The organism is Modestobacter sp. SYSU DS0657 (assembly GCF_054050925.1).
The window spans coordinates 56,409-108,942 of sequence record NZ_JBJHAG010000013.1 but is presented as its reverse complement, the minus strand read 5'-3'; the positions used below and the strand labels follow the sequence as shown (position 1 = coordinate 108,942).

General features: G+C 74.8%; 53 protein-coding genes and 1 pseudogene (1 of these 54 running past the window's edge). 28 read left to right on the top strand and 26 right to left on the bottom strand.

Features of this window, described 5'->3' with window-relative positions:
* Positions 1-458: 458 nt before the first annotated feature.
* Positions 459-770: a hypothetical protein gene (locus tag ACI79A_RS10505; RefSeq protein WP_457082765.1), complete on the top strand. Its 312-nt coding sequence runs from the start codon at positions 459-461 to the stop codon at positions 768-770.
* 51 nt (positions 771-821) lie between these two features.
* On the opposite strand, the gene ACI79A_RS10500 is transcribed toward ACI79A_RS10505, so the two are convergent.
* Entirely contained in the window at positions 822-2,462 is a 1,641-nt protein-coding gene (locus ACI79A_RS10500) for a RecQ family ATP-dependent DNA helicase (RefSeq protein WP_457082763.1), read from the bottom strand.
* A gap of 89 nt (positions 2,463-2,551) precedes the next feature.
* On the opposite strand from ACI79A_RS10500, the gene ACI79A_RS10495 reads away from it, so the two are divergent.
* Positions 2,552-3,004: a heavy metal-responsive transcriptional regulator gene (locus ACI79A_RS10495; RefSeq protein WP_457082761.1), complete on the top strand. Its 453-nt coding sequence runs from the start codon at positions 2,552-2,554 to the stop codon at positions 3,002-3,004.
* 214 nt (positions 3,005-3,218) lie between these two features.
* Here the strand turns inward: ACI79A_RS10495 and ACI79A_RS10490 are convergent, their stop codons facing one another.
* The 3 genes from ACI79A_RS10490 to ACI79A_RS10480 form a co-directional block, all read right to left on the bottom strand.
* Entirely contained in the window at positions 3,219-3,677 is a 459-nt protein-coding gene (locus ACI79A_RS10490; protein ID WP_457082759.1) for a nuclear transport factor 2 family protein, read from the bottom strand.
* Positions 3,678-3,742: 65 nt separating this feature from the next.
* Positions 3,743-4,057: a hypothetical protein gene (locus tag ACI79A_RS10485; RefSeq protein WP_457082757.1), complete on the bottom strand. Its 315-nt coding sequence runs from the start codon at positions 4,055-4,057 to the stop codon at positions 3,743-3,745.
* The gene (locus ACI79A_RS10480) at positions 4,054-5,013 is read right to left on the bottom strand and encodes an alpha/beta fold hydrolase (RefSeq protein WP_457082755.1); all 960 of its coding nucleotides are present in this window, start codon (positions 5,011-5,013) and stop codon (positions 4,054-4,056) included. Before ACI79A_RS10480 ends, ACI79A_RS10485 begins: the two co-directional genes overlap by 4 nt.
* Positions 5,014-5,162: 149 nt before the next feature.
* On the opposite strand from ACI79A_RS10480, the gene fabG reads away from it, so the two are divergent.
* Genes fabG through ACI79A_RS10465 form a run of 3 tightly spaced genes read left to right on the top strand, consistent with a single transcriptional unit; the run spans position 5,163 to position 7,808 of the window.
* Entirely contained in the window at positions 5,163-5,867 is a 705-nt protein-coding gene (gene fabG, locus ACI79A_RS10475; protein ID WP_457082753.1) for a 3-oxoacyl-ACP reductase FabG, read from the top strand.
* Positions 5,867-6,646 carry an enoyl-ACP reductase FabI gene (fabI, locus tag ACI79A_RS10470; protein WP_457082751.1) on the top strand — a complete coding sequence of 260 codons (780 nt, stop codon included), beginning with the start codon at positions 5,867-5,869 and terminating at the stop codon, positions 6,644-6,646. The genes fabG and fabI overlap by 1 nt, the downstream gene beginning before the upstream one ends.
* Positions 6,639-7,808 carry a ferrochelatase gene (locus tag ACI79A_RS10465; RefSeq protein WP_457082749.1) on the top strand — a complete coding sequence of 390 codons (1,170 nt, stop codon included), beginning with the start codon at positions 6,639-6,641 and terminating at the stop codon, positions 7,806-7,808. Before fabI ends, ACI79A_RS10465 begins: the two co-directional genes overlap by 8 nt.
* Positions 7,809-7,907: 99 nt before the next feature.
* Here the strand turns inward: ACI79A_RS10465 and ACI79A_RS10460 are convergent, their stop codons facing one another.
* Positions 7,908-8,648, bottom strand: coding sequence for a hypothetical protein (locus ACI79A_RS10460; RefSeq protein ID WP_457082747.1), 741 nt, complete (start codon positions 8,646-8,648; stop codon positions 7,908-7,910).
* Positions 8,649-8,749: 101 nt separating this feature from the next.
* On the opposite strand from ACI79A_RS10460, the gene ACI79A_RS10455 reads away from it, so the two are divergent.
* Together ACI79A_RS10455 and ACI79A_RS10450 are read left to right on the top strand one after the other, a co-directional pair.
* Complete coding sequence (locus tag ACI79A_RS10455) at positions 8,750-9,181, top strand: NfeD family protein (protein WP_457082745.1); 432 nt, start codon at positions 8,750-8,752, stop codon at positions 9,179-9,181.
* A 128-nt stretch (positions 9,182-9,309) separates the two neighbouring features.
* Positions 9,310-10,557 carry an SPFH domain-containing protein gene (locus ACI79A_RS10450; RefSeq protein WP_457082743.1) on the top strand — a complete coding sequence of 416 codons (1,248 nt, stop codon included), beginning with the start codon at positions 9,310-9,312 and terminating at the stop codon, positions 10,555-10,557.
* Between the two features lie 114 nt (positions 10,558-10,671).
* On the opposite strand, the gene ACI79A_RS10445 is transcribed toward ACI79A_RS10450, so the two are convergent.
* Together ACI79A_RS10445 and ACI79A_RS10440 are read right to left on the bottom strand one after the other, a co-directional pair.
* A complete protein-coding gene (locus ACI79A_RS10445; RefSeq protein WP_457082741.1) occupies positions 10,672-11,649 on the bottom strand; it encodes a SigB/SigF/SigG family RNA polymerase sigma factor in 978 nt (325 codons plus the stop codon).
* The gene (locus ACI79A_RS10440; RefSeq protein WP_457082739.1) at positions 11,646-12,179 is read right to left on the bottom strand and encodes an ATP-binding protein; all 534 of its coding nucleotides are present in this window, start codon (positions 12,177-12,179) and stop codon (positions 11,646-11,648) included. The genes ACI79A_RS10445 and ACI79A_RS10440 overlap by 4 nt, the downstream gene beginning before the upstream one ends.
* Positions 12,180-12,463: 284 nt before the next feature.
* Between ACI79A_RS10440 and ACI79A_RS10435 the strand changes: the two genes are divergently transcribed.
* The gene (locus tag ACI79A_RS10435) at positions 12,464-13,474 is read left to right on the top strand and encodes a DNA topoisomerase IB (RefSeq protein ID WP_457082737.1); all 1,011 of its coding nucleotides are present in this window, start codon (positions 12,464-12,466) and stop codon (positions 13,472-13,474) included.
* Positions 13,475-13,600: 126 nt separating this feature from the next.
* Here the strand turns inward: ACI79A_RS10435 and ACI79A_RS10430 are convergent, their stop codons facing one another.
* Both ACI79A_RS10430 and ACI79A_RS10425 read right to left on the bottom strand, forming a co-directional pair.
* Positions 13,601-13,990: an STAS domain-containing protein gene (locus ACI79A_RS10430; RefSeq protein WP_457076290.1), complete on the bottom strand. Its 390-nt coding sequence runs from the start codon at positions 13,988-13,990 to the stop codon at positions 13,601-13,603.
* Positions 13,991-14,254: 264 nt separating this feature from the next.
* On the bottom strand, positions 14,255-14,773 hold the full coding sequence (locus ACI79A_RS10425) for a hypothetical protein (protein WP_457082735.1): 519 nt from the start codon (positions 14,771-14,773) through the stop codon (positions 14,255-14,257).
* 182 nt (positions 14,774-14,955) lie between these two features.
* Between ACI79A_RS10425 and ACI79A_RS10420 the strand changes: the two genes are divergently transcribed.
* The 7 genes from ACI79A_RS10420 to ACI79A_RS10390 all read left to right on the top strand — a co-directional run bounded on the left by ACI79A_RS10420 (position 14,956) and on the right by ACI79A_RS10390 (position 22,272).
* Entirely contained in the window at positions 14,956-15,546 is a 591-nt protein-coding gene (locus ACI79A_RS10420; RefSeq protein ID WP_457082733.1) for a DUF1360 domain-containing protein, read from the top strand.
* Between the two features lie 178 nt (positions 15,547-15,724).
* Positions 15,725-16,738, top strand: a complete 1,014-nt coding sequence (ku, locus tag ACI79A_RS10415) for a non-homologous end joining protein Ku (protein ID WP_457082731.1) — start codon at positions 15,725-15,727, stop codon at positions 16,736-16,738.
* 13 nt (positions 16,739-16,751) lie between these two features.
* Positions 16,752-18,230 carry a non-homologous end-joining DNA ligase gene (gene ligD, locus ACI79A_RS10410; RefSeq protein ID WP_457082729.1) on the top strand — a complete coding sequence of 493 codons (1,479 nt, stop codon included), beginning with the start codon at positions 16,752-16,754 and terminating at the stop codon, positions 18,228-18,230.
* 73 nt (positions 18,231-18,303) lie between these two features.
* On the top strand, positions 18,304-19,221 hold the full coding sequence (gene ligD, locus ACI79A_RS10405) for a non-homologous end-joining DNA ligase (protein ID WP_457082727.1): 918 nt from the start codon (positions 18,304-18,306) through the stop codon (positions 19,219-19,221).
* A gap of 96 nt (positions 19,222-19,317) precedes the next feature.
* Entirely contained in the window at positions 19,318-19,971 is a 654-nt protein-coding gene (locus ACI79A_RS10400; RefSeq protein ID WP_457082725.1) for a DUF6518 family protein, read from the top strand.
* A gap of 172 nt (positions 19,972-20,143) precedes the next feature.
* Positions 20,144-20,614, top strand: coding sequence for a Fur family transcriptional regulator (locus ACI79A_RS10395; RefSeq protein ID WP_457082723.1), 471 nt, complete (start codon positions 20,144-20,146; stop codon positions 20,612-20,614).
* Entirely contained in the window at positions 20,611-22,272 is a 1,662-nt protein-coding gene (locus ACI79A_RS10390) for a catalase (protein WP_457082721.1), read from the top strand. The genes ACI79A_RS10395 and ACI79A_RS10390 overlap by 4 nt, the downstream gene beginning before the upstream one ends.
* Positions 22,273-22,482: 210 nt before the next feature.
* Here the strand turns inward: ACI79A_RS10390 and ACI79A_RS10385 are convergent, their stop codons facing one another.
* Together ACI79A_RS10385 and ACI79A_RS10380 are read right to left on the bottom strand one after the other, a co-directional pair.
* Positions 22,483-23,736 (bottom strand): FAD-binding oxidoreductase, encoded by a 1,254-nt coding sequence (locus ACI79A_RS10385; protein ID WP_457082719.1) that lies wholly within the window; start codon positions 23,734-23,736, stop codon positions 22,483-22,485.
* Between the two features lie 108 nt (positions 23,737-23,844).
* On the bottom strand, positions 23,845-24,003 hold the full coding sequence (locus ACI79A_RS10380; protein WP_457082717.1) for a hypothetical protein: 159 nt from the start codon (positions 24,001-24,003) through the stop codon (positions 23,845-23,847).
* A gap of 306 nt (positions 24,004-24,309) precedes the next feature.
* Here ACI79A_RS10380 and ACI79A_RS10375 point away from each other — a divergent pair, with 306 nt between their 5' ends.
* Entirely contained in the window at positions 24,310-24,579 is a 270-nt protein-coding gene (locus ACI79A_RS10375) for a hypothetical protein (RefSeq protein ID WP_457082715.1), read from the top strand.
* Positions 24,580-24,638: 59 nt separating this feature from the next.
* Here ACI79A_RS10375 and ACI79A_RS10370 read toward each other — a convergent pair whose 3' ends face one another.
* Together ACI79A_RS10370 and ACI79A_RS10365 are read right to left on the bottom strand one after the other, a co-directional pair.
* Complete coding sequence (locus ACI79A_RS10370) at positions 24,639-25,592, bottom strand: proteasome assembly chaperone family protein (RefSeq protein WP_457082713.1); 954 nt, start codon at positions 25,590-25,592, stop codon at positions 24,639-24,641.
* 85 nt (positions 25,593-25,677) lie between these two features.
* Complete coding sequence (locus ACI79A_RS10365) at positions 25,678-26,994, bottom strand: AI-2E family transporter (RefSeq protein WP_457082711.1); 1,317 nt, start codon at positions 26,992-26,994, stop codon at positions 25,678-25,680.
* Between the two features lie 111 nt (positions 26,995-27,105).
* Between ACI79A_RS10365 and ACI79A_RS10360 the strand changes: the two genes are divergently transcribed.
* Genes ACI79A_RS10360 through ACI79A_RS10350 form a run of 3 tightly spaced genes read left to right on the top strand, consistent with a single transcriptional unit; the run spans position 27,106 to position 28,783 of the window.
* A complete protein-coding gene (locus ACI79A_RS10360; protein ID WP_457082709.1) occupies positions 27,106-27,585 on the top strand; it encodes a PPOX class F420-dependent oxidoreductase in 480 nt (159 codons plus the stop codon).
* A 38-nt stretch (positions 27,586-27,623) separates the two neighbouring features.
* Positions 27,624-28,208: a hypothetical protein gene (locus ACI79A_RS10355; protein WP_457082707.1), complete on the top strand. Its 585-nt coding sequence runs from the start codon at positions 27,624-27,626 to the stop codon at positions 28,206-28,208.
* On the top strand, positions 28,205-28,783 hold the full coding sequence (locus ACI79A_RS10350; protein ID WP_457082705.1) for a hypothetical protein: 579 nt from the start codon (positions 28,205-28,207) through the stop codon (positions 28,781-28,783). The genes ACI79A_RS10355 and ACI79A_RS10350 overlap by 4 nt, the downstream gene beginning before the upstream one ends.
* 257 nt (positions 28,784-29,040) lie before the next feature.
* On the opposite strand, the gene ACI79A_RS10345 is transcribed toward ACI79A_RS10350, so the two are convergent.
* Positions 29,041-30,585, bottom strand: coding sequence for a UDP-N-acetylglucosamine 1-carboxyvinyltransferase (locus ACI79A_RS10345; RefSeq protein WP_457082703.1), 1,545 nt, complete (start codon positions 30,583-30,585; stop codon positions 29,041-29,043).
* Between the two features lie 181 nt (positions 30,586-30,766).
* On the opposite strand from ACI79A_RS10345, the gene ACI79A_RS10340 reads away from it, so the two are divergent.
* The 3 genes from ACI79A_RS10340 to ACI79A_RS10330 are packed head-to-tail and all read left to right on the top strand — an operon-like array spanning position 30,767 to position 32,630.
* Positions 30,767-31,387, top strand: coding sequence for a hypothetical protein (locus tag ACI79A_RS10340; RefSeq protein WP_457082701.1), 621 nt, complete (start codon positions 30,767-30,769; stop codon positions 31,385-31,387).
* Positions 31,388-31,430: 43 nt separating this feature from the next.
* A complete protein-coding gene (locus ACI79A_RS10335; RefSeq protein ID WP_457082699.1) occupies positions 31,431-32,183 on the top strand; it encodes a dienelactone hydrolase family protein in 753 nt (250 codons plus the stop codon).
* Positions 32,184-32,225: 42 nt separating this feature from the next.
* A complete protein-coding gene (locus tag ACI79A_RS10330; protein ID WP_457082697.1) occupies positions 32,226-32,630 on the top strand; it encodes an ankyrin repeat domain-containing protein in 405 nt (134 codons plus the stop codon).
* 78 nt (positions 32,631-32,708) lie between these two features.
* Here the strand turns inward: ACI79A_RS10330 and ACI79A_RS10325 are convergent, their stop codons facing one another.
* Positions 32,709-33,236: a MarR family winged helix-turn-helix transcriptional regulator gene (locus ACI79A_RS10325; RefSeq protein WP_457082695.1), complete on the bottom strand. Its 528-nt coding sequence runs from the start codon at positions 33,234-33,236 to the stop codon at positions 32,709-32,711.
* Between the two features lie 79 nt (positions 33,237-33,315).
* Between ACI79A_RS10325 and ACI79A_RS10320 the strand changes: the two are divergent.
* Positions 33,316-36,351: pseudogene (locus ACI79A_RS10320) on the top strand (efflux RND transporter permease subunit); the annotation flags it as partial.
* Between the two features lie 17 nt (positions 36,352-36,368).
* Here the strand turns inward: ACI79A_RS10320 and ACI79A_RS10315 are convergent.
* Positions 36,369-37,814 (bottom strand): MFS transporter, encoded by a 1,446-nt coding sequence (locus tag ACI79A_RS10315; protein WP_457082693.1) that lies wholly within the window; start codon positions 37,812-37,814, stop codon positions 36,369-36,371.
* A gap of 100 nt (positions 37,815-37,914) precedes the next feature.
* Between ACI79A_RS10315 and ACI79A_RS10310 the strand changes: the two genes are divergently transcribed.
* Positions 37,915-39,222 (top strand): alpha-amylase family protein, encoded by a 1,308-nt coding sequence (locus tag ACI79A_RS10310; protein ID WP_457082691.1) that lies wholly within the window; start codon positions 37,915-37,917, stop codon positions 39,220-39,222.
* Positions 39,223-39,432: 210 nt separating this feature from the next.
* A complete protein-coding gene (locus tag ACI79A_RS10305) occupies positions 39,433-40,785 on the top strand; it encodes an MFS transporter (RefSeq protein WP_457082689.1) in 1,353 nt (450 codons plus the stop codon).
* Between the two features lie 48 nt (positions 40,786-40,833).
* Here ACI79A_RS10305 and ACI79A_RS10300 read toward each other — a convergent pair whose 3' ends face one another.
* The 8 genes from ACI79A_RS10300 to ACI79A_RS10265 all read right to left on the bottom strand — a co-directional run bounded on the left by ACI79A_RS10300 (position 40,834) and on the right by ACI79A_RS10265 (position 48,154).
* Entirely contained in the window at positions 40,834-42,159 is a 1,326-nt protein-coding gene (locus ACI79A_RS10300; protein WP_457082687.1) for a DUF2254 domain-containing protein, read from the bottom strand.
* On the bottom strand, positions 42,156-42,848 hold the full coding sequence (locus ACI79A_RS10295; RefSeq protein WP_457082685.1) for a spermidine synthase: 693 nt from the start codon (positions 42,846-42,848) through the stop codon (positions 42,156-42,158). The genes ACI79A_RS10300 and ACI79A_RS10295 overlap by 4 nt, the downstream gene beginning before the upstream one ends.
* A complete protein-coding gene (locus tag ACI79A_RS10290) occupies positions 42,845-43,702 on the bottom strand; it encodes a 5-oxoprolinase subunit C family protein (RefSeq protein ID WP_457082683.1) in 858 nt (285 codons plus the stop codon). Before ACI79A_RS10290 ends, ACI79A_RS10295 begins: the two co-directional genes overlap by 4 nt.
* Positions 43,699-44,313, bottom strand: coding sequence for a 5-oxoprolinase subunit B family protein (locus ACI79A_RS10285; RefSeq protein WP_457082769.1), 615 nt, complete (start codon positions 44,311-44,313; stop codon positions 43,699-43,701). The genes ACI79A_RS10290 and ACI79A_RS10285 overlap by 4 nt, the downstream gene beginning before the upstream one ends.
* The gene (locus ACI79A_RS10280) at positions 44,313-45,074 is read right to left on the bottom strand and encodes a LamB/YcsF family protein (RefSeq protein WP_457082681.1); all 762 of its coding nucleotides are present in this window, start codon (positions 45,072-45,074) and stop codon (positions 44,313-44,315) included. Before ACI79A_RS10280 ends, ACI79A_RS10285 begins: the two co-directional genes overlap by 1 nt.
* 14 nt (positions 45,075-45,088) lie before the next feature.
* Complete coding sequence (locus ACI79A_RS10275) at positions 45,089-46,330, bottom strand: NRAMP family divalent metal transporter (RefSeq protein WP_457082679.1); 1,242 nt, start codon at positions 46,328-46,330, stop codon at positions 45,089-45,091.
* Between the two features lie 64 nt (positions 46,331-46,394).
* Positions 46,395-47,420 (bottom strand): hypothetical protein, encoded by a 1,026-nt coding sequence (locus ACI79A_RS10270; RefSeq protein ID WP_457082677.1) that lies wholly within the window; start codon positions 47,418-47,420, stop codon positions 46,395-46,397.
* Complete coding sequence (locus tag ACI79A_RS10265) at positions 47,417-48,154, bottom strand: hypothetical protein (RefSeq protein WP_457082675.1); 738 nt, start codon at positions 48,152-48,154, stop codon at positions 47,417-47,419. The genes ACI79A_RS10270 and ACI79A_RS10265 overlap by 4 nt, the downstream gene beginning before the upstream one ends.
* 78 nt (positions 48,155-48,232) lie before the next feature.
* Between ACI79A_RS10265 and ACI79A_RS10260 the strand changes: the two genes are divergently transcribed.
* On the top strand, positions 48,233-49,018 hold the full coding sequence (locus ACI79A_RS10260; protein WP_457082673.1) for a putative protein N(5)-glutamine methyltransferase: 786 nt from the start codon (positions 48,233-48,235) through the stop codon (positions 49,016-49,018).
* Positions 49,019-49,074: 56 nt separating this feature from the next.
* Here ACI79A_RS10260 and ACI79A_RS10255 read toward each other — a convergent pair whose 3' ends face one another.
* Together ACI79A_RS10255 and ACI79A_RS10250 are read right to left on the bottom strand one after the other, a co-directional pair.
* Entirely contained in the window at positions 49,075-49,911 is an 837-nt protein-coding gene (locus tag ACI79A_RS10255) for an HpcH/HpaI aldolase/citrate lyase family protein (RefSeq protein WP_457082671.1), read from the bottom strand.
* Between the two features lie 78 nt (positions 49,912-49,989).
* The gene (locus tag ACI79A_RS10250) at positions 49,990-50,661 is read right to left on the bottom strand and encodes a hypothetical protein (protein WP_457082669.1); all 672 of its coding nucleotides are present in this window, start codon (positions 50,659-50,661) and stop codon (positions 49,990-49,992) included.
* A 47-nt stretch (positions 50,662-50,708) separates the two neighbouring features.
* On the opposite strand from ACI79A_RS10250, the gene ACI79A_RS10245 reads away from it, so the two are divergent.
* On the top strand, positions 50,709-51,479 hold the full coding sequence (locus tag ACI79A_RS10245) for an SDR family oxidoreductase (protein ID WP_457082667.1): 771 nt from the start codon (positions 50,709-50,711) through the stop codon (positions 51,477-51,479).
* A 71-nt stretch (positions 51,480-51,550) separates the two neighbouring features.
* On the top strand, positions 51,551-52,534 hold the 5' portion of the coding sequence (locus ACI79A_RS10240) for a DUF222 domain-containing protein (protein ID WP_457082665.1). 603 nt of this gene lie beyond the right edge of the window; the window shows 984 of its 1,587 coding nt (coding positions 1-984); the start codon lies at positions 51,551-51,553; its stop codon lies off the right edge, out of view.

The window sequence follows — 52,534 nt, the reverse complement described above, 5'->3', positions numbered from 1 at the left end:
GCCCAGGATCGCCGCGGCGTACCACCCGGGCGGGGGGGGGGGGGGGGGGGGGGGGGGGGGGGGGGGGGGGGGGGGGGGGGGCCCGGCGGCGCCCCCCCCCCCCGCCGCCCCCCCCCCCGCCCCCCCCCCCCCCCCCCCCCCCCCCCCCCCCCCCCGCCGGCGTGCTGAACCCCCGTGGCGTGACGGGCCGGAGCGGGCGGGTGAGCACCCGTTCCTGCAGGGCGCGCGGCGCGTGCGCCAGCAGCACCAGCCCGGCCGCCGACGTGGGGAGCGGCAGCCGGCCGGCGATCTGCGAGAAGTTGACGTCCTCGAGAAAGGGCATGGCTGCGTCCCGCAGGGAGACGGTCGGCGATGCGCGCGTCCCGAGCTCCCACAGTCGCACTCCGACCCGCACCTGCCGGCCGGGGCCGCGCTCGAGCAGCCCGTGGGCGACCAGTTCCGCGATCAGGCGGGAGGTCGTGGCCCCGGCCGTGGTGGCCGTCTTCGCCGTCGTCACCGGGCTGGGCAACGGGCTGCTGCTGCCGGCCTTGCTCAGCTGGGCGCTCGGTTCGCTGGGGTTCGAGCAGCGCCGTCAGGCCACCGGGGTGTGGACCGCGGCGCTGTTCCTCGGCCAGTTCGTCCGCCCCCTGGTGGTGCTCGGGCTCAGTGCCGCGATCGGCGGGCTCGGATCGGCGCTGACGGTCATCGGTGCGCTGTCCGTCGTCGCCGCGGTGGGGGTCCGGCTCGCCCGTCCCACGGCGGTCGCGGGACGGGCGGCCGCCGCGCACTGACCGACCGGCGGGGAACTCCGGGCGCGGGTGCGCGTGGGGCCACCTGCCGGCTCAGTCCGCGGTGAGCAGGTGGTGGGACTCGACGGCGGCGGTGGCCAGGGTCTTGTAGCCCTCCTGGTCGAACAGCACCGTCAGCCGGTCCGGCTCCACGGACATCACGACGCCGTGCCCCCACTCCGGGTGCCGGACGCCGCTGTTCACCGGGAACGGGGCGTCGTCGACCACGTGCTCCTGCGCGGTGCCGGCCTCGCAGGTGTCGCAGTTGCCGCACGGGTGCGGGAGCTGCTCGCCGAAGTAGCCGAGCAGGAACTGCCGCCGGCACCCGGTGGTCTCGGCGTAGCCGCGCACCATCTCGATCCGGGAGCGGATCAGCCGCTGGTGGGTCTCGGACACCTCCACGGCCTCCTGCACTGCCTCGCGCGGGCCGACGCCGGGGTCCAGGTACTCCAGCCGGCCGTCGTCGGTGGTGGCGACCGCGCCGGCCTGCTCCAGCAGGTTGACCGCGCGGGTGCGCTTGGCCGCCGGGGCGTCGACGTCGTCGGCGAGTTCGGCGGTGCGCACCGGCCCGTCGTGCTGGTCGAGGGACTCCGCCACCTCCGCCAGCACCTCCTCGGGGGCGCGGCTGGCGGTGAGGAAGGTCTGCAGGTGGAGATCCTCGGGGCGGTGGAAGAGGTACACCTCCGCCGGCTCGCCGTCCCGGCCGGCCCGGCCGATCTGCTGGTAGTAGGAGTCCAGCGACTCCGGCGCGGAGGCGTGCACGACGAAGCGGACGTCGGGCTTGTCGATGCCCATGCCGAACGCCGAGGTGGCCACCACGACGTCCACCTCGCCGCCGAGGAACTGCTCGTGCACCCGCGTGCGGTCGGCCGCCTTCATCCCCGCGTGGTAGGCCGCGACCCGGTGGCCCAACTGGGCGAGCTCGGCGGCGTAGTACTCGGCGTCCTTGCGGCTGGCGACGTAGACCAGCCCGCCGCGGGTGGCCGGGTCGGACATCAGCCCGCCCACCCGCACCACCACCGCGGACCGCTTGCGCTGGTCGTCGCTCTCCCGTTCCACGGCCAGGCGCAGGTTGGGCCGGTCGAAGCTGGCCACGACCTCCACGGCGTCACGCAGGCCCAGTCTCGCCAGGACGTCCTGCCGCACCGGCAGCGCCGCGGTCGCGGTGAGGGCCAGGACCGGCGGGTGCCCGAGCCGTTCGATGGCCGTCCCGAGGCGGAGGTAGTCGGGGCGGAAGTCGTGGCCCCAGGCGGAGACGCAGTGGGCCTCGTCGACGACGAAGAAGCTGATGCCGAGCCCGGCGAGCTCGTCGAGCACGTCGTCCTTGGCCAGCTGCTCGGGGGAGAGGAAGAGGTACTCGGCCTCGCCCTCCCGGACGGCGTCCCAGGCGTGCCGGGTCTCCCCGGCCCGCTGCGCGGAGTTGACCGCCACCGCCTCGGGGGCGCGGGACCCCTCGATGCCCTCCATCTGGTCGCGTTGCAGGGCGAGCAGCGGCGAGACGACCAGCGTCGGGCCGTCCAGCAGCAGCGCGGGCACCTGGTAGATGGCGGACTTCCCCGCGCCGGTGGGCAGCACGGCGAGGACGTCGCGGCCGGCCATCACCTGCTCCATGGCCTCGAGCTGTTCGGGGTGCAGCTCCGGCCAGCCGAAGCTGTCGGCGGCGGTCTGCTGGAGGGCTTCGCGGGTGTCCGGCACCGATGGCCGGTACCCACCGCACGGACCGTCGCAATCGCCCGGTCGGCCGACTTGACCTTGGAGCCGACTCCGAGGTCTACGGTCCGGCCATGACGACGACCGAGACCGGCAGCGGAGCCCGCGGGCTGCGCGTCGCCGAGCTCGCCGAGGCCGCGGGGGTCTCCGGCGACACCGTCCGCTACTACGAGCGGGTGGGGCTGCTGCGCCCGCCCGCCCGGACCGCGGCGGGCTACCGGAGCTACCCGCACGACGAGCTGGACCGGCTCCGGTTCGTCCAGGGCGCACAGCGCCTGGGTCTGCGGCTGGCCGACATCCGCGAGCTGCTGGCCGTCCGGGACACCGGCTCGTGCGCCTGCGAACCGGCGGAGCAGTTGCTGCGCCGCCGGCTCGCCGAGCTCGACGCCGAACTCGACCGGTTGACCCGGTTGCGTGCGGAGATGGTCGCCATGGCCGAGGCGCTGCCGGCCGACGACTGCCCGCCGCCGAGCCCCGGCACGTGGTGCCCGAGCCAGGAGGGAGGTGACCCGACGTGCTGCGACTGAGCTGCGACTGCGACTGCGCCGACCAGAACTGCTCCTGCGACTGTTGAGTCGCACGTCCCCTGGCTGCCGCCGGACCCGGGCCGGTGGCAGCGCGGGTGGCCGGCACCCCGGAGACGCCCGGAGGGACGACGACGAGCAGGTCGACGGCGGCCCTGTCGCAGCTCTCCGCGACGGCGCCCCTCCCCGGCTCCTCGGTGCTCAGGCCGGGGATCGGTCAGCGCAGCGGGATCTCCACCCCGCGCTCGGCGTCGGTGCGCGGGCCGGTCCAGCGGCGGTCGTCGGCGCTGATCGGGACGTCGTTGATGCTCGCCTCCCGGCGGCGCATCAGCCCGTGCGCGTCGAACTCCCAGTTCTCGTTGCCGTGGCTGCGCCACCACTGCCCGGTCGCGTCGTGCCACTCGTACTGGAAGCGGACCGCGATCCGGTCGTCGGTGAACGCCCACAGCGACTTGCGCAGCACGTAGTCGAGCTCGCGCTGCCACTTGGCGGTGAGGAAGTCGACGATCTCCGCGCGACCGGTGAGGAAGGTGTCCCGGTTCCGCCACTCCGAGTCCTCGGTGTAGGCCAGTGACACCCGCTCCGGGTCCCGGGAGTTCCACGCGTCCTCGGCGGCCTGCACCTTCTGCAGCGCGGTCTCCCGGGTGAACGGCGGCAGCGGTGGGCGATCGGTCACGGGGGGGGGGCTCCAGCTGGTCGGGGGTCGGGCGGTCGCCCCATCGTGGCCTACGGCCGAGGGGCTCACCAGCGGTCGGCCACCGCCGCTGCGGTCAGTGCCCGGTCGACCGGTGGGGAACGGCGCACCGGCACCTGGCGCCCGGCCAGCGCGGCGACCGCCAGGTGGTCCAGCAGCAGCTCGAGCCCGGACGGCGACAGCGCCGTCACCGAGCCCGCATCGATCACGTCCACCCGCGCCGGCTCCCGCCCGTAGCGGTCGACGAAGGCGGTCACGGCGGCGACGTCGACCTGCCCGGCCAGGCACAGCAGCCGCCCGCCGGAGGTGTTCAGCAGGCGCACCACGCCCCGGACACCGGTGGGGCCTCCCGGTGCGCTCACGCGCTGGCCTGGTGCCGCTCGCCGTCCCCGGTGCGCCGCACCTCGCCGTCCCCGGTGCGCTGCACCTCGCCGTCCCCGGTGCGCCGCACCATGGCCAGCACCGCGTCGACGACGACGTCCGGGTGGGTGAGCGGGAGCATGTGCGCCCCGTCGGGGACCTCGACCAGCTCCGCCCGGGCGATCCGCTCGACCAGCCGCTCGGCGTCGGCGCCGGAGACCTCGCTGTCATGGGTCCCGTGCACCACCGTCACCGGCACCGAGACCGCGGGGGCCAGGGCCTGCCCGTCGTGGGCCAGGCTGGCCAGCGCGGTCCTCGCCAGCGCACGCGCGCGGGTGCGCAGGAAGTCCTCCCGGACCCGGGCCACGAGGTGGTCCGGCGCCCCCGGGGCGAAGGCGTACCAGCGGGTCAGCCGGGCCGTCGCCCAGCGCCACGGTCGCAGCGCGTGGGCCAGGCCGATGGCCGCCACCACGACGGCGAGCCAGCAGCCACGGACCAGCTGGGCGAGCGGGCCGCGTGCGCCGGCGGCCGGGAGGCTCGGGAGCTTGACCGCGGAGCCGCCCGAGCCGGCGAAGACGATGCCGGACAGCGCGCCGTCCCCGGCGGCGGCGACGTGCTCCAGCACGATCGCGCCGCCGAGGCTGTGCGCGAGGGCGGTGGCCCGTTCGCCCTCGGACCGGACCCGGTCGAGCACCGCGCCCAGGTCGGCGGCGTGGGTGGCCAGCCCGTAGGACCCGTCCCGGGCCGCCCCGCTGCGGCCGTGCCCGCGCAGGTCGTAGGCGACCACCCGGCAGGCGCGGGCCAGCCGCTCGGGCACCTCACCCCAGGAGCTGGTCGACATCCCCATCCCGTGCACCAGCACGACCAGGGGAGCGCTCGCGGGGCCCCAGGTGGTCACGGACAGGCGGGTGCCGTCGCGGGACACGACGTCGCTCGGGCGGGTCTCCTCGGGGGGCATCCACCGGCGGTGCCCGTCGCCGCGGGAGGTCAATCCTCCGCGCGGAACGCCCGGCCCCCGGCGGACGCCCCGGCGGACCGGCCCTCGCCCACCGACTAGGTTGAGCCCGACGAAACGCAGTGCAGGCGGCGATCGGCGAGGTGGGGCACGTGGGCAGGTCGGTGCTGGTGACCGGCGGCAACCGGGGGATCGGGCTGGCCATCGCCCGCTCCTTCGCCGAGCAGGGCGACTCGGTGGCCATCACCCACCGCGGCAGCGGCGCGCCCGAGGGGCTGTTCGGCGTGGAGTGCGACGTCACCGACGCGGCAGCGGTCGACCGCGCGTTCACCGAGGTCGAGGAGCACCAGGGCCCGGTCGAGGTGCTGGTCAGCAACGCCGGCATCACCCGCGACGGGCTGCTGCTGCGCATGGGCGAGGAGCAGTTCACCGACGTCCTCGACGCGAACCTCACCGCGGCCTACCGGGTGGCCAAGCGCGCCGCGTCCAAGATGGTCCGCGCCCGCACCGGCCGGATGGTCTTCATCAGCTCCGTGGTGGGCCTCTCCGGCTCGGCCGGGCAGGTGAACTACGCGGCGAGCAAGTCCGGGCTGGTCGGGCTCGCCCGCTCGATCGCCCGGGAGCTGGGCAGCCGCAACGTCACCGCGAACGTGGTGGCGCCGGGCTTCGTCGCCACCGACATGACCGCGGAGCTGCCCGAGCAGCGGCAGCAGGAGATCCTCGGGCAGGTGCCGCTGGGCCGCTACGCGCAGGCAGACGAGATCGCCGGCGTCGTGCGGTTCCTGGCGAGCGAGCAGGCTGGGTACATCACCGGGGCGGTCGTCCCGGTCGACGGCGGACTGGGGATGGGGCACTGATGGGCATTCTGGACGGCAAGAAGATCCTGATCGCCGGCGTGCTGACGGAGGCGTCGATCGCCTTCTCCGCGGCGCGGATCGCGCAGGAGCAGGGCGCCACCGTCGTCCTGTCCAACTTCGGCCGGGCGTTCTCGCTGTGCCAGCGGATCGCCAAGCGACTGCCGCAGGAGGCGCCGGTCGTCGAGCTGGACGTGACCGACACCGAGCACCTGTCGACGCTGGCCGACCGGCTGCGCGAGCACCTGGGTGGCGACGACGCGCGCCTGGACGGCGTCGTCCACTCGATCGGCTTCGCGCCGCAGGAGGCGATGGGGGAGGGCTTCCCCGAGGTCGGCTGGGAGCACGCCGCCACCGCCTTCCAGGTCTCCGCCTGGTCGCTGGCGTCGCTGACCCAGGCCTGCCGGCCGCTGTTCGGCGAGACCGCGTCGGTCGTCGGCCTGACCTTCGACGCGACCGTCGCCTGGCCGGTCTACGGCTGGATGGGTGCGGCCAAGGCCGCCCTGGAGTCGACCTCCCGGTACCTGGCCCGCGAGCTCGGGCCCGAGGGCGTGCGGGTGAACCTGGTGGCCGCCGGCCCGCTGCGCACCATGGCGATGAAGTCGATCCCGGGCAGCAACCAGTTCGAGGAGGCGTGGGAGCAGCGCGCACCGCTGGGCTGGTCGGTCACCGACACCGACCCCGCGGGCAAGGCCGTCGCCGCCCTGCTCTCGGACTGGTTCCCGGCCACCACCGGGGAGATCGTGCACGTGGACGGCGGGTTCCATGCCGTCGGTGTCTGACCTCTCCCGCCCGGCGCACCCGATGCCGGACGGGGCGTCGATCACCCCGGCCGGCCAGCAGCCGAACGAGGAGCCCTCGCTCGCCGTGCGCAACAACGGCGGGGTCGCCCCGTCGGCGGAGCCCGCGCCGGCCGGCCGCCGGGAGGCGCTGCTGGTGCTGGGCTTCGGTGGCCCGGAGGGGCCCGCGGACGTCATGCCGTTCCTGGAGAACGTGACCCGGGGGCGCGGCATCCCGCGGGAGCGGCTGGAGGCCGTCGCCGAGCACTACCACCACTTCGGCGGTGTCAGCCCGATCAACGACCAGAACGAGGCGCTGATCGCGGCCCTGGAGGCCGAGTTCGAGACGGCCGGCGTCGACCTGCCGGTGTACTGGGGCAACCGCAACTGGGCGCCCTACGTCGAGGACGCCTGGCGGCAGATGGCCGAGGACGGCATCGAGCACGCCTACGTCCTGGCGACGTCGGCCTACGCGTCGTTCTCCGGCTGCCGGCAGTACCACGAGGACGTCGCCCGGGCCCGGGTCGCGCTGGAGGCGGACCCGGCGGCGCCGGCCGGCCCCACCGCGGAGAAGCTGCCGCACTACTTCGACGCCCCGGGCTTCGTGCAGGCCAACGCCGATGCGCTGACCGCCGCGCTGGCGCAGCTGCCGGCCGACCTGCGCGACGGTGCCCGGCTCGTGGCCACCGCGCACAGCATCCCGAACGCGATGGCCGACGTCGCCGGGCCGCGGGGGCACGCCTACGAGGCCGAGCTGCAGCGCGCCGCCCAGCTGGTCGTCGACGCCGCCGCGCCGGGCCGCCCGTTCGACCTGGTCTGGCAGAGCCGCAGCGGCCCGCCGTCGGTGCCGTGGCTGGAGCCCGACGTCAACGACCACCTGCGGGCGCTGGCGGAGAACGGGGAGCGGGCCGTCGTCGTCTTCCCGGTGGGCTTCATCAGCGACCACCTCGAGGTCATCTGGGACCTGGACAACGAGGCGAAGGAGACGGCCGAGGAGCTCGGTCTCGCCTTCGCCCGCGCGGCGACGGCGGGCACGCACCCGGCGTTCGTCCGCTCGCTGCGCGAGCTGCTCGAGGAGCGCCGCGCGGGGGGCGAGCCGCGGCTGGGCACCAATTGCCCGGCGTTCTGCTGCTTCGTGCAGCGCCCCACCCGCCCGGCGGCCTGACCCGCGGACTCCCCGGCAGTTGATCATCGGCGAGTGGCCCGACCGGCCGGCGTGTCGATCGACCACTCGCCGATGATCAACGCCTGACGGCGCCGGTGCTCAGCTCCGCGGCACCCAGTTGTAGGCGGCGACGGTCGCCTCGCGGACGGCGGTGGCCAGCGGACGCAGCGCCTCGTCCCGGGCGGCCGCCTGGGCGTGGGTGACCGCGGCCCCGGGTGCGTCGGCCATCGCCAGGTCGAGCACCTGCCGCAGCCGCTGGGCCCGGCCGAGCACCGAGACCGCCAGCGGGTCGTGGTCGTCGGGCAGCCCGGGCGCGCGCACGCCCTTGGCCAGCCCGGCCAGCAGCGACGGGACCTCCGGGTGCCAGCGGGCCAGGTCGAGGGAGGCCAGCGTGCGCGCCGCGTCCCCGACGGCGAGGTCCAGCGCCCCGGAGGCCGCCCGCAGCGTCCCCTCGGCGGCGGGCGCGGCCGGGGGAGCGCCGTCCAGCGGCACCACCGTCCAGGCGACCATCTCCGTGCCGAGCTCCTCGGGCACGAGCGCTACCTGCCCGCCGACCGCTACCTGTCCCGACTCCAGCGCGAGCGCCGTCAACGCGGGGACGGCGGGCACCCCACGGGTGTCCCCGGGGGCCGGGAGCACCAGCCGCAGCCGCGCCTCCCCGAGACCCCGCAGCGCGCTCAGCGCCCAGCCGAGCGGCACGGCCTCGTCGGTGCCGGGCATCCCGACGACCCGGTGGGCGGTGTCCCCGGTGACGGCGTCGAGCGCCTCGTCGTAGGAGGAGCGGCCGGTGAGCCAGGCGGTGGCCCAGACGGCGAGACGGCCGGCGGCGAGATCGTGCACGGTGACCGAGGCTACGACGGCGCCGGACGGTGCTGCCCGGGCGGGCGGCACGCGGGGCGCCGCGATCGGCCGGGCGCAGCAGCGCGTGCCAGACTCGGGGTGTGCCCGCCTGGCTGCTCTGGTTGATCGCCTCAGGCTTGTTCGCGGCCGGTGAGGTCGCCAGCCTGGACCTGGTGCTGCTCATGTTCGCCGGCGGCGCCCTCGGTGGGATGACCGTCGCCCTGCTGGGCGGGGCGGTCTGGTTGCAGCTGCTCGCGTTCGTCGTCGTGGCCGCGGGCCTGCTCGTGGTGGTCCGCCCGATCGCCAAGCGGCACCTGGTCGACCGCACCCCCGAGCAGATCGACGGGGTCGCGACCTACGTCGGCCGCGAGGCCGTGGTCAGCCGGCGCGTCGACAACACCGAGGGCCGCATCCGGCTCGGCGACGACGAGTGGACGGCCCGCACCCAGCTCGACGGCGAGGCCTACGAGGTCGGCGCTGCGGTGCGCATCGTGCAGATCGAGGGGCCGATCGCCTACGTCAGCCACCTGTGACCGGGTACCGGCACTGGCCGGTCCGGGCTGCGATCGGGTGACACCGCGCGCGGGGACGTGACGCGGTGCTGCCGCGGAGGGCAGGATCAGCGGGACGCACCGCCTCCTAGGAACGGAGCACCACCCGCGTGGATGCCGCCCTGATCGCCCTGATCGTGATCGCCGTGCTCGTGGTCTTCGTGCTGGCGAGGAGCGTGACGATCGTCCCCCAGGCCCAGGCCAAGGTGGTCGAGCGTCTCGGTCGCTACAGCCGCACCCTGTCGCCGGGCCTGGCCCTGCTCGTCCCGTTCGTCGACCGGGTGCGCGCCACGATCGACCTGCGTGAGCAGGTCATCTCCTTCCCGCCGCAGCCTGTGATCACCGCCGACAACCTGCAGGTCGGCATCGACACCGTCGTCTACTTCCAGGTCACCGACCCGCGGCTGGCGGTGTACGGGATCGCGAACTACATCACCGGCATGGAGCAGCTGACCACCACGACCCTGCGCAACGTCGTCGGCGGGCTGAACCTCGAGGGCGCGCTCACCGGCCGGGACGGCATCAACTCCCAGCTGCGCAGCGTGCTCGACGGCACCACCGGCCCCTGGGGCCTGCGGGTGGCCCGGGTCGAGATCAAGGCGATCGACCCGCCGCCGTCGATCCAGGACTCCATGGAGAAGCAGATGCGCGCCGACCGCGACAAGCGCGCGGTCATCCTCACCGCCGAGGGGCAGCGGCAGTCGGCGATCACCACCGCCGAGGGCCAGAAGGCCGCCTCGATCCTGTCGGCGGAGGGCAAGAAGCAGGCGGCCATCCTGGACGCCGAGGCCGAGCGGCAGAGCCGCATCCTGCGCGCCGAGGGTGAGCGCGCCGCGCTGTTCCTGCAGGCGCAGGGGCAGGCCAAGTCGATCGAGACGGTCTTCCAGGCCATCCACGACGGCAAGCCCGACCAGGGGCTGCTGGCCTACCAGTACCTGCAGACGCTGCCGAAGATCGCCCAGGGCGACGCGAACAAGATGTGGATCGTCCCCAGCGAGTTCAGCAAGGCGCTGGAGGGCCTCTCCAAGCTGGGCGGTGGCGACGACGGCGAGGGGTCGCGCAGCTGGCTGGACGTCGACGCACCCACCGGCGGGCAGCGTCCCGCCGAGGGGCAGCCGCCGGCGTCCTCACTGGACACCAGCAACTGGTTCGACTCGAACCTGCCGCCGGCGGCCGAGCAGCCCGAGGCCAAGATCTCGCTGTCCAGCATCGCCGACCAGCCGGCGGAGACGACGCCGCAGATCCCCACCCCGCCGCCGCTGGCGCAGGTGAAGCAGGACGTGCAGGAGAGCGGCCCGGCCGCCGACCCGCGCAACCGACCTGCGGACGACGACCCGCCGCAGCTCCCGCCGTCCTGACGCGCTGAACGCCGGTGGCCCAGAACTCGACGAGTTCTGGGCCACCGGCGCATCGGCCCCGTCCAGAGGCTCGCCCCCGAGCTCGAGAGGGGCTGAGGAGGACGGGGTCCTTCGTCAGTCCTTGAGCAGGCCCTCGCGGAGCTTGGCCAGCGTCTGGGACAGCAGCCGGGAGACGTGCATCTGCGAGATGCCGATGTCCGCGGCGATCTGCGACTGGGTCATGTTGCCGAAGAACCGCAGGATCAGGATCCGGCGTTCGCGGGCCGGGATGGTGGCCAGCAGCGGCTGCAGCGACTCGCGGTACTCCACACCCTCCAGCGCGGCGTCCTCCTCGCCCAGCGTCGCGGCCAGGGTGGGGGAGTCCTCCTCACCGGAGAGCCGCTCGTCCAGCGAGCTGCTGCGGTAGGCGTTGGCCACCGCCAGGCCCTCGAGCACCTCGGCCCGCGGGATGCCCAGGTGCTCGGCCAGCTCCGACGGGGTCGGTGCGTGCCCGTTCTTCTGGGACAGCTCGCTGACCGCCGCGTTGAGCGACAGGTGCAGTTCCTGCAGGCGCCGCGGCACCCGCACCGACCAGCCCTGGTCGCGGAAGTGCCGCTTGATCTCACCGGTGATGGTCGGCACCGCGAAGGAGAGGAACTCCACGCCCCGGCTGGGGTCGAAGCGGTCGATCGCCGCGATCAACCCGAGGGTGCCCACCTGCAGCAGGTCGTCGAACGGCTCGCCCCGGTTGCTGAACCGGCGGGCGAAGTGCCGGACCAGGGGGAGGTGCTCCTCGACCAGGATCTCCCGCAGCCGCTCGCGTCGAGGGTCGTCCTTCTCCAGCCCGGCCAGCTCGGCGAACAGCGGAGCGGTCCGCTCGGCCCGCTTGCGGTTGTCCGAGATCGGCACCGGGTCCGCGGCGGGCTCCGCCTCGTCACCCTCCGGCGCGCTCGCCGCGGGCTCGGCGCCGGTGCCGGGGACGTCGATGGCGTCGGTGGTCACCTCGCTGCCGCTCGCCGCAGCGTCGTCGGCCGGGGGGCGGGGACGGGCCGGGGCACCGGCGTCGAGGACGTCATCGGTGGCCGGCTGGTCCGTGGCAGCCGACCGGGTCACCGTGCGACCGAGACGTCGTGGTCGGTGGGACCCGCGTCGGCCAGGACCTCGTCGGTGAACGGGTCCGCGGCCCCGGCCGCCATGCTGTACCGACGCAGCCGCTTGACCATCGCGATGCAGGCGACCGGGTCGGGCGACCCGTCGCCGGCGGGGACCGTGGCCTGGTCGCGGGGGCCTGCCTCGACGGTGTCGACCAGCGTGGCCAGGACCGCCCAGCCGAAGCCGTCGCGCGGCACGTCGACCCCGGCCGCCGTCGGCACCCAGGCGTCGATGCGCAGGTGCTCGCGGGTGGCCTCGAAGACCACCGTCAGCGGGGAGTCGCCGAGCGCGATGGCGGCTAGCGTGGCGCACGCCTCGTCGACGGCCAGCCGCAGGTCCTCCACGGCGTCCAGGTCGAAGTCCATCCGCATCGCCAGGTCCCCGGCCATCGCGCGCACCGCAGGAAGCTGCGTCGGGGAGGTCGGCACCCGCAGTTCCAACCGTTCGGCCCGCCGCTCACCCGTGGGGGCGGCCCCCGTCGTGTCGACCATGCGTTCGTCTGCTCCTTCGTCGTCCCCGCGCTCCCGGGCGGGAGCGCGACGGTCCATCCGGTGCACCCGGGTGCGGCACCGTTGCCGACGCGCGAGCGACGAGCGGTCGCCCCGCGGGTGCGTGCGCGGGCCGGGCCCGCTGACCCGACGGTAGTCGGACCGCCTGGCGGTGGTGCCCAACGGGGCCCTCCGTCAAACACGGCCCCGAGCACGGTCGTCACCGGGGCGAGTGGGCCGACGACGGGCCGTGTTTGGAACGGTTCGCCGCCGACCATCTCCCAGCCGTGAGACTCCGCCGCAGCGACGTGCACGCCCCGGGCTGGACCCGGCGCCGCGCCGGGCGGGGGTTCTCCTACCGGGACGAGACCGGTGCCCTGATCAAGGACGACGAGCGGCTGGACCGGGTGCGGGGCCTGGCCATCCCCCCGGCCTGGAAGGACGTCTGGATCTGCCCCTGGCCCAACGGTCACATCCAGGCGGTGGGCACCGACGCGGCCGGACGCCGGCAGTACCGCTACCACGACGAGTGGCGGGCCCGCCGCGACGCCGCCAAGCACGAGCGGGTGCTGGAGATCTCCTCCCAGCTGCCCGACGTGCGCGACGAGGTGGTGGCGGCCCTGCGCAAGCGCGGGCTGACCCGGGACCGGGTGCTCGCCACCGCGGTGCGGCTGCTCGACCTCGGCGCGTTCCGCGTGGGCAGCGAGCAGTACGCGGAGGACAACGGCACCTACGGCCTGGCCACGCTGCGCCGCGAGCACGTGCGCGTGCGCGGCGAGCGCACCTTCTTCTCCTACACCGCCAAGGGCGGCATCGAGCGGGAGATCGAGCTGACCGATCAGCCCACCGCGACGGTGGTCCGGCAGCTGCTGGAGCGCCCGGCCGAGACCGGCGAGGAGCTGCTCGGCTACTGGCTCGCCGACGGGAGCTGGCACGACGTCACCAGCGACGAGGTGAACGCCTACCTCAAGGAGATCAGCGGCGCGGAGATCACCGCGAAGGACTTCCGCACCTGGACGGCGACGGTCATGATGGCCGCCGCACTGGCCGAGCAGCCGGCGCCGACGAGTCGGACGGCGCGGAAGAAGGCGGTGCGGGAGGCCTACGTGCGCGTCTCCGAGCAGCTGGGCAACACCCCCACGGTGGCGAAGGCCAGCTACGTCGACCCGCGGGTGGTCGACCGCTACGAGCACGGGGAGACGATCGCCGAGGCGCTGGCGGCGGCGGCGGAGGCCCCGGACGACCGGACGGCGCAGCGCACGCTGGAGGCCGCGGTCTGCAGCCTGCTCAGCAGCTGAACCACGGGTCCGGACGCAGCGACGGCGCCCCACCCGGAGGTGTGGCGCCGTCGACGTCGTGTCTGCGGCCCCTCTCCAGGGGCCCGTCGCGAGCTCGCGAGGGGCGGGGGAGGAGAGGGGCCTTCGTCAGGCCTTCTCGGCGATGGTGAACAGGTCGATCAGACCGGTGACCTCCAGCGGGCGGGTGACCGCGCGGGTGTTGGCCACCAGGCGCAGGCCGACGTCGCGCGAGCGGGCCGACTTCTGCGTCTCCACGAGCACGGCCAGGCCGGCCGAGCCGAGGAACTGGACGCCGCAGAGGTCGATGACCAGCGCGGTGGGCTGCTGCTCCAGCTGGGTGTCGAGCGAGGCCCGCAGCACCGGAGCGGTGAAGGTGTCCACCTCGCCGATGACCGTCACGGTGACGGTGCCGTCGTCGTCGGTGGACGTCGACAGCGTGATCACGTCGTCGAAGGGGGCTTCGTTCGTGTCAGCCGCGGCCGACGTGCCTTCGGCGGGTGAGTCGGATGAGGTCACGGACTGCAGCTCCTCTCAGGGGCGGTGCGCGCTGGGCGCGCGGACGCCTGGACAGCGTACTGGCGTACGCCCTCCGGCCTCCCACACCCCGTGGCACCGGGTCTTCCGGACACCTGGTCCGGACGGCCCGGGCAGGCGACGGCTGGCTGCTCAACCGCGGCGCCCAACCTAGTCGCGCCATGATCGGCGCACCAATCCAACTGGTTGCGCGCACCCGAAAGTGGTCACGGCGTCACCCGCGCCGCGGCCCCGGACGGACCTCGATCAGGTGTTCTCGACGACGTGGACGGCGCTCTCCTCCGGACCCTCGCCGCCGACCGGGGCGTCGGCGAACGCCTCGACGTCGTCGCCGGTGCGGTTGGTGCCGGAGTCGCTGAGCCGGTCGGTGTCCTCGTCCTGGTCCAGCTGGGCGAAGGCGCGGTCGGGGTCCTCGGCGGGGCGGACGTCGGCGGCGTCCTCGGGGATCTCGCGGTCCAGCCGGCCGGACAGCGACTCGCCCTCGGACTGCTCGCGCGCCGTCGTCCCGAAGTCCACGTCCTGGTGCTGGCGGTCGCCGGGCTCGGGGGCGAACTCCGGGTCCTCGGCGCGCGCCATCGTCGGGCTGTCGTCCTGGGAGATCTCGGGGACCCCGTTGTCCGCGGGGAAGACGTCGCGGGCGGTCTGGCCCTCGGGGCCGACGTCACCGCGCGGGCCGTCCTCGGTGCCGGTGAGGCCGCGCTCGTCGTCGGGGAACTCGGCGTCGTTGAGGGCGGAGTCGCGGGCGGCGCGGTCCGGGTCGGTCATGGTGGTGCCTCCGTTCTGCGCGCCTCGGGGGCGGGCGCGCTCGTCCGTCCGGCTGGACGGGGGGACCGGTCGGGTGACCGGCGTCGTGCGCAGCCCCTACCCGCGCTCCCCGGCGGCATGCGTGACCCGGCTCCCGCCCGGGCGGGGCATGGCGGTCGTGGCCGGCGGGTAGCAGGGCCGGCATGGCGATCACCGACGATGTCCAGCGCATGGGCGCACCGCTCCGGCGCTGGGTGCGCACCCAGAAGCAGGAGTACACGCAGGGAGAGGCGCGGCCGCTCGGTGCGGACCTGGGTGCCATGGGCGTCTACGCCGGGCTGGTCGGCGCGGCGGCCGCCGCGATCCGCGCCTCCGGCCGGGAACTGCCCTCCCGGATCCCGCTCGGTGACGCCGCCCTGCTGACCATCGGCACGTTCCGGCTGGCCCGGCGGATCGCCAAGGACCCGGTGACCGCACCCGTCCGCGCCCCCTTCGTCAGCTACCAGGGCACCTCGGGTGAGGCGGAGGTCGCCGAGGAGGTGCGCGAGCACGGCGGGGTCAAGCACGCCGTCGGCGAGCTGCTCACCTGCCCGTTCTGCATGGCCCAGTGGGTCGGCACCGGCTTCGTGCTCGGGTACGTGGCCGCGCCCCGGGCCACCCGGCTGGCCGCGCTGACGATGACGATGGTCGCCGGCTCCGACGTGCTCCAGTTCGTCTACGACTCGATCCAGAACGGTGCGCTGCGCCCCGGCGGGGACCCGCCCCCCGAGGACGTGACGGGCCAGGCCGTCTGACCCGGCCGGTCACCCAGCGTGCTCGGGCCTGGCACGCGGTGCCAGGCCCGGCGGGTCACCCTCCCGGGTGGTCGACTGCGCTGGGTGACCGTCTCGTGCTGCCGCGGGGGCGCCGACCTGCCTATCCTTCGATCTTGTCGAGACGCCGGCGTCGCCGGCCCGGGGCGGGAGGTCAGTCGTGCGGTCGATCTGGCGGGGCGCCATCTCCTTCGGGCTGGTCAGCATCGGGGTCAAGCTCTACTCGGCCACCGAGGACCACGACATCCGGTTCCACCAGGTGCACAAGACCGACGGCGGGCGGGTGAAGTACCGCCGGGTGTGCGCGGTCGACGGCGAGGAGGTCGAGTACGGCGACATCGGCAAGGGCTACGAGCTGCCCGACGGCCAGCTGGTCGTGCTGACCGATGCCGACTTCGACGAGCTGCCCCTGGTGACCACCCGGGAGATCGAGGTGCTCCAGTTCGTCGACCAGGAGCAGATCGACCCGATCCACTTCGAGAAGACGTACTACCTGGAGCCCGACGGCGTCGCGACCCGGCCGTACGTGCTGCTCCGCACCGCGCTCGAGAACGCCGGCCAGGTGGCGATCACCAAGATCGCGATCCGCCAGCGGGAGTCGCTGGCCGCGCTGCGGGTGCGCGAGGGCGTGCTGGTGCTGCACACCATGCGCTGGCCCGACGAGATCCGCCGGCCCGACTTCGGCTTCCTCGACGAGGACGTCGCCGTCCGCCCGCAGGAGCTGGCGATGGCCGAGTCGCTGATCTCCACGATGGCCGGCGACTTCGACCCGACGCAGTTCACCGACGACTACCGCGAGGCGATGCAGGCCCTGCTGGAGGCCAAGCAGTCCGGTGGTCAGGTGCAGCCCGCCCCGGACGTCGCCGACGACGGCGGTGGGGCCGTGGTCGACCTGATGAGTGCGCTGCGGCGCAGCGTCGAGCGGGCGGGGGGCGCGGCGCCCGCGGCGCAGGACGACGACGCCGACGACACCCCGGCCACCGACGAGGCGCCCCCGGCGCGGAAGACCACCGCGCGCAAGGCCCCGGCCAAGAAGACCGCCCCCGCGGAGAAGGCGCCGGCGAAGAAGACCGCCGCCAAGAAGGCCACCCCGGCGAAGAAGACGGCCGCGCAGTCCGCCGATGCCGACGAGAAGCCGGCCAAGCGCAGCTCGCGGGCGCGCAAGACGGCCTGATCCCGGCCGCTCCGTGTCCGACCCCCTGGCGGCGTACCGCGCCAAGCGCGACCCCGCCCGCACCGCGGAGCCGGTGCCGCCGGCCGGGCAGCCGCTGCCGCAGGGCGACGACGACGTCTTCGTCGTCCACGAGCACCACACGGCCCGCGGCCGTACCGGTGAGCGGGTGCACTGGGACCTGCGGCTGGAGCGCGGCGGGGTGCTGAAGAGCTGGGCGGTGCCCAAGGGCCCGCCGACCGAACCGGGGGTCAACCGGCTCGCCGTCCCCACCGAGGACCACCCGCTGGCGTACGCCTCGTTCTCCGGCACCATCCCGGCCGGCGAGTACGGCGGCGGGGTGTCGACCATCTGGGACGCCGGCCGGTACGCGACCGAGAAGTGGACCGACGACCACGTCACCGTCGCCTTCGACGGCGGACGGCTGACCGGCCGCTACGTGCTGTTCCGGCTGCCCGACGGCAGCTGGAACCTGCGCAGGCTCGACCCCGACCCGGTGCCGGCGGCGCCGGTCGCCGCCGGCGTGCCCGAGGACCTCCCGCCGATGCTCGCCGCGCTCGGGGACCTGCCCCCGGCGTCGGACGACCGGTGGGGCTACGAGTTCAAGTGGGACGGTGTCCGGGTGCTGGCGCACGTGCGCGGAGGCGTGCTGCGGCTGCGGGCGCGCAGCGGCAACGACGTGACCGCGACCTACCCCGAGCTCGCCCCACTGCCGACGGCGTTGTCCGGGCACGACGCCGTCCTCGACGGCGAGGTCGTCGCCCTGGACCCCCGCGGCCGCCCGGACTTCGGCCGGCTGCAGGGGCGCATGCACCGCACCGGACCCGAGGTGGCCCGGCTGGCCGCCGCGGCACCGGTGAGCTACCTGGTGTTCGACCTGCTGGCCTGGGACGGCGAGAGCCTGCTCGACCGGCCCTGGACCGAGCGCCGGGAACGACTGGACGCCCTGGGCCTGGGCAACGACCGGTGGGTGACCACGCCCTGGTTCCGCGGGAACGGGCCGGCGGTCCAGGCGGCCAGCCGGGACAACGGGCTGGAGGGCGTCGTCGCCAAGCGGCTGGACTCCCCGTACCGGCCCGGCGGGCGCGGCCCGGACTGGCGCAAGGTGAAGAACCTGCGCACCCAGGCGGTCGTCGTCGGCGGCTGGCGGCCGGGGGAGGGCCGGCGGGCCGGCGGCATCGGCTCGCTGCTGCTGGGGGTGCACGACGACGCCGGCCGGCTGGTGTTCGCCGGGCACGTGGGCACCGGGTTCACCGCGAAGGCGCTGGCCGACCTCGCGCCGCTGCTCACCCCGCGCAGCACCTCGCCGTTCGCCACGCCCCCGGGTGCCCCGGCGCTGCCCCGGGAGGTCACCCGGGATGCCCACTGGGTCGAGCCCGAGCTCGTGGGGGAGGTCCGGTTCGGGGAGTGGACCCGGGAGGGCCGGTTGCGGCACCCGTCGTGGCGGGGGCTGCGCGACGACGTCCGGCCGGAGGACGTCGTGGTGGAGCCGTGAGCGAGCTCGCGAGCGAACCGATGAGCAGGGCGGCTCGCCGAAGGCGTTCGACGAGCGCCGGCGAGGAGATCGCGTGAGGCAGCGGGTGCAGATCGAGGGCCGCCAGCTGGAGGTCAGCAACCTGGACAAGGTGCTGTTCCCGGAGGTCGGCTTCACCAAGGCGCAGGTCATCGACTACTACGTGCGGATCGCCCCGGTGCTGCTGCCGCACGTGGCCCGCCGCCCGGTGACCTTCACCCGCTGGCCCTCCGGGGTCGACGGCCAGGCCTTCTTCGAGAAGAACAGCGCGCGGCACGCCCCGGAGTGGGTGGAGTCGGTGGCGGTGCCCTCGCCCGGGTCCTCGCGCGGCCGGGAAACGCTGGACATGGTGCTGCTCTCCGCCGTGCCCGACCTGGCCTGGTCGGCCAACCTGGCGGCGCTCGAGGTGCACGTGCCGCAGTGGCGGGTGGACGACGACGGTGTCGCGCAGCTGCCCGACCTGCTGGTGCTCGACCTGGATCCCGGGCCGGGCACGGGCGTCGCCGAGTGCGCGCACGTGGCACACCGGCTGCGGGAGGTGCTGGTCGCCGACGGGCTCGACCCGGTGGTGAAGACCTCCGGCTCCAAGGGGCTGCAGGTGTACGCGCCGATCACCGCCGAGGACAGGGAGCACCCCAGCCGCTACGCCAAGCGGCTGGCCCAGCAGCTCACCCGGGAGACGCCCGAGCAGGTGGTGTGGCGGATGGAGAAGGCCCTGCGGCCGGGCAAGGTGCTGGTCGACTGGAGCCAGAACAACACCGCCAAGACCACGGTCGCGCCCTACTCGCTGCGCGCGCGGCCCCGGGCGACGGTCTCCACGCCGCTGGCGTGGGAGGAGGTGGACGCCGTCCGGGACGGCGCCGACCCGGCCACCCTGGTGTTCCGCACCGCCGACGTGCTGGCCCGGGTCGAGGAGCTCGGCGACCTGTTCGACGTCGCCGACCGACGGCGCGCCGGACTGCCCCCGGTCTGACCCTCCTCCCGGCGCGGGGCGGTAGTCCCGGAGGGGGACGGCGGGTCAGCCTGCGGACCGATGTGCCGCGGCGCCGGGGCGGCCAGGCTGGACGCCATGACCACCGTGCTCCCGGCCGGCCCGCCACCGGCCACCCCCGCCACGCAGGTGACCGCCGGCCCCGCCCGCTGGTGGCTGCCGCTGCTGGTGCTCGTGCTGGGTGCCGGCGGCGGTGTGGTCACCGAGTGGGCCCAGGGCGCGCTCGGTGACCCGTGGGCGGCGTGGGCGAACTCGGTGGCCGCCTGGTGCCTGCCCGCCTTCGCCGTGGGGGCGCTCGCCCGCCGGTGGCGCGGGGCGGTGACCGCGGCCGTCGCCACCGAGCTGCTGCTGGTCGGCGGCTACTACGCGGCCCAGGCGGTGCAGCTGCTGCCGGTCCGGCCGGTCACCGTCGTCGTCTGGCTGGTCGCCGGCGTGGCGGCCGGGCTGGTCTTCGGAACGGCGGGCTGGTGGTGGCGGTCCTGCGGACCGCGCCGGGCGGTGGCCGGGGTGACGCTGCTGGCCGGGGTGCTGGTGCAGGAGGGGGTGTACCGGCAGGTGCACTTCCCGTGGCAGGGGGCGTCGGGCTGGGTCATGGTCGCCGCGGGGCTGGTGGTCGCGCTGCTGGCCCGCACCGCGCGGCAGCGGCTGGCGGTGCTCGGGCTGCTCGCCGTCGTCGTCCCGGCCGGTTGGGCCGGCACCGAGCTGGTGAACGCGCTCCTCGCCGCGGCCTGACCACCGGCTCCTGCGCGGCCGGGGCGTGCCGACACGCCGTCCCGGGTCGCCGGTCCGCCCCGCCCGGCGCACCATCGAACCGGGTGTTCGGGTCGCCCTCGCGGGGGCGACCCGCAGCGTTCACCCGGTCTTGTCTTGACTGACTCAAGAAAACAGGGTTGAGTCGACGGCGATGGAGACGGCCTGGGAAGACGAGCTGCGGAGAGCAGGGCTGCGGGTCACCCGCCCCCGGCTCTCCGTGCTCGACGTCCTCGCCGACCACCCGCACGCCGACGCCGACACGATCGTCACCGCCGCCCGCGCCGCGCACCCCTCGATCTCGCCGCAGGCGGTCTACGGGGTGCTCAAGGCGCTGGTCGGGGGAGGCCTCGCCCGCCGCATCGAGCCCGCCGGTGCGCCGGCGCTCTACGAGCTGCGGGTCGGGGACAACCACCACCACCTGGTCTGCCGGGAGTGCGGTGCGGTCGCCGACGTCGACTGCGTGGTGGGACAGGCGCCGTGTCTGACCCCGTCGCAGACGGCGGGGTTCGCCGTCGACGAGGCCGAGGTCGTCTTCTGGGGCATCTGCGCCGGCTGTCAGGCCGCGCGCAGGGAGCACGAACCAGCAGCAGGCACAGCAATCCGAAGGGGAGTGGGAGCATGACCGACGTCGCATCGCAGGGCCCGGCGGCCAGCGAGGCCGACCGGCCGATCCTGACCAACCGTCAGGGCCACCCGGTCTACGACAACCAGAACCAGCGGACGGTGGGCGCACGTGGCCCGGCCACCCTGGAGAACTACCAGTTCCTCGAGAAGATCAGCCACTTCGACCGGGAGCGCATCCCGGAGCGCGTCGTGCACGCCCGTGGCTTCGTGGCCTACGGCGAGTTCGAGGCCACCGGCAAGTGGGGCGACGAGCCGATCGAGCGCTACACCCGGGCGAAGCTGTTCAACACCCCGGGCAAGAAGACCGACCTGGCGATCCGCTTCTCCACCGTCATCGGCGGCCGGGACTCCTCCGAGGCGGCGCGTGACCCGCGCGGCTTCGCGGTCAAGATGTACACCGAGGACGGCAACTGGGACCTCGTCGGCAACAACCTCGCGGTGTTCTTCATCCGCGACGCCATCAAGTTCCCCGACGTCATCCACTCCCTCAAGCCGGACCCGATCACCTTCCGGCAGGAGTCCGCCCGGATCTTCGACTTCATGTCGCAGACCCCCGAGGCCATGCACATGCTCGTCAACCTGTTCAGCCCGCGCGGCATCCCGGCCGACTACCGGCACATGCAGGGCTTCGGCGTGAACACCTACAAGTGGGTCAACGCCCAGGGCGAGACCGTGCTGGTCAAGTACCACTGGCTGCCCAAGCAGGGCGTCAAGAGCCTGACCGAGGCCGACGCCGCGGTGATCCAGGGCCAGGACCTGGGCCACGCGTCCAAGGACCTCTACGAGGCCATCGAGCGGGGTGACTACCCGCAGTGGGACCTCTACGTCCAGATCATGAGCGACGACGAGCACCCCGAGCTGGACTTCGACCCGCTGGACGACACCAAGGTGTGGCCGGAGAACGAGTTCGAGCCCAAGCTGGTCGGCACGATGACCCTGAACCGCAACGTCACCGACCACCACAACGAGAACGAGCAGAGCGCGTTCGGCACCGGCGTGCTGGTCGACGGGATGGACTTCTCCGACGACAAGATGCTGATCGGCCGCACGTTCTCCTACTCCGACACCCAGCGCTACCGGGTGGGGCCGAACTACCTGCAGCTGCCGATCAACTCGGCCAAGAACGCCGTGGTGCAGACCAACCAGCGCGGCGGGCAGATGTCGTTCGGCGTGGACCTCGGCCCCGGCCAGAACCCGCACGTCAACTACGAGCCGTCGATCACCGGCGGCCTGCGTGAGGCCGAGTACCCCACGCACGACGAGCAGGGCCCGGTCATCACCGGCCGGCTCACCCGCAAGCGGATCCCGCGCACCAACGACTACACCCAGGCCGGTCAGCGCTACCAGCTGATGGAGCAGTGGGAGAAGGACGACCTGGTGGCCAACCTGGTCGGCAACATCGGGCAGGCGGTCCGCGAGGTCCAGGAGCGCATGGTGTGGCACTTCTTCATGTGCGACGACGAGCTCGGTGCCCGCGTCGGCGAGGGCCTCGGCATCACCGCGGACGACGTCCGGAGCCTGCCGCCGCTGCAGACCCAGACGCTAAACGAGGAGGAGCTGGCCCGCGCGGCCAACCTCGGCAAGAACGGGCCGCGTGACGTCACCGGCCTGAAGATGACGCACACGGTGCCCAACGAGCGGGTCGTGCTCGCCTGACGGTGAGCTGATCCCTCCGCACCACCACGGCGGGCCGCGACCGGATCACCGGTCGCGGCCCCCTGTGTCGCCGGTCGGCCTACGGCCTTTACCGCGGCCAGGTGCCGTCCCGGCCGGCGGCGAGCCGTCGTCCGGGGGGTCGGGACCCTCCGGGTCCGCGCCGGCCGGTCGGCCGGTCGGCCGGTCGGCCGGGACCTGGTGCGCCGGGCGTCAGGCCTGGGCGGCCGGCTCCTGCTCGGCGCCCGGGGCGGCCTCGGTGGCCAGGTCGGCCTGCCACAGGTCCGGGCCGAACACCTCGTACTGGATGTCCTTGGCCGGCACCCCGCGGTCGATGAGCTGACTGCGCACCGCCCGCATGAACGGCAGCGGGCCGCACAGGTAGTACGCCGCCCCCTCGGGCAGCTCGACCTGCGAGACGTCCATGATCCCGGCGTGCACCCCGTCGACCGGCAGGCTGCTCCGCGCACCGCGCTCGTACCAGACGTGCGTGGCGGCGCCGGGCAGCGACCGCACGTCGTCGAGCACCTGCCGGCGCAGCGCGAAGGACTCCTCGTCGGCGTCCGCGTGCAGCACGGTGATCGGCAGGTGCGACCCGGCGGCGGTCAGGTGCGAGATCATGCCGGCCATCGGGGTGATCCCGATCCCGGCGCTGACGAACACCACCGGCCGGCCGGAGTCGTCGAGCACGACGTCGCCGAAGGGCAGCGACAGGGTGAGCACGTCGCCGACCTGCGCCCGGTCGCAGAGCAGGTTGGACACCTCGCCGTCGGGCTTGCCGCCGCCGCGCACCCGCTTCACCGAGAACTGGCGGTGCTCGCCGTCGTCGGCGCGGGTGAGGCTGTACTGGCGCGGCTGGTGCACCCCGTCGGGCATCTGCACCTTCACCGAGACGTACTGGCCGGGCAGCGAGGTCTTGACCAGCCGGTCGTCGTTCCGCTTGACCCGGAAGGTGACGACGTCGGGGGTCTCCTCGACCTTCTCCGCGATCTGCCACTCGCGCCACACCGTCTCCGGCCGCACGCCCCGGGCGCTGTACAGGCCGCGCTCCATGTTGATCAGCGCGTAGGCCATCAGCCAGTAGACCTCGTCCCAGGCGGCGGCCACCTCGGGGGTGACCGCGTCGCCCAGCACGTCGACGATGGCCCAGAACAGGTGCTCGTGGACGACGTCGTACTGCGCCGGCGTGATGCCCAGCGAGACGTGCTTGTGCGCGATCCGGGGCAGCAGCTGCTCGGGGACCTGCTCGGGGGTCTTGACCAGGGCGCTGGCGAAGACGGCGACCGAGCCGGCCAGCGCGACCTGCTGGGTGCCCTCGGCCTGGTTGCCGCGGTTGAAGGTGCCGTCCAGCAGCTCCGGGTGCTGGCCGAACAGGTGGCCGTAGAACCGGCGGGCGATCTCCTCGATGTTCTCGGCGACGACCGGGAGGGTCGCCTCGATGACCGGGCGGGAGCGATCGGAGAGCACAGTGCCTCGTTCCTGAGGGGGCGTGCGGCACCAGGGGACGGTGCCGCGGGGGACACCGCCACTCTCGGTGCCGGGTCCCGACCGGTCGAGGGACGTTGGTCCCTCGGGTCAGCTGCGCAGGAGCTGACCGCAGCGGCCGCAGCGGTCAGCGGCCGGGTCGTCGGCCAGCCGGCCGCACTCGGGGCAGACGCGCTCCAGCCAGCACACCGGGTCGCCGCCCTCCGGCTCGGCCGGACGCGGCCGCTCGGGGTTCTCCTGCTCGGTCACCGTTCCGCCTCTCGTCGTCGGGTCGAGACTGGACCCGCGGACGTGCCGCAGCAGCGGAGGGCGGTCGCCGGCCGGCTCGAGGAGCCGGCCGGCCTGAGCTGCGGCGTTCGGCCTGAGCTTCGGCGGGCGGTCACCGTCGCAGACCGTCCGCTCCGGACGGCTGTCCAGCGCACCGCCGGACCGGTCGGCCGGTTCTGGCAGTTCCGCTGCCCTCGCTGTCCCACCGGACACTGGTCTGCGGTCCCCGGTGCTGCGCATCCTCGGCCCGTCGGGCAGCTCGCCCGACGACGGACGAGGGAGTGGAGCATGTGGGCGGGCGTCGTGTTCGCGGTGTTGGTGGTGCTGTTCTTCCGGGCGATGGGCCGTGCCGGCGCACCGGCCCGAGAACGGCCGGTGCCGGTGTCGTGGTCCGCTGCGGCGCACCAGCTCGCCGCGGACGTCGTGCGCGGCGCCCGGGTGCACGCCGCCCTGGCCGCCGCCCACCGCGATCGCCTGGATCGGGCCTGGTGGGCAGGAGGGGGGACGGCCACCCTCCGTCACGGGCCCGAGCCGGCGATGTGCCAGGACGACTGCTGACGGTGCGCGGCGCCGGTGGCGGGGCTGCTCGCCACCGGGGTACCGCTGGGCGGGGTCGGTCAGTCGCGGGGGCGCTTGCGGTCCTGCTCGGCGAGGAAGCGCTCCAGCTCGGCGCCGAGTTCGTCGCCACTGGGCATCTGGCCCGCGGTGCCCAGCAGGCCGGTGTCCTCCCGCGCCGCGGTGAAGCTGTCGAACTGCTCCTCCAGCGCGGCCACCACCGAGGTGTTCTCCGCCGACCGGCCGATCTGCTCGTCGACCTCGGTGCGGTTGGCCTCGGCCGCCTCGCGCAGCGTCTCGGTGGGCACGTGCAGGCCGGTCAGCTGCTCCAGGTGCTCCAGCAGCGTGAGCGAGGCCGCCGGGTAGGTGGCCTGGGCGAGGTAGTGCGGCACGTGCGCGGCGACGCCCAGGGCGTCGACGCCGGCCTCACCGAGCCGCAGCTCCAGCAGCGCGCCGACGCTGCCGGGGATGCGCATCTCGCCCCAGTAGACCGGGTAGGACTCGATCAGCTGGCGCCGGGTCGCGTGCGCGGTGACGGTGACCGGCCGGGTGTGCGGCACCGGCATCGGGATGGCGTGCAGCGCGACGACGGTGGTCACCCCCAGCCGTTCGACCAGTCCGGCGACCGCGGCGACGAAGCGCTCCCACGCGTAGTCCGGCTCGGTGCCGTGCAGCAGCAGGAACGGGCGCCCGCCGTCGTCCTCGAGCGCGTACAGGTTGATCTCCGGGGAGGTGATCGACTCGTACCGGTCACCGGAGAACGTCATCCGCGGCCGGTGACCGCGGTAGTCGACCAGGCTGTCGACGTCGAACCGCGCGATCAGCTCGTGCGGCAGGGTGGCCAGCAGGTGCGAGCCGGCGAGGGCGGCGGCGTGCGCGGCGTCGAACTCCCCGGCCAGGTCGTGCACCAGCACCAGGCCGGGCCGCTCGTCCGGTGAGCCGATCCGCTCTTCGCGGGTGAGGAACGGTTCTGCCTCGGGGAGCACCTCGACGAGGTCCTCCGGTCGCTGCGGCACGGTGCGGCCTCCTGGGAACGGTCCGACGGGTCGACAGGTCCAGCCCCGGGAGGGACGGCAGCATTCCCGCCGTCCCTCCTCCGGGTCACCTGACCGGGTTCGGGTCCTTTGCGGACTCGCTCACCAGCTCGGCCCCCCCGGTGTTCCCGGCGAGCACCCGGCGGGTGCCGTCGGGCTCCACCTCCGGGGACAGCCCGTCGAGGACGTCGCGTCCGTACCGGTAGGCCACCGCGATCAGGGCGGCGACCGGCACGGCGAGGAAGGCGCCGATGATGCCGGCCAGGCTGGCGCCGGCGGTCACCGCGAGGATGACCACCGCGGCGTGCAGGTTCAGCCCGCGGCCCTGCAGGATCGGCTGCAGCACGTTGCCCTCGATCTGCTGCACCACGACGATCAGGCCGAGGACGATCAGCGCGGTGGTGAACCCGTTGCTCACCAGGGCGATGAGCACGGCGAACGCACCGGCCGTGAAGGCACCGATGATCGGCACGAAGGCGCCGAAGAAGGTGAGCACCGCCAGCGGGACCACCAGCGGGACACCCAGGATGAGCAGCCCGATGCCGATGAAGAACGCGTCGACGAAGCCGACCAGCGCCTGCTGGCGGATGAACTCCGACAGCGTCTTCCAGGTCTTCAGCGACAGCGCGGCCACGTGCGGTGCGGCGCTGGGACCGGTCTGCGCGGCCAGCCACGGCACCCAGCGGGGCCCGTCCTTGAGGAAGAAGAAGGTCAGCACCAGCGCCAGCACCAGGTTGATGACGATGCTGCCGATAGCGGTGGCGGTCGTGTAGGCGTACCCGGCGATGTTCTGCGCGTTGGACTGCACCTGGTCGATCACGCCGTCGATCGCCTCGTCGACCTGGCCGTCGCCCAGGTTGAGCGGCGGGCCGGCCAGCCACTGCTGGATCTCCTGCAGACCGGCGCTGAACTGGTCGGCCAGGTCCTCGACCTGGTTGATCACCTGCGGGGCGATCCACGCGATGATGCCGCCGAAGGCTGCGAGGAACAGCAGCAGCGTCACGAGGGCGGCCAGGGCCGGCGGCCAGGAGTGCTTGCGCAGGAACCGGGCGAGCGGCCACAGCACGGTGGTGAACAGCAGGCCGAGGACGACGGGCAGCAGCACCACCCAGAGCTGGCCCAGGACGTACCCGATGATGATCAGGCCGAGCACGACGAGCACCAGTTCCCCGGAGCCGATCGCGAGGACGCGCGCGGCGGTCTGGAAGCGGCGCGCGCGCTCCGGGCCGGGCACGGGAGACCGGGTGGGCACCATGGTGTCGTCGTGGGTGGGCGCTCCCGGGCTCGAGCCGGCGTCGGGAGTCGTCGCCCCGGAACCTTCCGGGCCGGTCGCCCCCTGGTCGGACGGCGTCTCGGTGCGGGGCTCGGGACTCTGGTCGGGCATGCGCTGATCCCAGCACACCCGGGCGACGGGCACGCGCCGAAGCGACGCGATCCACCTCTCCCACGCCGCCCCGTCGGGCGGGTCGTCGGAGGTGCGTCGTAGGTTCCCGGCATGCCGAAGACCGCCACCGCCGACCGCGTCGACCGCGACGGGTTGCTCGCCTTCGTCCGCCCCCGCCACCACGCACTGCTGATGACCCGCCGGGCCGACGGCGAGCCGCAGCTCTCGCCGGTGACCTGCGGCGTCGACCCGGAGGGGCGGATCGTCGTGTCGACCTACCCGCAGCGGGCCAAGGTCGTCAACGCCCGCCGCGACCCGCGGGTGTCCCTGTGCGTCCTCTCCGACGAGTTCGACGGGCCGTGGGTCCAGGTGGACGGCCGGGCGGAGGTGCTCGACCTGCCCGACGCGCTGGAGCCCCTGGTCGAGTACTTCCGGTCGATCAGCGGCGAGCACCCCGACTGGGACGACTACCGGGCCGCGATGCAGCGCCAGGGCAAGGTCCTGCTCCGGGTGACGATCGAGCGCTGGGGACCGGTGGCCACCGGCGGGTTCCCGCCGGAGCTGAACCAGGACGCGCCCGCAAAGCCCTGAGCCTTGCTTTTGCCGAGGCAAGCTGCTGCACTTGACCGGTGTCGTTCGTGGTGACCGTCGACCAGCGGGCCAGCCGTCGCGCCCCCGACCGGGTGCCGGCCGCCCTGCGGGTGCTCGCCGGCGTACCCGTGGTGCTGCGTTTCGAGCGCACTGCGGGTGATGAGTTCCAGGGGCTGCTCGACGACCCGGCCGCGGTGGTGGACGTGGTCCGGCGGCTGGTGCGGGATGGCGACTGGAGCATCGGGATCGGGACAGGGCCCGTCCAGCGGCCCCTGCCGGCCAGCACCCGGGCCGGTGCCGGTCCGGCCTTCATCGCCGCGCGGGCCGCGGTCGAGGCGGCCAAGCGGCGTCCGGTGCGAATCGCGGTGCGCGGGCCGGTCCAGGACACGGCGGCGGACGCCCAGGCGGTGCTGACGGCGCTCGCCGCCCTGCTGGAGCGACGCAGCGACCAGGCGGAAGAGGCGGTCCGGCTGGTGGAGGGCGGGCGCACCCAGGCCGAGGCGGCCGGCGAGCTGGGCATCAGCCGCCAGGCGGTCGGGCAGCGCCTGGCCGCCGGGCTGTGGGAGGTCGAACGCGACCTGCGGCCGACCGCGGCCCGGCTGCTCGCGCGGGCGGCGGGATGACCGTCGCCGCCCTGCTGGTCCTCGGTGCGCTGGCCGCGGCCGGCGCGGGCCTGACGCTGCGGGGGGAGCGGGTGCGCACCCCGATCGGCGCGCTGACCCTCGTCGTGCTGCTCGCCGTGGCGGCCGTGCTGGCCTGGCGCGTCGGGCGCACCGGGGACGTCGTGGACGCGGTGGCCGTCGTCCTCGCGGTGGCGGCCGCCGCGCTGGGCGGTGGCCCGGTGGCGATGGCGGTGCTGCGCGCTGCCGACCCGGAGCGTGATGCGCCGGCGGCCGGTCCCGCGCCGGCCCCTGCCGGTGCCGAGCCCGTCGTCGGCAAGCCGGCGCCACGCAGCGTGGCCGACCCGGAGGTGCTGCGCGGCGGCGCCTGGATCGGGGTCCTCGAGCGCACGGTCATCGCCGGGACGGTGCTGGCCGGCTGGCAGGAGGGGCTGGCCGTGCTGGTCGCGGTGAAGGGGCTGGGCCGGTTCCACGAGGTGAAGGCGCCGGTCGCCGCGGAGCGATTCATCATCGGCACCCTGGCCAGCGGCCTGTGGGCCCTGGCCTGCGTCGGCGTCGCCGTCCTGCTCCGCGGCTGATCGCCGCAGCGGACTCCTCGGTCGCCACGCGGAAGCCGGCGACCGGGCGCGGGGTGGTCTGGCTGCGGGGTGGGTCTGGCCGCGCGGGGGTCCTGCTGAGCTTGTGCTCTGCTCACCCGGGGTGAGCAGAGCACAAGCTCAGTCGCGGAGGTGGTCGGCGGCCAGTCGCGCCGGGCGGCCCCGGCCCGAGCTCGTCCGCGGCCCCGTCCAGAGGCTCGCCCCGAGCTTGCGAGGGGTGAGGAGGACGGGGTCCTTGTTCAGTCGCTGAAGACCTCGATCTGGGCACCCATCTCCACCAGCCGCTCGTACAGCTGCTCGTACCCCCGGGCGATGATGTCGACGTTGCGCAGCACCGACTGGCCCTTCGCCGCCAGCATCGCGAGCAGGATGCAGACCGCCGGACGGAGCGCCGGCGGGCAGACGATCTCCGCCCCCGACCACCGGGTCGGGCCGGAGACCAGCACCCGGTGCGGGTCGAGCAGCCGGACGTCGGCCCCGAGCCGGGTCAGGTCCGACAGGTGGATGGCGCGGTTGTCGTACACCCAGTCGTGGATGACCGTCTCGCCGGTGGCCGTCGCCGCGATCACCGCGAAGAACGGCAGGTTGTCGATGTTCAGCCCCGGGAAGGGCATCGGGTGAACCTTGTCGATCGGTGCCCGCAGCTGGGAGGGGTGGATGGTGAGGTCGACCAGCCGGGTCCGGCCGTTCTCGGCGGGGTACTCCGGGGACAGCTCGTAGCGCAGCCCCATCTCGGTGAGCGTGGCCAGCTCGATCTCCAGGAACTCGATCGGCGCCCGCCGCACGGTCAGCTCGGAGCCGGTCACGATGCCGGCGGTGAGCAGGCTCATCGCCTCGACCGGGTCCTCGGAGATCGTGTAGTCGACGTCGGCGTCGAGCACCGGCCGTCCGGTGACCACCAGCGTCGTGGTCCCGAAGCCGGCGATCTGCACCCCCAGCTTCTCCAGGTACAGGCACAGGTCCTGGACCATGTAGTTCGGGCTGGCGTTGCGGATCGTCGTCGTCCCGTCGTGCCGGGCGGCGGCGAGCAGGGCGTTCTCGGTCACGGTGTCACCGCGCTCGGTGAGCACGATCGTCCGGTCCCGGCCCTCCGTCGGGCGCACTGTCGCGTGGTACTCCCCGGCGCGCGCCTCCACCTCCAGACCGAAGGGCCGCAGCGCGATCATGTGCGGCTGGACGGTCCGGGTGCCCAGGTTGCATCCGCCGGCGTAGGGGAGCTCGAAGACGTCGGCGCGGTGCAGCAGCGGGCCCAGGAACATGATGATGCTGCGGGTGCGCCGGGCGGCGTCGGCGTCGATGGCGGCCAGGTCAAGCTGCTCGGGGACGACGAGGGTGAGGTCCCGGCCGGCTTCGTCCCAGGTGGCCGAGACGCCGATCGAGGTGAGCACGTCGAGGATGCGGTCGACCTCGACGATCCGGGAGACGTTGCGCAGCGTCGTCCGCCCGCGGTTGAGCAGCGAGGCGCACAGCAGCGCGACGGCGGCGTTCTTCGACGACTTCACCGTGACGCTGCCCGACAGCGGGGTGCCGCCGCGCACCCGCAGGTGGGTGGGGCCGGGGCGGCCGACGGTGATCAGCTCGCTCTCCAGCGCCGCCGACAGCCGGCCGAGCAGCTCGAGGGTGAGGTTCTGGTTGCCCTGCTCGATCCGGGCGATCGCGCTCTGGCTGGTGTTCAGCCGCTCGGCGAGCTGGGCCTGGGTGAGGCCGTGGTGCCGGCGGGCGTCGCGGACCAGCGCGCCGATCTGGCGGAGTGACTGACCGGTGGCTTCCTCGGTGAGCATCATCGCCGGTCACGATATCTCACACATGAGATCGGACGGTCCTGCTCTGCAGCCACCCGGGCGCCGGGGTGGCTGGCGCTCCCCACGACGGGACGCCGGGTGTCGAACCGGCGAGCACTGGACATGATGGTGGGGCCCGGACCCGGCCCTGCCCCCGACCGGCCCCTGCTGACGAGGAGAACCCGTGCCCCAGAACCCGGTGCCGACCGGTTCCGTGTCCCACCCCGAGCTGCTCGCCGTCTACATCAACGACCACATCGCCGCGGCCGCCGGCGGCATCGAGCTGGTCTCGCGGATGATCGGGGTGCACCGGGGGAGGGAGCACGAGCACGCCCTCCGGCAGCTGCTCGACGAGCTCCGCGAGGAGAAGACCGCGATCACCGGGGTCGCGCAGGCGTTGGGCTTCCCGGTGCGGCAGTACAAGCAGTGGGCCACCTGGGTCGCCGAGAAGGCCAGCCGGGCGAAGCTGAACGGTCACCTGCTCAGCCGGTCCCCGTCCAGCGAGCTGGTCGAGTTCGAGTTCCTCGCTTCCGCCGTGCGGGGCAAGCGCAGCGGCTTCGAGACGCTGCGGATCGCGGCCACCGTCGACAGCCGGATCGACGCCGACCTGCTCGACCGGCTGATCCGGCAGGCCAACCGCCAGCACGACTGGGTCACCGAGGTGCGCCGGGACGTGGCGGCGAAGGTCTTCGGCGGTGACCCGAGCGCGCCCGACTTCGCGGCCGACACCGGCAACGGCGACGGCGGGGGTGGCGACAACGGTGGCGGGGGCGCGGGCAGCGGGGGCGCGGGCGAGCGGGGCTGAACTCCCGCTGCGCGGTGCGGAGGTCAGCGGTAGACACGTCGGCATGTGCCACGACCACGACAGCCGCCCGCCCGCACCACCGCGCAGCGGGGACGTCGCCGAGCGCGGCTCGCTGACCCTGACCGCCGCCGACGGCACCGAGTTCACCGCCGCCTTCGCCGCCCCCGCGGAACCGGCGACGGCGGGCGTGGTGATCCTCCCCGACATCCGTGGCCTGCACCCCTACTACGTGGCCCTCGCCGAGCGCTTCGCCGAGGCCGGCCTCCCCGCGGTCGCCGTCGACTACTTCGGCCGCACGGCCGGGGTGGCCGCCACCGGCAGCCGCGAGGAGGACTTCGACTGGCAGAGCCACATCCCGCAGACCACCGCCGAGGGCGTCGACGCCGACACCGCCGCGGCCGCGGCCTACCTGCGCAGCCGCAGCGACCCGGCGCTGCCGGTGGTCACGGTCGGCTTCTGCTTCGGTGGGAGCCACGCCTGGCGGCAGTCCGGCGGTGACCTGGACATCGCCGGCTCGGCCGGTTTCTACGGCCGGCCGTCCATGGTCGGGGACGCCGCGCAGCGCGCCGCGAAGCCGGTGGTGATGATCATCGCCGGGGCGGACTCGGCGACGCCCGTCGAGGAGCAGCGGCAGCTGGCCGCCACCATGCGCGCCGCCGGCGCCGACGTGGACGAGGTCGTCTACGAGGGCGCGCCGCACTCCTTCTTCGACCGGGCGTTCGGGGAGTGGGCCGAGGCCTGCGACGACGCCTGGCGGCACGTGCTCGCGCTGACCGACCGGGTCGCCGCCGGCTGACCACCTGCTCGTTCCTCCCGCCGCGGTGCCTACGCTCGCGGGATGAGCGAGCAGCAGCCGATCGAGCAGGGCGTCCTCGACCTGGCGCAGCGGGTCTTCGGTCTGGCCCGGGCCGGGCACACCGAGGAGCTCGCCGCCTACGTCGACGCCGGCGTGCCGGTGGACCTGACCAACGAGAAGGGCGACACCCTGCTCATCCTGGCGGCCTACCACGGCCACCCGGAGACGGTCGCCGCGCTGCTGGAGCGCGGTGCCGAGCCCGACCGGGCCAACGACCGCGGCCAGACCGCACTGGCGGCCGCGGTGTTCAAGCAGTCGGCCGACGCGGTGCGCGCGCTGCTCGCCGCCGGCGCCGACCCCGACGCCGGCGGTCCCAGCGCCCGCGCCACGGCGCAGTTCTTCGAGCTGCCGGAGATGAGCGCCCTGCTGGAGCGCCCGGCCGGCTGACCGCGGCGGTCGGTCCGCCGGTCGGCGCCTCGGCAGCCGGGCCGGCGGGCAGGCCCCGCTCGGTCGGGTGGGCCTCGGTCAGCCGGTCGGGCCCGGCGGCGCCGCCGGGTCGCCGCCGGATTCCCCGAGCGAGCGGAGCTCGCGCAGCACCCCGGTGAGCCCGCGTCGCAGCCCGGCCAGCTCGTCGGGGGTGAGCCCGCCCAGCACCCGGGCATCGGTCTCGACGTCGGTGGCGAGCAGCTCGCGCACCGCCTGCACGCCGGCCCGGGTGGGGGTGAGCACCCGCCCCCGGCCGTCCCGGCTGTCCTGCGCCCGGTCGGCCATACCGGCCCGGACCAGCCGGTCGACGATGCCCGTGGTGGTGGCGGGGGAGACGGCCAGCAGGGCGGACAGCTGCTGCGGGGTGGCCGCGCCCTCGACCACCAGCACGGTCAGGCAGCGCAGCTGCTGCACGGTCAGCGGCACGGCCAGCAGGGGCGCCAGGCGGCGGCGCACGCTGTGCAGCCCGATCTCGGCGCCCAGCCGGGCGACCGCCCGGGCCTCGGGGGACAGCGCCGCCCAGCCGGGCGGCTCCTCGTCGCAGATCGGGGGGTCGTCGGGCGACATGCTGGCCTCCTCCCCGGACGTCGTCGTCCGGACCGGGTAGTTTGCACCAAGCAAACTACCCGATTTCGGCTGCCCGGCCGTGGAGGAACGCGTGTCCCGTCTCGCCGTCCTGTCCCTGCGCAACCGAGCCCTGGTGGCGCTGGTGACCATCGCCGTGCTCGTGTTCGGGCTGATCTCGGCGGGGTCGCTGAAGCAGGAGCTGATCCCGAGCCTGCAGATCCCGGCTGCCGCTGTCGTCGCCTCCCAGCCCGGTGCCGCGCCCGACGTGGTGGAGCGCCAGGTCGTACAGCCACTGGAACAGGCGGTCGGCTCCGTCGACGGCGTGGTCGCCACGACCTCCACGGCCAGCACCGGGCTGGCGACGGTCACCGTCGAGCTGGAGTACGGCTCCGACCTGGACCGGGCCACCGCCGCGCTGCAGACCGCGGTGAGCCGGGTGCAGGCCCAGCTGCCGGCCGACGTCGAGCCGCAGGTGCTCGCCGGCTCGCTGGCCGACCTGCCGGTCCTGCAGCTGGCGATCGCCGCGCCGGGCGACCCGGCCGCCCTGTCCGACCGGCTCGACTCCGCCGTCGTCCCGCTGTTCGAGCAGATCGAGGGCGTCCGCGACGTGGCGGTCACCGGAGCCAGCGAGCCCCGGGTGCAGATCGCGCTCGACCCGGCCGCGCTCGCGGCGGCCGGGCTCTCCCCGACCGCGATCACCACCGTGCTCGAGGACAACGGCGTGGTGCTGCCCGCCGGCATCGTGACCGAGGGCGAGCAGACCCTCTCCGTGCAGGCCGGGAACCGGCTCACCTCGGTCGAGGAGCTCCGCGCCGTGCCGCTGACCGGGGCGGACGGCGCGGTGATCCCGCTGGGTGCGGTCGCTGCGGTGGAGCTGGGCGAGGCGCCGGCGACGTCCTACTCCCGGGTCGACGGGCAGCCGGCGCTCTCGGTCGGGCTGACCGCGACCCCGGACGGCAACACCGTGGACATCTCGCACGCCGTCGCCGACCTGCTGCCGCAGGTGCGGGAGCTGCTGGGCGAGGGCAGCACGGTGGCCGTGGTGTTCGACCAGGCACCCTTCATCGAGGAATCGATCGAGGGCCTGGCCACCGAGGGTGGGCTGGGGCTGCTGTTCGCCCTGGTGGTGATCCTGGTGTTCCTGGCCTCGGTGCGCTCCACGCTGATCTCGGCGATCTCGATCCCGGTGTCGCTGTGCGTCACCTTCATCGCGCTGCAGGTGGCCGGCTTCTCGCTGAACATCCTCACCCTGGGCGCGCTGACCGTCTCGATCGGCCGCGTGGTCGACGACTCGATCGTGGTCATCGAGAACATCAAGCGGCACCTCTCCTACGGCGAGGCCCGCACCAGGGCGATCCTCAGCGGCGTCCGGGAGGTGGCCGGTGCGATCACCTCCTCGACCATCGCCACAGCGGCGGTGTTCCTGCCGATCGCCCTGGTCGGGGGCCTGGTCGGCGAGCTGTTCCGGCCCTTCGCGCTCACCGTGGCGATCGCCCTCCTCGCCTCCCTGGTCGTCTCGCTGACCATCGTCCCGGCCATCGCCTCGGCGTTCCTGCGCACGTCGGACAGCAAGGCGCCGGAGACCGACCGCGAGGACACCGCCGAGCTGGCCCGGGAGCGGGAGGCGGCCGAGGCGGCGGAACGGCGCACCTGGTTGCAGCGGCTGTACGTACCCGCGCTGCGCGGCGTCCTGGCCCACCGCGGCTGGACCGCTCTCGGTGCTGTCGCTGTCTTCGTCGGCACGCTGGCCCTCACCCCGCTGCTGCAGACCAACTTCATCGGCGACGCCGGTGAGGACACCGTCACCGTCACCGCGGCCTACCCGGCCGGCACCAGCCTGGCCGCGCAGGACGAGCGAGCCCGCGAGCTGGAGGCGGCGCTCGGCGAGGTGGCCGGGGTCGAGACCGTGCAGACGACGGTCGGCTCGGCCGGTGGTCTCGCCGCGTTCAGCGGTGGCGGCGGCACGCCCACGGCGACGTTCTCGCTGACCCTGGCCGAGGGCGGCGACCCGGAGGAGACGCGCGCGGAGATCCGGGAGGTCGCCCTGGAGCTCCCGGACGTCGGTGAGGTGACCGTGGCCGCTGCCGGCTCCGGGTTCGGCAGCTCCACGGTCGACGTGCTGGTCCAGGCGGCCGACGCCGACGTGCTGGCCGAGGCCGCCGACCAGGTGCAGCGGGCGGTCGCCGACGTGCCGGGCGCGACCGACGTCACCAACGACCTGTCGGCCGGGCTGCCGGTGGTCCTGGTCGACGTCGACCCGGTCGCAGCGGCGGAGGCCGGGCTGACCCAGGCGCAGGTGACCCGCACCCTGGCGGGGCTGACCACCGCTGTCCCGCTCGGGGAGATCGACGTCGACGACGCCGGCACCCCGGTCTACCTCGAGCCGGTGCAGGCGCCGGGGACCGTCGAGCAGCTCCGCGCGGTGGTGCTGCCGACGGCCGGGGGTCTGGTGCCGCTGACCTCGCTGGCGACCGTCGAGGAGACGCAGGCGCCCAGCTCGATCACCCGGGTCGACGGCGAGCGCAGCGCGACGGTCTCGGCGACCCCGGCCGACGCCGACCTCGGCGCGCTCACCGCCGAGCTGCAGGCGGCGATCGACGGGCTGGTCCTGCCGGCCGGTGCCGAGGTGTCGATCGGCGGCGTCGCCGCCGACCAGAGCGAGGCCTTCGCCGACCTGGGCCTGGCGCTGGTGATCGCGGTGGTGATCGTCTACCTGGTCATGGTCGCGACCTTCCGCAGCCTCGCCCAGCCGTTCATCCTGCTCGTCTCGGTGCCGTTCGCCGCCACCGGTGCACTGCTCATGCTGCTGGTCACCGGCACCCCGCTGGGCGTCCCGGCGCTGATCGGTGTGCTGATGCTGATCGGCATCGTGGTGACCAACGCGATCGTGCTGATCGACCTGGTCAACCAGTACCGCGAGCGCGGCCGGCCGCTGGCCGAGGCGGTCACCGAGGGCGCCCGCCAGCGGCTGCGGCCGATCGTGATGACCGCGGCCGCCACCGTGCTGGCGCTGACCCCGATGGCGATCGGCGTCACCGGCGGCGGGGTGTTCATCTCCCAGCCCCTGGCGCTGGTGGTGATCGGTGGGCTGATCAGCTCCACGCTGCTCACCCTGCTGCTCGTGCCGGTGCTCTACACCTCCCTGGAGACCCGCCGGGAGCGTCGCGCGAGCGCGGGGGCGCGCCGGCCGAGCGCGACGGTGAGCACCACGAGCAGCAGGCAGGCGCCGCAGCCGATCACCGCCACCCCGGTGTACCCGCCGGTGGTCGGGTACGCGGCGCCGGCGGGGGTGGCGATCTCCAGCACGGTCGCGCTCAGCGCGCTGCCGACGGCGAAGCCGATGTAGCGCATGACCTGGTTGAGCCCCATGGCGCTGCCGGTCTCCCCGGCGGGGACGGCGGTGACGATCAGCCCGGGCAGCGCGGCGAACGTCGTCCCCACGCCCAGGCCGGCGACGGCCATGGCCGCGAAGAGCTGCCACAGGTCGGTGCGGGCGAAACCGACCAGCAGCTCCCCGACGGCTAGCACCAGCGCGCCGATCGGCAGCACCCAGCGGGCGCCGACCAGCCGGTCCAGCGGGCGGGCCACCCACCCGGCGGCGAAGCTCGCCACCGAGAAGGGCAGCAGGATCAGCCCGGCGACGACGATCGAGGAGCCGAACCCGTAGCCGGTGGACTCCGGGGTCTGCGCCAGCCGGGGCACGGAGGACAGCAGCAGGTAGTTGGCCAGCCCGATCAGGAGGGCGCCGACGTGCGCGGTGGCGGCGGTGCGCCCGCGGGCCAGCCGCAGGTCGACCAGCGGGGCGTCGGCGTGCAGCTGCCACCACGCCCAGCCGGCCAGGGCGGCGAGCGACAGCGCGACGAGCCCGAGGACGGCGGGCGAGCTCCAGCCCCAGTCCTCGCCCTCACCGAGCGCGAGGAGCCCGGCGGTCAGGCCCACGCCCAGCAGGACGGCGCCGAGCAGGTCGAGGTGGCGGCCGGCCGTCGCCGGCGGGCGCGGGTAGACCACCGCGGCGGCGACGAGGGCGACCGCGCTGGCGGCGGCGCCGAACCAGAACGCCGCGTGCACCCCGCCCAGCTCCGCGATCAGCCCGGTCAGCGGGTAGCCCAGGCCCAGGCCCGCGGCGACCGTCACCGACAGCGCCGCCGCGGTCGAGCGGGCCCGGTCCGGGGGCAGCGCCGAGCGGGCGGTGGCGATCGCCAGCGGGGTGACGGCCAGTCCGAGCCCCTGCAGGGCGCGGCCGGCGATCAGCCAGCCCAGCCCCAGCGGCAGGGCGGCGAGCACGCTGCCGAGCACCACCACGGAGAGGACGACGAGCACCACGGTGCGGCGGTGCCGTCCGTCGCCCAGCCGCCCGATCACCGGGCTGGCGACCGCGCCGACCACCAGGGTCACCGTCAGCGCCCACTGCGCGCTGGTGACCGAGACGTCGTTGGCCTCGGCGATGGCGGGGATCAGCGGCGCGCCCAGGCTGCTGATCACCGCGACCAGCATCGCCAGGTAGATGAGCACCGGGACCAGCGCCGGGGGAGCGCTGCCCGCGGCGGCCGTGCTGGTGCGGGCGGCTGGTTGTGTCACGGAACTGGACGCTAACCCCGGGCGGCCGTGCCGGGCCGGGGGCTTCCGGCCAGCGGAGGTACCCGTCGGTAACGTGGGGCGCCGACGAGGGGGAGGTGCGATGCCCGGCTGGGTGCAGGACGCGGTGTGGTGGCACGTCTATCCGCTGGGCTTCGTGGGGGCCGAGCAGGAACGGGGCGACGACGTCGTGCGGCACCGGCTGCCCCGGCTGGTCGACTGGCTGGACTACGCCGTCGAGCTCGGCCTGAACGGGCTGGCGCTCGGGCCGGTGTTCGCCAGCGGCACGCACGGCTACGACACCGAGGACCACCGGCGGGTCGACCCGCGGCTGGGCGACGACGCCGACTTCGACGCGCTGGTCGCCGCCTGCCGCGACCGTGGGCTGCGGGTCCTGCTGGACGGCGTGTTCAACCACGTCGGCCGCGGGCACCCGGCGTTCCGGGCGGTCCTGGAGCAGGGGCCGGACGCGCCCACCGCCGGGATGTTCCGGTTGCGCTGGCCGCACGGCCCGGGCGCGGAGCCCGAGTACGACACCTTCGAGGGGCACGGGCAGCTGGTCGCCCTGGACCACTCCGCCCCGGCCGTGGCCGACCTGGTCACCGACGTGATGACGCACTGGCTGGACCGCGGCGTCGACGGCTGGCGGCTGGACGCCGCCTACGCCGTCCCGCCGTCGTTCTGGGCCGGCGTGCTGCCCCGGGTGCGCGAGCGGCACCCGGACGCGTACGTCGTCGGCGAGGTCATCCACGGCGACTACGCCGGGATCGTCCGCGGGTCCGGGATGGACTCGGTGACCCAGTACGAGCTGTGGAAGGCGATCTGGAGCTCGCTCAACGACGGCAACCTGCACGAGCTCGCGCACGCGCTGGGCCGGCACGACGAGTTCCTGGGCACCTTCGTGCCGCTGACCTTCGTCGGCAACCACGACGTCACCCGGATCGCCAGCCGGCTCACCGACCCCCGGCACCTGGCGCACGCGCTGGTGGTGCTGTTCACCGTCGGCGGGACGCCGTCGGTGTACGCCGGTGACGAGCAGGCGTTCACCGGCGTGAAGGAGGACCGCGCCGGCGGGGACGACGCGGTCCGCCCGCCCTTCCCGGCGACGCCCGCGGACCTGGCCCCGTTCGGGGAGCCGACGTTCCGGCTGCACCAGGAGCTGATCGGGCTGCGCCGCCGGCACCGCTGGCTGCACGCGGCGCGCACCGAGGTGCTGCACCGGGACAACACCCAGCTGAGCTACGTCAGCAGCGCCGACGGCGAACGGCTGGTGGTGGTCCTCAACCTCGCCGACACCCCCGCGCTGGTGCCCGCACCGGGCGCCGGCGCGCTGCTGGCCGGCGCCGGGCAGGTCCAGCGGGACGGCGTCCGGCTCGAGCCGCACGGCTGGGCGGTGCTCGCCGGCGGGTGAAGGCGGTCGTCGGCGCGGCTCAACCCGGACGGGCGACGGCTCGACCCGCGTGACCTGAGGTGGAGCCGCGCCGTGCCGCGGCTCCACCTCGGCTGACGCGGCTCGACCCGGACGGGCGACGGCCCGACCCGGCTCGACGGAGACTCCTGGTGGGCCATCTCACCGCGCCCGGTTGGAACGCCGGGCGCCGCTGTGGTGTCGTTCTGGGACGTGACCACCGCCCCCGCCCCGGCCGCCCGCACCCCGAGGCGGGCCTACCTGGTGTGGGGCGTGGGGCTGCTGGCCTACGCGGTGGCGATCTTCCACCGCGGGTCGCTCGGCGTGGCCGGCGTGCAGGCGCAGGAGCGGTTCGACGCCGGAGCCTCGGCGGTCTCGCTGTTCCTGGTGCTTCAGCTGGCCGTCTACGCCGGCCTGCAGGTGCCGGTGGGCGTGGCGCTGGACCGGTTCGGCTCCCGGGCGATGATCGTCGCCGGTGCGCTGACCATGTCCGCCGGGCAGGCCGTCCTCGCGCTGGCCACCGACGTGCCGACCGCGGTCGCCGCCCGGGTGCTGGTCGGCGCCGGCGACGCGATGACCTTCATCAGCGTGCTGCGGGTCGTGCAGCTGTGGTTCACCGGCCGCACCGTCCCGGTGATCACCCAGCTGACCGGCATCCTCGGGCAGATCGGCCAGATCGTCGCCGCGTACCCGCTGGTCGCGCTGCTGCGCGACACCTCCTGGCCGGCCACGTTCCTCGGCGCCTCCGCGGTCGGGGTGCTCGCCGCGGTGCTGGTGCTGGTCGCGCTCTCCGACGCCCCGCCCGGCACCCCGGTGGCCACCCAGGTCGGGCTGGGCCAGGTGCGCGCCAACCTGGTGGCCACCTGGCGGGAGCCGGGCACCCGGATCGGGATGTACACCCACCTGGTCACCCAGTTCTCCGGCACCGTGTTCGCGCTGCTGTGGGGCTTCCCGTTCCTCACCGTCGGCGAGGGGCTCAGCGACGGAACGGCGGCCACCCTGCTCACCCTGCTGGTGCTGATCGGGATGGGCTTCGGCCCGTTCCTGGGCCGGCTGGTGGGCCGCTGGCCGATGCGCCGCTCGGTGCTGGTCTTCGGCATCCTCGGCGCCACCGCGGTCACCTGGACCGTCGTGCTGCTCTGGCCGGGGCGGGCGCCGCTGTGGCTGCTCGTCGTCCTGGTGCTCGTGCTCGGCACCAACGGCCCGGGCTCGATGATCGGCTTCGACTACGCCCGCACCGAGAACCCGGTCGAGCGCGCGGGCAGCGCCAGCGGGGTCGTCAACGTCGGCGGGTTCGTCGCCTCGCTGCTGACCATCCTGGCCATCGGCGCGGTGCTCGACCTGCTCACGCCCGGCGGCACCACCGACTACAGCCGGGACGCCTTCCGGGCCGCGTTCTCCGTGCAGTACGTCTTCTGGGCGGTCGGGCTGGTCGGCGTCCTGCGGCACCGCAAGGCGCTGCGCGCCCGGCTGGCCCGGGACGGCGTCGTCATCGCCCCGCTGCACATCGCGGTCGGGGCCCGGCTGCGCGGCCGCTCGGCCTACCAGCCACCGGCCGACGAATGAGTGCCACCGGCCGACGACGGAGCGCGGCTGGCCGGCGCTGAGCCCGGGTCAGATCGAGCGGGTCTCCCCGGCCCGGTCGGCGAAGGCGCCGACGAGGTCGCCGTCCAGCGCGAGCTGCACCCGCCGGCGCATGTCGCGCACCGCCTCGGCGTCGTCCCCGGCCGCCTGCTCGGGCAGCTGCACCACGGCGTCGTCCGCCGCGCGGGCGATCTCGGCCCGCTGCTCGTCGTCCCGGCAGGAGACGGCCACGTCGCGCAGCATCTGCAGGATCGAGGTCAGCACCGTGGGCTCGTCGCCGCCGTAGCGGCGCAGCTGCCCGCAGGACAGCTCCAGGTAGTAGCGCAGGTCCCGGTCGGGGACGACGGCGCGGCCCACGCCGTCGGCGTCGCGGTGCACGCTCGCGCCCAGGTGGCGGCCGACGACCCGGGACAGCAGGTCGCCCAGGTGCCCCAGCGCGGTGGCCGCGGTGACCGGGTCGTTGATGCTGGGCGACACCGCCTTGACCGCGATGTCCTCGAGCTGCCGGAAGCCGAAGCCGGCATCCTGGTCCAGCGTCCGCTCGTAGCCCAGGTCGATGGTGGTGACCACGGCGTCGGCCAGCTCGTCGGGCACCTCGCCACCCCGCCGCGACCAGACGGTGGCGACCGGGGTCCGCCGGACCACGTGGTCACCGGGGCGGGTCTCGATCCGCACCACCGCGTCGTGCTCCCGCGCCACCTTGACCAGCCGGTCCACGTCGATGCTGCGCACGTAGCCGCTGGCGGTGGCGGCGACCAGCCGGCCGGTGGCCTGGTCGAGGTGCAGCTGCTCGGGGTCGTCGAGCGGCTCGTCGTAGTCCGGGTAGAAGGTGGCGAGTGCCCGCTTCGTCTCGTCGTGCACCTTGAGCATGAGGGTGTCCACCCGCAGCAGCCGGGTCATGTGCGAGATGAACGTCAGGCCCGCGGCGAACGCGGCGATGCCCAGCAGCAGCGCGACCAGCGCGCTCACCACCGGCACCGGCGAGGAGCTGCTGAGCTGCCGGATCGCCACGATGCTGAACACGAACGCCCCGGTGAGGGTCGCCAGCACGCCCTTGGAGATCCGGTCCTGGGTGACCTCGCGCAGCAGCCGCGGGGAGAACTGCTGGCTGGCCAGCTGCAGCGCCACCACGGTGAGGCTGAACGTCAGGGTCGTGATGGTGACCACCGCGGTGGCGACCACCTGGAACAGCGTGGACGCCGCGGCCTGGTCGCCGGGCCACAGCCGCGTGAGCCAGCCGCCGGAGGGCCGGATCATGGTCAGCCCCACGGCCGCGCCCGCCGCCACGACCCCGCTGACCAGGGGGCCGACCCACAGTGGGAGCCGGGAGCTCTCCGCGCTGCCCTTGTTCGTCACGACCGGCCTCCGGCGCGCCGGGCGATCGCGATCGCGTGGTCGAAGGCCCGGCCGTCGCGCTCGACCGGGAGCACGAGGTGTTCGACGGCGGTGGCCCCGGGCAGCCTCCGCAGCCGGTCGGCCAGCTCGGGCACCGGGTCGCTCGCCCAGATGGCCAGCACCCCACCGGGCCGCAGGGCGCCCAGCGCGCGGGTGAGCCCCGGCCCCTCGTAGAGCCCGGCGTTGCCCTGGTGCACCAGGAACGCCGGGCCGTTGTCGACGTCGAGCAGCACCGCGTCGTACCTCCCGGGGTGGTTGGCCAGGTGCGCGGCGACGTCGGCGGTGTGCAGCCGGAGCCGCGGGTCGTCGGGCAGCGCGGGGAGCAGCCCGCCGCCCGCCCAGCCGACCAGCGCCGGCTGCAGCTCGACCACGTCGACGGCGCCGACGCGCGGTTCGGCCAGCACGGTGGCCGCCGTCCAGCCCAGCCCCAGTCCGCCGACCAGCACCCGCAGCTCCCCGCCGGCGCAGCGGGCCAGCGCCTCGGTGGCCAGCGCCCGCTCGGTGGAGGTGTCGACGTCGTCCATCGCGAACACGCCGTCGACGATCAACTCCAGGTGCGCGACGCCGTCGTCGCCGGTGCGCCGGCGCAGCGCCACCTCGCCGTGCGGGCCGCCGGCCCGGCCGAGCAGCTGCACGTCCTCGTCGATCACGGGGACGAGTGTGCGGCAGGGTGCAACCGCAGCGACTGGCCGGGGCGGAGCTGGGCGCAGCGGTCGACGTCGGCGTCGGTGACGTAGCCGATCACCGGGTAGCCGCCGGTCACCGGGTGGTCGGCCAGGAACAGCACCGGCAGCCCGGACGGCGGCACCTGCAGCGCTCCCCGCACCATCCCCTCGCTGGGCAGCTCCCCGGTGCGCAGCCGCTCCAGCGGGGCACCGTCCAGCCGCAGCCCCACCCGGTTGCTCTCGCTGGTCACCGTCCACGACTGCCCGGTGAGCGCGGCCCAGCCGGCGTCGCCGAACCAGTCCTGCCGCGGCCCGGGCAGCACGGTGACCGTGACCTCGCCGTCCGGCGGATCGGGCACCGGGGCCAGGTCGACGCCGGGCGCCGGGTCGACCGGCTCGCCGACCGGGAGCACGTCGCCGGCGGCGACCACCGCGGGGCCGAGCCCGGCCAGCAGGTCGGTGGCCCGGGAGCCGAGCACCGGCGGGACGTCGATGCCGCCGCGGACGCCCAGGTAGGTGCGCAGCCCGCTGGACGGTGTGCCCAGCCGCAGCTCGCTGCCGGCGCGGAGCAGGGTCGGGGCGTCGTGCGGGGCGCCGGGGCAGCGCGCGCCGGTGGTGACCACGAGCAGGTCGGCCTCCGCGCGGACGGCGAGCCCGCCGAGGGTCACCTCCAGCACCGCGGCGTCGGTGCGGTTGCCCACCAGCCGGTTGGCCAGTGCGGCCGACGCCCGGTCGCAGGCGCCGGAGCGGCCGACGCCCAGCGCCGCCTGCCCGACCCGGCCGCCGTCCTGCACCGTGGTCAGCGCCCCGGTGGCCAGCACGGTCAGCGCGCGGCTCACGGTCCCACCTCGACGAAGCGCACCCGGGTGCCCGGCCGGAGCAGCGCCGCCGGGTCGCGGTCCAGGTCGAACACCGCGACGTCGGTGCGCCCGATCAGCTGCCAGCCACCGGGGGACTCGCGCGGGTAGACGCCGCTGAACTCCCCGGCCAGCGCGACAGAGCCCGGCGGCACCCTGGTGCGCGGGGTCGCCCGGCGGGGCACGTCCCACTGGCCGCCGGGCTGGGTGAGGTAGCCGAAGCCGGGGGCGAAGCCGCAGAAGGCCACCGTCCACTCGGCGCCGGTGTGCCGTTCGACCAGGCCGGCCGGGGTGAGCCCGAGCAGGCCGGCGGCCTCGGCGAGGTCGGCGCCGTCGTAGTGCACCGGCAGCTCGACGGTCTCCCCGGCGACCTGGGTGTCCGGCCGCGGGGGAGTCGCCCGCACCGCCGCGGCCACCGCGGCCAAGGAGGTCTGCGCCGGGTCGGTCACCAGCAGGACGGTGCGCGCGGCCGGGACGACGTCGACCACCCCGGAGGGCGGGTCGGCGCTGAGCGCGGCGTACAGCGCGAGGACGTCGTCCAGCCCGTCCAGCTCGACCAGCAGGGCGGCGCTGCCGCTGGGCAGCAGGCGCATCACGCCGCGAACGCCGACGGCTCCACGCCGGCGTCCGCCAGCGCGGCGCGGACCTGCCGGGCGATCTCCACCGCGCCGGGGGTGTCGCCGTGCACGCAGATCGACTCCGGCCGCAGCGTCAGCTCGCCGCCCTCGACGTCCCGGATCGGTTCGCCGGTGGCCATCGCCACGCACCGGGCGGCGATCTCGGCCGGGTCGTGCAGCACCGCGCCGGGCAGCCGGCGGGAGACCAGCGTGCCCTCCGGGGTGTACGCGCGGTCGGCGAACGCCTCGTGCACCACGGTGAGCCCGGCCTCGGCCGCCAGCCGGAGCCACGCCGAGCCGGGCAGCCCGAGCACCGGCAGCTCCCGGTCGTAGGCGACGACGGCGGCGACCACCGCCGCCGCCTGCTCCTCGTGGTGCACGATCGCGTTGTAGAGCGCGCCGTGCGGCTTGACGTAGCGCACCCGGTCGCCCGCGATCCGGGCGAAGCCCTCAAGCGCACCGATCTGGTAGACGACGTCGGGGGTCAGCGCCTCGGCCTCCACGTCGATGAACCGCCGGCCGAAGCCCGGCAGGTCGCGGTAGCCGACCTGGGCGCCGATCGCGACGCCGGACTCGACGGCCCGCGCGCAGACGCGCCGCATGATCGTCGCGTCGCCGGCGTGGAAGCCGCAGGCGACGTTGGCACTGGTGACGACGCCCAGCAGCGCGTCGTCGTCGCCGAGCGCCCACTGGCCGAAGCCCTCACCGAGGTCGGAGTTCAGGTCCACAGCGGTCATGGGTCCACCCTCCCTCACGCGAACAGGTCGATCACCGGGCGGACCGAGTTGACCGCCAGGTACAGGGTGACCAGCCAGGCGACCCAGCCGATGGCCAGCAGCCAGCGCGGGTAGCGGTAGCCGTTGAGCAGGTCGGTGCGGCGGGTGGCCACCCAGAGCAGCACGGCGATGCCGATCGGCAGGAGCAGGCCGTTGAACGCCCCGGCGAAGACCAGCAGCGTGGTCGGCGCGGTGCCGATCAGCACGTAGACCAGCGAGGTGACGGCGATGAAGCCGACGACCAGCAGCGAGCGGGTGCGGTCGGAGGTCCTCGTCCGGGAGGTCACGAAGGACACCGAGGTGTACGAGGCCCCGATGACGCTGGTGATCGCCGCGGCCCACAGCACGATGCCGAACACCCGCAGCCCCACCTCGCCGGCGGCCTGCCCGAACGCCGACGCGGCCTGGTTCGCCGGGTCGAGCGCGGCGCCCCCGGTGACCACGCCGAGGATCGCCAGGAACAGGACGATCCGCATGATCGCGGTGATCAGGATGCCGGTGACCGAGCCGCGGGTGATGTCCCGGACCCGCCCGGGGCCGGACACGCCCGAGTCGAGCAGCCGGTGGGCGCCGGCGTAGACGATGTAGCCGCCGATGGTGCCGCCGACCAGCGTGGTGATCGCCAGGACGTCGATCTCCTCGGGGAGCACCACGTTGCGCAGCGCCTGGCCCACCGGCGGGCCGGAGGTGATGGCGACGTAGGTGGTCAGCACGATCATCACCAGCCCGAGGGCGACGACGATCCGGTCGACCGCGACCCCGGCCCGCCTGCTCAGGAAGATGCCGATGGCGATCAGCGCGGAGAGCGCACCGCCGATCTTCGGGTCGAGCCCCAGCATCGCGTCGGTGCCCAGCCCCGCGCCGCTGACGTTGCCGATGTTGAACACCAGCCCGCCGATCAGCAGGAAGGCGGCCATCACCCAGCCCAGGCCGGGGGCGACCAGGTTGCCCAGCTCCTGGGCCCGCCGCCCGCTGACGCCGATGACCCGCCAGACGTTCAGCTGGAGCGCGATGTCGATCAGGATCGAGATGACGATGGCGAACGCGAACGCGGCGCCCAGCTGCACCGTGAAGGTCGTGGTCTGGGTGATGAAGCCGGGGCCGATGGCCGAGGTGGCCATCAGGAACATCGCGCCCAGCAGGGTGGATCGGGTGCTCGACGCCAGCCGACCGGTGGGCTGCCCGGTCGCCTCGCCGGGGGACTGCTCTGCGGTCATCGCTCTCCCTCACGGTGGTGGGCGGGCGAGCGGTACCCCGGTGCGCGTGGGCGAACCCGCCGGGTCAGCCCTCCCCGGTGGCGGTGCGGAAGCAGGCGGCGATCTGCTCCTCCCGGGCCGCCTGCTCGGCGCTGCTCAGCTCGCCGGGGGGCGAGTCGCCCCAGCCCTCCAGGTGGCCGTCGGGGGACAGCTGGACGTCGACCCCGAGTTGCTCGAGGCACGGCGGGAGGTCGGTGCCGTCGATCGGGCCGGTCGGGAACTCCAGGTACCGCGGCTCCTCGCCGGTGGTGAACGGGTAGACGGGCAGCTCGCCCGCGCTCATCCGCACCTCGCCGGCGCCCCAGGTGATGGGCGTCGTCACCACGCCCAGCGGTACCCCGTCGACCACCGGCAGCGGGTCGAAGTCGCGGACCAGGTCGCCGTCGGGCGCACGGTCCAGGCTGGGGGAGTACTCCGCCACCGCGCCGGGCTCGGCCAGGACGAGCAGCGGCCCGGTGTCCGCGGAGGCGTCCATGAGCGCCAGCCGCTCGCGGCCGGTGATCGGCATCGACGTGACGGTGGGCGTCAGCTCGGCGGGCTCGGCTCCCCGGGGGCCGGTGAACCACGCCCAGGTCCACTGCGCTCCGGCGCGGGCGATCACCACGACCCAGCGGTGCCCCCCGGGCACGTCGCCGGCGTACACCACGCGCTGGGTGCCCGGCTCCGGCGCCGGCGCCTCCCCGCCGTAGGAGATGCCGTCCAGCCCGACGTCGAGGTGCCAGTCGAGCGCGGCCACCGCCGCCAGGAACTCCTCGTCGTCGGCGAGGGAGCCGCGCACCGGCGCGTCGTAGAGGGCGGGAGGCGGGGTGACGACCGAGGCCCGGGGTGCCCCGTCGGTGCCCGGTGCCGTGGCCGTCGTCCCGGCGAACGACGCGCCGGTGGCCAGCAGGACGACGGCCACGGCACCGGCGCACCACGCGACCGCTCGGCGGCGACGCCCCCGGGCCAGCGCGGCCGCCCTGGCCACGGTGCTCGGGCCGTCCGGCGGATCGGCCAGGGCGGTGAGCTCGCGCAGCCGGGCGGCGACGGCCTGCTCGACCGGGGTCGTCACGACGGCCGCCGGTAGATCGCGTCGGGGTCCTCGTCGGCCGGTGGATGGTCGGGTTCGGTCGGCACCGGCACGGGGACAGGGAGCGGCGCCGGTCGTGGCCGGGGTGCGCGTGGTGGCGGTGAGGTGGCGGGCCGGCGATAGACCGCGTCCGGGTCGTCGTCCGGGTCGGGCTCCAGCGCGTCGGCGTCCGCGGGTGCGCGGGTGACCGCGGCTGGTCCCGGCGTGGGCGTCGGTGCGGGTCCGGGCGCCGCGGGGGCGCCGCCCGGTGCGGCCTCCGCGTCCGCGAGCAGCGGCCCGAGGACGGCCAGCGTCTCGGCGAGCGCGTCCGCGACGTCGGTGGTCGAGCAGCTCAGCAGCGCCGCGACCGCCTGCTCGTCGAGCTGCTCGTGCAGCCGCAGCACCGCGACCGCCCGGGTGCGCGGGTCGAGGGCGGCGAGCGCCTGCAGCCACGTCCGGTCGGCGTCGGCGAGGTGGTGGTCGCCGTCGGCGTCGACCACGATCGCGTCGCCGCTCCCGGTTCCCCGCAGCGAGGCCCGGACCAGCGCGTCGCGGGTCTGCTCCCGCGCCTCGCCCGGTGATCCCAGGTGGCGCCACCGGCGGTGGGTGCGGGCCAGCGCAACGACGAGGAGCTCGCGGGCCGCGGACCGGCTCCCGGTCAGCAGCAACGCGGTGCCGAGCAGGTCGGGCTCGGCGTCGGCGACGAGCGCCGGGAAGGCGGTGCCCCGCTGGTCCACGCGCCCCTCCTCCCGCTCGTCGGCGGAACCGTATCGACCCGATGCGGTCGCCGGGGACAGGCGCACACTGACGACCTGATGTCGTCTCCCGAACCGACCACGCACGCGACCGTGGTGACTCGACTGCGCACGGCCGGGTGCGTGTTCGCCGAGGACGAGGCGGAGCTGCTGGCCGAGGCCGCGGACGGCCCCCGGCACCTGGAGCAGCTGGTGACCCGGCGGGTGGCCGGCGAGCCGCTGGAGCAGGTGCTGGGCTGGGCCGGGTTCTGCGGCCTGCGGGTGGCCGTGGCGCCGGGGGTGTTCGTCCCGCGCCGCCGCACCGAGTTCCTGGCGGCCGAGGCGGTGGCCCGGGCCGGGCGGGGCAGCGTCGTCGTCGACCTGTGCTGCGGCACCGGCGCGGTCGGGCTGGCCGTGGCGGTCGCCGTCGGCGCGGTGCGGCTGCACGCGGCCGACATCGACCCCGTGGCGGTCGCCTGCGCCCGCCGGAACCTGGCCCCGCTCGGCGCGTGGGTGCGGCAGGGCGACCTGTTCGACGCCCTCCCGTGGTCGCTGCGCGGGCAGGTGGACGTGCTGGTGGTCAACGCCCCCTACGTGCCGACGGACGCGATCGCGCTGATGCCGCGCGAGGCGCGCGAGCACGAGGCCCGGGTCGCGCTGGACGGCGGACCGGACGGCGTCGCGGTGCACCGCCGGGTCGCGGCCGGCGCGGGCGGGTGGCTCTCGCTCGGCGGATCACTGCTCATCGAGACCAGCGAGGAGCAGGCTGCGGTCACCGAGGCCGCGGTGGCCGCCGGCGGGCTGCGCACCACCGTGCTGCACGACGAGGACCTCGACGCGACCGTCGTCGTCGGTACCCGCCTCTGAACGCACGACGGCCCCCACCCGGTGGGTGGGGGCCGTCGGTCGGTCGCGCCGGCGCGTCAGATCGGCTGGACGCCGAAGGCGGTGGCCAGCTTCTCGATCTTGCGGGCCCGACCGAGCCGGGGGAGGTCGCTGCCGTCGCGGATGACCTGGCCGCGGGCGTCGAAATCGGCCAGGAAGTCCCGCGCCCAGGCGACGTCGGACGGCGTCGGGCTGATGACCTCGTTGATCACCGGCAGCTGGTCCATCTGCAGGCACAGCTTGCCGGTGAGGCCCAGTGAGACGGTGGTCGCGGACTGCTCGCGCAGGATCGGGTGGCTGGTGCTCACCGTCGGCCCGTCGATCGGGCCGGGCAGGCCGCCCACCCGGCTGGCCACGACCAGGCGGGAGCGGGGGTAGGCCATCGCCAGGTCGTCGGCGCTGGTGCCGGTGTCGCGGCGGTAGTCGCCACTGCCGAACGCCAGCCGGAACGCGCCGCGGGCGCGGGCGATGTTGACCGCCTCCTCGATGCCCAGCGCGGACTCGACCAGCGCGAGCACCGGGGTCTTCCCGCCGAGCCGGTCGTAGGTCTCCGTGACGTGCTCGGCGGCCTCGGTCTTGGCCAGCATGACGCCGTTCAGGCCGGGCAGCCCGGCCAGCTCGGCGACGTCGTCGGCCCAGAAGGGGGTCGAGTGGTCGTTGATCCGCACCCACGCGCGCTTCTCGCCGCTGGAGAGCCACTCGACGACGTCGGCGCGGGCCTCTGGCTTGCGGGCCGGGTCGACCGCGTCCTCGATGTCGAGGACGATCTGGTCGGCGCGGGAGTCGTGCGCCTCGTCGAACAGCTCCTTGCGGGCGCCGTTGACGAGCAGCCACGAGCGGGCGATCTCTGGGTCGACGTTCCTGCCTCTGTGCACCCGGCCATTCTGGGGGCTCGGCCGCCGTGCGGCCCGTCCGGGGTCCCGCCGTGTCGCGGCGGCGCGCGGCCGGGCCGGTCAGGCCGCGCGGGCGGCGAGCCGGTCGAGCAGGCCCACGTGCCAGTCGACGTCGACCCGCCGGCCGATCGTGCCCCGGGGCCGGACCAGGTCGAGCCGGATGAGCCCCGGTCCGCCGCCCGGCAACCGGCCGTCGGCCCACAGCAGCGCCAGGTGCGAGCGGGCGGGAGCGGCCTCGGGCGGGTCGTCGAGGGCCAGCTGGGTCTGCAGCACCGGCCGCTGCCGGTAGAAGGCCCGCAGCCCCTGGGTGTCGGCGGCCGGGAGCTCGCCGTCGTCGGAGTGCCAGACGCGCAGCACGTCGGTGGGGGTGTGCAGGATCAGGCCGCTCATCGGCAGGCCGAGGTTGTCGGTGCCCAGGTCGAGCAGGTCCAGCTGGCCGCTGAGCGGACCGTCCTCCAGGTGCGCACCGAAGGGCCGCAGCCGCTCCATCGCCTCCCGGCGGACCAGCTGGTGGTCCAGGTGCCGGTCGGCCGAGGGCTGCCACCCGTGCTCGGCGTGGATCCGCCGGCTGACCGCGATGCCCGCGGACAGCGCCTCCTGCACCGCGAGCAGCAGCGGACGCAGCCGGGCGACCACCGCGTGCGGCCGGCTGTCGTCCTCCGGCGCGCTGTCCGACGCCGCGTTGTCGGGTGCCACGCTGCTCGACACCGGGTTGTCGGGGAAGTGCTCCACACCCCCGAGTCTGCCGTCGGGGGGTGACAGGACCGAGGATCACCGCCGTGAGCATCCCCGCCGAGTCGCCGTCCCGTCCGGTCACCGTCGTCACCGGTGGAGGGCGGGGCATCGGCGCTGCCGTGGTCGCCCGGCTGGCGCGCGACGGCCACGACGTCGCCGTCGGCTACCGGGCCGACGAGAGCAGTGCCGAGCAGGTGGTCGCCGGTGCACGCAGGGCCGGCGCGCGGGCGGTGGCCGTCCGGGCCGACGTCAGCGAGCCGGCCGACGTCGACGCGCTCTTCGCCACGGCCGCCGCCGAGCTCGGCCCGGTGACCGGGCTGGTCGCCAACGCCGGGGTGACCGCGCACCTCGGCGACCTGGCCGACACCCCGGTGGACGTCGTCCGGCAGGTGCTCGACGTCAACCTGCTCGGCGTCGTGCTGTGCGCCCGCCAGGCGGCCCGGACCATGTCACGGCGGCGCGGAGGGCCGGGCGGTGCGATCGTCGCGGTCTCCTCCAGCGCGGCGACGCTGGGGTCACCCCACGAGTACGTGCACTACGCCGCCGCCAAGGCCGGGGTCGACGCGCTGGTCGTCGGCCTGGCGAAAGAGCTGGCGGACGACGGCGTGCGCGTCAACGCCGTCGCGCCCGGACTGGTGGAGACCGGCATCCACGCCGGTGCGGGGGATCCCGGCCGGCCCGCCCGCGTGGTCGGCCGGGTGCCGCTCGGACGGGCCGGGCGGCCCGACGAGATCGCGCCGGCGGTCGCCTGGTTGCTGTCCCCGGAGGCGTCCTACTGCACGGGTGCGGTGCTGCGGGTGGCCGGCGGGCTGTAGCGGCCAGATCCTGGGGCGAGCGGCCTGCGCGTGCCGCCGGAACTGTCGGTGGTCGAACCTATGTTCGGTTCATGTCGCGGAGGCGTGGGTCGAGCGTGGTCGAGGGGGTGTTGCTCGACTGGGTGGTGGAGCACCCTGTCGAGCCGTCCCGGCTGCCGGCGGCGTGGCTGAGTGATGAGGAGTTGGCCGAGGAGTTGCAGCGGGTGCAGCGGCGCCGCGCGCAGGACACCGCGCACGAAGCCGAGCTCATCCTCGCCCTGGCGGCTGACCGTCCGGGGTCGGCTGATCCGCCGCCGGATCATCCGGGTGCGCGGCGGGCGGGGTGGACGGCGCAGCCGGCCGAGGGTGAGGTGAGTGAGTTCTTCACCGCCGAGCTGGCCACGGTGCTCAACGTGGGGCGGGGGACGGCGGCGATCCGGCTGACCCGGGCGTTGACCTGGGCGCGGAAGCTGCCGGCCACGTTCGCCGCGCTGCGGGCCGGGGAGCTCGACGAGCGCCGCGCCCAGCAGCTGGCCGACGCGTTGCAGCACACCAGCGCCGAGGTCGCCGGCCGGGTGGAGGACGCGCTGCTGGGTGAGGCCCGGGACCTGTCGGTGACCGGGCTGGGCAAGCGCGCCACCGAACTCATGCTGCGGTTCGATTCGGCCGCGGCCGAGGAGCGCCGGGCGGAGGCGGAGAAGGCCGCCGACGTGTACGTCTATCCCTCGGCTGCTGATGGGCGGGCGGTGCTGGCCGCGGACCTGCCGGCCGACGAGGCCGCCGAGTGCCACGATCTGCTCGACCAGTTGGCCCGGATGCTCAAGTCCGACGGGGATGACCGGCCGATCGGGGCGCTGCGCACCCACGTGCTGTCGGCGCTGGTCCGCCGCCCCGCCGACCACGGCCTGCCGCTGGTGGCGGCGAACCTGACGGTCACCGCCGCGCTGGCGGCGCTGGAGGGCGGGGTGACGCCGGGTGAGGTGAGCGGGCTGCCGATCACCGCCGCCCACCTGCGCGACCTGCTCACCCGGGTCGGCGCGCTCGGGCTCGCCGCTCCTGAGGGCGGCACCCTCACG

Excerpts from the sequence above, each read along its gene's own strand:
- ACI79A_RS10495 (WP_457082761.1), top strand. The coding sequence starts at position 2,552 with ATGACGACGACCGAGACCGGCAGCGGAGCCCGCGGGCTGCGCGTCGCC.
- ACI79A_RS10480 (WP_457082755.1), bottom strand. The coding sequence starts at position 5,013 with ATGCCCCCCGAGGAGACCCGCCCGAGCGACGTCGTGTCCCGCGACGGC.
- fabI (WP_457082751.1), top strand. The coding sequence starts at position 5,867 with ATGGGCATTCTGGACGGCAAGAAGATCCTGATCGCCGGCGTGCTGACG.
- ACI79A_RS10440 (WP_457082739.1), bottom strand. The coding sequence starts at position 12,179 with ATGGTCGACACGACGGGGGCCGCCCCCACGGGTGAGCGGCGGGCCGAA.
- ACI79A_RS10425 (WP_457082735.1), bottom strand. The coding sequence starts at position 14,773 with ATGACCGACCCGGACCGCGCCGCCCGCGACTCCGCCCTCAACGACGCC.
- ACI79A_RS10420 (WP_457082733.1), top strand. The coding sequence starts at position 14,956 with ATGGCGATCACCGACGATGTCCAGCGCATGGGCGCACCGCTCCGGCGC.
- ACI79A_RS10400 (WP_457082725.1), top strand. The coding sequence starts at position 19,318 with ATGACCACCGTGCTCCCGGCCGGCCCGCCACCGGCCACCCCCGCCACG.
- ACI79A_RS10395 (WP_457082723.1), top strand. The coding sequence starts at position 20,144 with ATGGAGACGGCCTGGGAAGACGAGCTGCGGAGAGCAGGGCTGCGGGTC.
- ACI79A_RS10390 (WP_457082721.1), top strand. The coding sequence starts at position 20,611 with ATGACCGACGTCGCATCGCAGGGCCCGGCGGCCAGCGAGGCCGACCGG.
- ACI79A_RS10375 (WP_457082715.1), top strand. The coding sequence starts at position 24,310 with ATGTGGGCGGGCGTCGTGTTCGCGGTGTTGGTGGTGCTGTTCTTCCGG.
- ACI79A_RS10365 (WP_457082711.1), bottom strand. The coding sequence starts at position 26,994 with ATGCCCGACCAGAGTCCCGAGCCCCGCACCGAGACGCCGTCCGACCAG.
- ACI79A_RS10360 (WP_457082709.1), top strand. The coding sequence starts at position 27,106 with ATGCCGAAGACCGCCACCGCCGACCGCGTCGACCGCGACGGGTTGCTC.
- ACI79A_RS10350 (WP_457082705.1), top strand. The coding sequence starts at position 28,205 with ATGACCGTCGCCGCCCTGCTGGTCCTCGGTGCGCTGGCCGCGGCCGGC.
- ACI79A_RS10345 (WP_457082703.1), bottom strand. The coding sequence starts at position 30,585 with ATGATGCTCACCGAGGAAGCCACCGGTCAGTCACTCCGCCAGATCGGC.
- ACI79A_RS10335 (WP_457082699.1), top strand. The coding sequence starts at position 31,431 with ATGTGCCACGACCACGACAGCCGCCCGCCCGCACCACCGCGCAGCGGG.
- ACI79A_RS10330 (WP_457082697.1), top strand. The coding sequence starts at position 32,226 with ATGAGCGAGCAGCAGCCGATCGAGCAGGGCGTCCTCGACCTGGCGCAG.
- ACI79A_RS10325 (WP_457082695.1), bottom strand. The coding sequence starts at position 33,236 with ATGTCGCCCGACGACCCCCCGATCTGCGACGAGGAGCCGCCCGGCTGG.
- ACI79A_RS10310 (WP_457082691.1), top strand. The coding sequence starts at position 37,915 with ATGCCCGGCTGGGTGCAGGACGCGGTGTGGTGGCACGTCTATCCGCTG.
- ACI79A_RS10285 (WP_457082769.1), bottom strand. The coding sequence starts at position 44,313 with ATGCGCCTGCTGCCCAGCGGCAGCGCCGCCCTGCTGGTCGAGCTGGAC.
- ACI79A_RS10280 (WP_457082681.1), bottom strand. The coding sequence starts at position 45,074 with ATGACCGCTGTGGACCTGAACTCCGACCTCGGTGAGGGCTTCGGCCAG.
- ACI79A_RS10275 (WP_457082679.1), bottom strand. The coding sequence starts at position 46,330 with ATGACCGCAGAGCAGTCCCCCGGCGAGGCGACCGGGCAGCCCACCGGT.
- ACI79A_RS10260 (WP_457082673.1), top strand. The coding sequence starts at position 48,233 with ATGTCGTCTCCCGAACCGACCACGCACGCGACCGTGGTGACTCGACTG.